Source organism: Streptomyces sp. NPDC058195 (assembly GCF_042883525.1).
Taxonomy (GTDB): Bacteria; Actinomycetota; Actinomycetes; order Streptomycetales; family Streptomycetaceae; genus Streptomyces.
Map to the genome: position 1 here is coordinate 115,344 of NZ_JBHVVM010000020.1, position 45,379 is coordinate 160,722.

The 45,379-nt window shown below is 71.9% G+C and carries 43 protein-coding genes and 2 pseudogenes (1 of these 45 running past the window's edge); 26 read left to right on the forward strand and 19 right to left on the reverse strand.

Features of this window, described 5'->3' with window-relative positions; genetic code table 11:
• The 3 genes in view from ACFVWY_RS24115 to ACFVWY_RS24125 are tightly spaced (at most 26 nt apart) and all read left to right on the forward strand, a layout consistent with a single transcriptional unit that may run on beyond the window.
• A protein-coding gene (locus tag ACFVWY_RS24115; RefSeq protein WP_389875992.1) for an ABC transporter ATP-binding protein crosses the window boundary here: on the forward strand, positions 1-349 show its 3' portion. It extends 596 nt beyond the left edge of the window; 349 of the gene's 945 nt are visible here — the last part of the coding sequence; the start codon falls outside the window, past its left edge; its stop codon occupies positions 347-349.
• A complete protein-coding gene (locus ACFVWY_RS24120; protein WP_389875995.1) occupies positions 346-1,320 on the forward strand; it encodes an ABC transporter permease in 975 nt (324 codons plus the stop codon). The genes ACFVWY_RS24115 and ACFVWY_RS24120 overlap by 4 nt, the downstream gene beginning before the upstream one ends.
• 26 nt (positions 1,321-1,346) lie before the next feature.
• On the forward strand, positions 1,347-1,754 hold the full coding sequence (locus ACFVWY_RS24125; RefSeq protein WP_389875997.1) for a GntR family transcriptional regulator: 408 nt from the start codon (positions 1,347-1,349) through the stop codon (positions 1,752-1,754).
• 58 nt (positions 1,755-1,812) lie between these two features.
• On the opposite strand, the gene ACFVWY_RS24130 is transcribed toward ACFVWY_RS24125, so the two are convergent.
• The 6 genes from ACFVWY_RS24130 to ACFVWY_RS24155 all read right to left on the reverse strand — a co-directional run bounded on the left by ACFVWY_RS24130 (position 1,813) and on the right by ACFVWY_RS24155 (position 7,432).
• Positions 1,813-2,379, reverse strand: a complete 567-nt coding sequence (locus ACFVWY_RS24130; RefSeq protein ID WP_389876000.1) for a DinB family protein — start codon at positions 2,377-2,379, stop codon at positions 1,813-1,815.
• 5 nt (positions 2,380-2,384) lie between these two features.
• Complete coding sequence (locus ACFVWY_RS24135) at positions 2,385-2,891, reverse strand: DinB family protein (protein WP_389876002.1); 507 nt, start codon at positions 2,889-2,891, stop codon at positions 2,385-2,387.
• An 83-nt stretch (positions 2,892-2,974) separates the two neighbouring features.
• Complete coding sequence (locus ACFVWY_RS24140; RefSeq protein WP_389876004.1) at positions 2,975-3,694, reverse strand: methyltransferase domain-containing protein; 720 nt, start codon at positions 3,692-3,694, stop codon at positions 2,975-2,977.
• A gap of 111 nt (positions 3,695-3,805) precedes the next feature.
• Positions 3,806-4,030 (reverse strand): hypothetical protein, encoded by a 225-nt coding sequence (locus ACFVWY_RS24145; RefSeq protein WP_389876006.1) that lies wholly within the window; start codon positions 4,028-4,030, stop codon positions 3,806-3,808.
• Between the two features lie 188 nt (positions 4,031-4,218).
• Complete coding sequence (locus tag ACFVWY_RS24150; protein WP_389876008.1) at positions 4,219-6,726, reverse strand: MFS transporter; 2,508 nt, start codon at positions 6,724-6,726, stop codon at positions 4,219-4,221.
• A gap of 262 nt (positions 6,727-6,988) precedes the next feature.
• A complete protein-coding gene (locus tag ACFVWY_RS24155) occupies positions 6,989-7,432 on the reverse strand; it encodes an SRPBCC family protein (RefSeq protein WP_389876010.1) in 444 nt (147 codons plus the stop codon).
• A gap of 246 nt (positions 7,433-7,678) precedes the next feature.
• Here ACFVWY_RS24155 and ACFVWY_RS24160 point away from each other — a divergent pair, with 246 nt between their 5' ends.
• Both ACFVWY_RS24160 and ACFVWY_RS24165 read left to right on the forward strand, forming a co-directional pair.
• On the forward strand, positions 7,679-9,289 hold the full coding sequence (locus ACFVWY_RS24160) for an alpha/beta hydrolase (RefSeq protein WP_389876013.1): 1,611 nt from the start codon (positions 7,679-7,681) through the stop codon (positions 9,287-9,289).
• A 95-nt stretch (positions 9,290-9,384) separates the two neighbouring features.
• Entirely contained in the window at positions 9,385-9,903 is a 519-nt protein-coding gene (locus ACFVWY_RS24165) for a GNAT family N-acetyltransferase (RefSeq protein ID WP_389876016.1), read from the forward strand.
• Positions 9,904-9,916: 13 nt separating this feature from the next.
• On the opposite strand, the gene ACFVWY_RS24170 is transcribed toward ACFVWY_RS24165, so the two are convergent.
• Positions 9,917-10,498, reverse strand: coding sequence for a HEAT repeat domain-containing protein (locus tag ACFVWY_RS24170; RefSeq protein WP_389876017.1), 582 nt, complete (start codon positions 10,496-10,498; stop codon positions 9,917-9,919).
• A 361-nt stretch (positions 10,499-10,859) separates the two neighbouring features.
• Here ACFVWY_RS24170 and ACFVWY_RS24175 point away from each other — a divergent pair, with 361 nt between their 5' ends.
• From ACFVWY_RS24175 to ACFVWY_RS24240, 14 genes are all read left to right on the forward strand, one after another.
• Entirely contained in the window at positions 10,860-12,641 is a 1,782-nt protein-coding gene (locus ACFVWY_RS24175; RefSeq protein ID WP_389876018.1) for a 3-hydroxyacyl-CoA dehydrogenase family protein, read from the forward strand.
• Positions 12,642-12,732: 91 nt separating this feature from the next.
• Positions 12,733-13,548 carry a TetR family transcriptional regulator gene (locus tag ACFVWY_RS24180; protein ID WP_389876020.1) on the forward strand — a complete coding sequence of 272 codons (816 nt, stop codon included), beginning with the start codon at positions 12,733-12,735 and terminating at the stop codon, positions 13,546-13,548.
• Positions 13,549-13,612: 64 nt separating this feature from the next.
• A complete protein-coding gene (locus tag ACFVWY_RS24185) occupies positions 13,613-14,407 on the forward strand; it encodes a GNAT family N-acetyltransferase (protein WP_389876022.1) in 795 nt (264 codons plus the stop codon).
• A 361-nt stretch (positions 14,408-14,768) separates the two neighbouring features.
• On the forward strand, positions 14,769-16,142 hold the full coding sequence (gene ccrA / locus ACFVWY_RS24190) for a crotonyl-CoA carboxylase/reductase (protein WP_389876024.1): 1,374 nt from the start codon (positions 14,769-14,771) through the stop codon (positions 16,140-16,142).
• 1 nt (position 16,143) lies between these two features.
• Positions 16,144-18,156 carry a protein meaA gene (locus ACFVWY_RS24195; RefSeq protein ID WP_389876027.1) on the forward strand — a complete coding sequence of 671 codons (2,013 nt, stop codon included), beginning with the start codon at positions 16,144-16,146 and terminating at the stop codon, positions 18,154-18,156.
• Positions 18,153-19,115, forward strand: a complete 963-nt coding sequence (locus ACFVWY_RS24200; protein ID WP_389876029.1) for an HpcH/HpaI aldolase/citrate lyase family protein — start codon at positions 18,153-18,155, stop codon at positions 19,113-19,115. The genes ACFVWY_RS24195 and ACFVWY_RS24200 overlap by 4 nt, the downstream gene beginning before the upstream one ends.
• Positions 19,116-19,117: 2 nt before the next feature.
• Complete coding sequence (locus ACFVWY_RS24205; protein ID WP_389876031.1) at positions 19,118-19,645, forward strand: MaoC family dehydratase; 528 nt, start codon at positions 19,118-19,120, stop codon at positions 19,643-19,645.
• Between the two features lie 2 nt (positions 19,646-19,647).
• The gene (locus tag ACFVWY_RS24210) at positions 19,648-20,853 is read left to right on the forward strand and encodes an acyl-CoA dehydrogenase family protein (RefSeq protein WP_389876034.1); all 1,206 of its coding nucleotides are present in this window, start codon (positions 19,648-19,650) and stop codon (positions 20,851-20,853) included.
• A 181-nt stretch (positions 20,854-21,034) separates the two neighbouring features.
• Positions 21,035-21,682: a phosphatidylserine decarboxylase gene (locus tag ACFVWY_RS24215; protein WP_389876036.1), complete on the forward strand. Its 648-nt coding sequence runs from the start codon at positions 21,035-21,037 to the stop codon at positions 21,680-21,682.
• 22 nt (positions 21,683-21,704) lie between these two features.
• Positions 21,705-22,526, forward strand: a complete 822-nt coding sequence (pssA, locus tag ACFVWY_RS24220; RefSeq protein ID WP_389876039.1) for a CDP-diacylglycerol--serine O-phosphatidyltransferase — start codon at positions 21,705-21,707, stop codon at positions 22,524-22,526.
• 233 nt (positions 22,527-22,759) lie between these two features.
• Entirely contained in the window at positions 22,760-23,158 is a 399-nt protein-coding gene (locus ACFVWY_RS24225) for a DUF6221 family protein (protein WP_389876042.1), read from the forward strand.
• 78 nt (positions 23,159-23,236) lie between these two features.
• The gene (locus ACFVWY_RS24230; RefSeq protein WP_389876045.1) at positions 23,237-24,094 is read left to right on the forward strand and encodes a PP2C family protein-serine/threonine phosphatase; all 858 of its coding nucleotides are present in this window, start codon (positions 23,237-23,239) and stop codon (positions 24,092-24,094) included.
• 44 nt (positions 24,095-24,138) lie between these two features.
• Positions 24,139-25,077: an MASE1 domain-containing protein gene (locus tag ACFVWY_RS24235; protein ID WP_389876048.1), complete on the forward strand. Its 939-nt coding sequence runs from the start codon at positions 24,139-24,141 to the stop codon at positions 25,075-25,077.
• Positions 25,078-25,215: 138 nt separating this feature from the next.
• A complete protein-coding gene (locus ACFVWY_RS24240) occupies positions 25,216-25,707 on the forward strand; it encodes an SRPBCC family protein (RefSeq protein WP_389876051.1) in 492 nt (163 codons plus the stop codon).
• 45 nt (positions 25,708-25,752) lie between these two features.
• Here ACFVWY_RS24240 and ACFVWY_RS24245 read toward each other — a convergent pair whose 3' ends face one another.
• A complete protein-coding gene (locus ACFVWY_RS24245) occupies positions 25,753-26,871 on the reverse strand; it encodes a glycerate kinase (protein WP_389876054.1) in 1,119 nt (372 codons plus the stop codon).
• 162 nt (positions 26,872-27,033) lie between these two features.
• Positions 27,034-27,471, reverse strand: coding sequence for a helix-turn-helix domain-containing protein (locus ACFVWY_RS24250; protein WP_389876056.1), 438 nt, complete (start codon positions 27,469-27,471; stop codon positions 27,034-27,036).
• 81 nt (positions 27,472-27,552) lie between these two features.
• Here ACFVWY_RS24250 and ACFVWY_RS24255 point away from each other — a divergent pair.
• The 5 genes and pseudogenes from ACFVWY_RS24255 to ACFVWY_RS24275 form a co-directional block, all read left to right on the forward strand.
• Positions 27,553-28,096 (forward strand): annotated as a pseudogene (locus ACFVWY_RS24255) (site-specific integrase); the annotation flags it as partial.
• A gap of 513 nt (positions 28,097-28,609) precedes the next feature.
• Complete coding sequence (locus ACFVWY_RS24260; protein ID WP_389876059.1) at positions 28,610-31,342, forward strand: hypothetical protein; 2,733 nt, start codon at positions 28,610-28,612, stop codon at positions 31,340-31,342.
• Positions 31,343-31,545: 203 nt separating this feature from the next.
• A complete protein-coding gene (locus ACFVWY_RS24265; protein ID WP_389876062.1) occupies positions 31,546-32,040 on the forward strand; it encodes an NUDIX domain-containing protein in 495 nt (164 codons plus the stop codon).
• 195 nt (positions 32,041-32,235) lie between these two features.
• Positions 32,236-33,435 (forward strand): hypothetical protein, encoded by a 1,200-nt coding sequence (locus ACFVWY_RS24270; RefSeq protein WP_389876065.1) that lies wholly within the window; start codon positions 32,236-32,238, stop codon positions 33,433-33,435.
• Between the two features lie 81 nt (positions 33,436-33,516).
• On the forward strand, positions 33,517-34,257 hold the full coding sequence (locus ACFVWY_RS24275) for an NAD-dependent deacetylase (RefSeq protein ID WP_389876067.1): 741 nt from the start codon (positions 33,517-33,519) through the stop codon (positions 34,255-34,257).
• 24 nt (positions 34,258-34,281) lie between these two features.
• Here ACFVWY_RS24275 and ACFVWY_RS24280 read toward each other — a convergent pair whose 3' ends face one another.
• Positions 34,282-34,698: a (2Fe-2S) ferredoxin domain-containing protein gene (locus ACFVWY_RS24280; RefSeq protein WP_389876069.1), complete on the reverse strand. Its 417-nt coding sequence runs from the start codon at positions 34,696-34,698 to the stop codon at positions 34,282-34,284.
• A gap of 333 nt (positions 34,699-35,031) precedes the next feature.
• Here ACFVWY_RS24280 and ACFVWY_RS24285 point away from each other — a divergent pair, with 333 nt between their 5' ends.
• Positions 35,032-35,619 (forward strand): TMEM165/GDT1 family protein, encoded by a 588-nt coding sequence (locus ACFVWY_RS24285; RefSeq protein ID WP_389876071.1) that lies wholly within the window; start codon positions 35,032-35,034, stop codon positions 35,617-35,619.
• A 91-nt stretch (positions 35,620-35,710) separates the two neighbouring features.
• On the opposite strand, the gene ACFVWY_RS24290 is transcribed toward ACFVWY_RS24285, so the two are convergent.
• The 9 genes from ACFVWY_RS24290 to ACFVWY_RS24330 form a co-directional block, all read right to left on the reverse strand.
• Positions 35,711-36,235, reverse strand: coding sequence for a methylated-DNA--[protein]-cysteine S-methyltransferase (locus ACFVWY_RS24290; RefSeq protein WP_389876074.1), 525 nt, complete (start codon positions 36,233-36,235; stop codon positions 35,711-35,713).
• Between the two features lie 21 nt (positions 36,236-36,256).
• Positions 36,257-37,732 (reverse strand): AlkA N-terminal domain-containing protein, encoded by a 1,476-nt coding sequence (locus ACFVWY_RS24295; RefSeq protein ID WP_389876076.1) that lies wholly within the window; start codon positions 37,730-37,732, stop codon positions 36,257-36,259.
• Positions 37,733-37,830: 98 nt separating this feature from the next.
• A complete protein-coding gene (locus ACFVWY_RS24300; RefSeq protein WP_389876078.1) occupies positions 37,831-38,367 on the reverse strand; it encodes an O-acetyl-ADP-ribose deacetylase in 537 nt (178 codons plus the stop codon).
• A 26-nt stretch (positions 38,368-38,393) separates the two neighbouring features.
• Complete coding sequence (locus ACFVWY_RS24305; RefSeq protein WP_389876080.1) at positions 38,394-39,809, reverse strand: phytoene desaturase family protein; 1,416 nt, start codon at positions 39,807-39,809, stop codon at positions 38,394-38,396.
• Positions 39,810-40,203: 394 nt separating this feature from the next.
• Positions 40,204-41,031 carry an inositol monophosphatase family protein gene (locus ACFVWY_RS24310; RefSeq protein WP_389876083.1) on the reverse strand — a complete coding sequence of 276 codons (828 nt, stop codon included), beginning with the start codon at positions 41,029-41,031 and terminating at the stop codon, positions 40,204-40,206.
• A gap of 63 nt (positions 41,032-41,094) precedes the next feature.
• Positions 41,095-42,900 carry a gamma-glutamyltransferase family protein gene (locus ACFVWY_RS24315; protein WP_389876086.1) on the reverse strand — a complete coding sequence of 602 codons (1,806 nt, stop codon included), beginning with the start codon at positions 42,898-42,900 and terminating at the stop codon, positions 41,095-41,097.
• Positions 42,901-43,246: 346 nt separating this feature from the next.
• Positions 43,247-43,831 (reverse strand): TerD family protein, encoded by a 585-nt coding sequence (locus ACFVWY_RS24320; RefSeq protein WP_389876089.1) that lies wholly within the window; start codon positions 43,829-43,831, stop codon positions 43,247-43,249.
• A 136-nt stretch (positions 43,832-43,967) separates the two neighbouring features.
• On the reverse strand, positions 43,968-44,315 hold the full coding sequence (locus ACFVWY_RS24325; RefSeq protein WP_389876090.1) for a Zn-ribbon domain-containing OB-fold protein: 348 nt from the start codon (positions 44,313-44,315) through the stop codon (positions 43,968-43,970).
• A gap of 158 nt (positions 44,316-44,473) precedes the next feature.
• Positions 44,474-45,190 (reverse strand): TetR family transcriptional regulator, encoded by a 717-nt coding sequence (locus ACFVWY_RS24330; RefSeq protein WP_389876093.1) that lies wholly within the window; start codon positions 45,188-45,190, stop codon positions 44,474-44,476.
• Positions 45,191-45,298: 108 nt separating this feature from the next.
• On the opposite strand from ACFVWY_RS24330, the pseudogene ACFVWY_RS24335 reads away from it, so the two are divergent.
• Positions 45,299-45,379, forward strand: a pseudogene (locus ACFVWY_RS24335) (electron transfer flavoprotein subunit beta); the annotation flags it as partial.

Sequence of the window (45,379 nt, forward strand, 5' to 3'; positions counted from 1 at the left end):
GCTCTCCGAGCTGGAGGACATGTGCGACTACCTGCTCGTGCTCGCGGGCGGCCAGATCCGGATGGCGGGGGACGCGGACGCGCTCGTCCCGGCCCACGCGCTGGTGACCGGGCTCGCTCCGGACGGTGACCCGGCCGCCGTGCTGGCCCCGCACACCGTGATCGAGTGCCGCGTCCAGGGCCGGCAGTTCCACGCGCTCGTACGGCCCAACGGCCCGCTGTCCGGCGACTGGGTGGTCGCCGAACCGAGCCTGGAAGAGGTGCTGCTGGCGCATCTGCGCTCGCCCGGCACGCCCCCCTTGTTCACACCCGGTGCCCGTATCGAGGCCGAAGGGAGCCACGCCGCATGAGCACCACCCGCACCGAAGCCCCCCGGACCGATGCCACCACAAGGCCCCGCCTGCTGCGCGGGCTGAGCTGGCTCGTCGCACGCCAGCACCGGGGCGCCCTGTTCAGCCTGCTCGGCGCGACGGTCCTCGGCCCGATCTGGATCGTGTACGAGCGCAGCCGGATGAAGGACGTCCTGGACGCCGTGGGCTGGCCGGGGAAGGACCTGCCCACACCGAGCTTCGACTCCGACGGTGTGAGCCTGATCATCAGCGCTCTCGGGGCGCTGCCGCTGCTGCTCGCCGTCTTCGTCGGCGCCCCGCTGGTCTCCGGGGACAAGGAGAACGGCACCGCCCAGCTGGTCACCACCCAGTCCGTGACCCGCCTGCGCTGGATGGTGACGAAGTTCGCCTGGGTCTACGGCTCGGTCCTCGTGACCGCGGTGGTGCTGTCGGCGGTCTTCACCTGGTGGTGGAAGCCCTTGCGCCCGGTCTTCTCCTACGACTGGTCGAGCGGGTCGGTCTTCAACATCACCGGTCCCGTCCTCCCCGCGCTCTGCCTCTTCCTGACCGCCGTCGGCATCACCCTCGGTGTCCTGGTGCGCCGGGTCCTTCCGGCCATGGCCATCGCGCTGTTCTTCTCCTGGTTCTTCGGGGTGTTCTGGGAGAGGATGATCTCCAGCCTCGCCGCGACCCGCACGCTCGTCTACCCGCTTGAGGCCGACATGCCCGCGCGGCTGGACGACGCGCTGGAGGTCGACCGCTGGATCGGCTCCGCCGACGGGGAGCTCTACGGCTGGGGCATGTGCGCGAAGGCCACCGAGAAGGCATCCGACGCGTGCGTCGAGAAGTACGGGATCGTCAACAATGTCTACGAGTACCTGGGCTTCGACCAGATGGCGGGCATGCAGTGGACCGGAGCGGGTCTGCTGCTCGCGGGCACCGCTGTCCTCACCGCGCTCGTCCTGTGGCGGGTGTCCCGTCGCCCGCTCTAGAAGGTCGTTGACAGTGGCGGAGGGAGGTGACGGCCGTGGTCGTGTTCCGGATCGACCGGCGCAGTGGAGTGGCGACGTACCTCCAGATCGTGCGCCAGGTCGAGCAGGCGCTGCGCATGGGCGCGCTGGAGGAGGGTGACCGGCTGCCCACGGCCGCGCAGGTGGCGGCCGACACCAAGGTCAACCCGAACACCACACTCAAGGCGTACCGGGAGCTCGAACGCGCCGGTCTCGCCGAGGTCCGGCAGGGGGCGGGCACCTTCATCACCCGCACCCTCGCCCCGCCCCAGGCGGGCGCCGACTCCCCGCTGCGTGCCTCGCTCACCGAGTGGCTGAACGAGGCACGGGCCCAGGGGCTCAGCGGCCAGGAGGCCGACGCCCTCTTCCGCTTGGCGCACGCGGCCGTGTACCCGCCCGAGGCGGCCTCCGACTGAGCGCGCGTTCCAGAACGGCCGGCCGTTCCGGTCCCCCGGGGGCCGGGGCGGCCGTCGTTCACTCCGGCTCCGGATAGTCGCCGGTGGCGCCGTCGGTCCGTTCGCGCAGCAGGTCGGCGTGGCCGTTGTGACGGGCGTACTCCTGGATCATCACCAGGTACACCCAGCGCAGGCTGACGGTCCGGCCACGGGTGACCGGGACGTACGTCTCGTCGAGCCCGCGCCCGGCCACCGCGGCCTCGCACGCCGCGATCTCGGCACGGTAGCGGGCGAAGTCGCGCTCCGCGTGCGCCGCGTCGACGCCCTCCATCCCCTCGTCCCCGTCGTCCGGGCCCGTGTAGACGTCGCCGACCGGCTCGCCGGCGAATCCGCGGCGGAACCACCAGCGTTCGATCTCCGCCATGTGCCGGACCAGGCCGAGGAGGCTGAGGCCGGACGGCTCGGCGGTGGTCCGCGCGAGCTGCGCCGGGGTGAGACCGGCGCACTTGGTGAGCAGGGTCTCCCGGTGCCAGCGCAGCCAGCCGTCGAGCAGCACGCGCTCGTCCGCGGCGCTGGGGACATTCAGCTGGTCGCCTCCGGCCGTCGTCCGGGTGACCCGGGGCGCCGTCCATGCTGCTTCGCTCATGGCGGTCACTCTCCGGTGGTGCCGTCGAGGCGTTCGCGCAGCAGGTCGGCCTGGCCGTTGTGGCGGGCGTACTCCTCGATCAGGTGGGTGACGATGTACCGCAGCGAGAACACCTCCTCGCCGTAACTCCCGGTGATGTCAAGGGACTCGGCGGCCTCGACGGTGGCCCGGGAGCGGGCGCACTCCTCCTCCCAGATGCGGAAGGCCTCGGCGGGATCGGCGTCCGCCACATCGAACTCGGCGAACTCGCCGGGGTTCGGCCCCGGCCAGTGCGGCGGTGCCTCCTCGTCCTTCAGCACCCGCCGGAACCACGAGCGTTCGACCTCGGCGAGATGCCGGACGAGCCCGATCAGGGTCAGGCCCGAGGGCGGGACGGCCGGTGTCCGCAGCTGTGCGGCGGTGAGACCGGCGCACTTCATGGCCAGGGTCTCTCGCTGGTACTGGAGGAAGCCGCTCAGTAACGCACGCTCCTCGCCCACCTGCGGGGGCCTGCTTCTCGGATCGTCGCTCATCGCGTCATCATGCCCACCGCGCCACCCGCGACGCCCATGGATTTCCACGGGCCGCGCCCCGGGTACGGACTGCGGCACACGGCTCAGGTACGTCCCAGGACGAACCAGCGCGCGGGCAGTTCGACACGCGATCCGCCGGGCAGGTACGCGGTCTGCGCCAGGGTGCCCGCGCCCTCGTCCAGCAGGGTGAGGCCGGTCTCCCGGAGCAGTCGGCGCACCTCCTCCTCCGTGGCCTCGGCGGGCCTGAGCCCGTGCTCCAGGACCCGGCGCAGCTTCTCCGGCGGGCCGTCCGGGGCCTGGGCCACCTGCCGCAGCACGTCCTTGGAGGCCGGGGTCGGTTCGGTGACGAAGGCCCGTCCCCGCTCTCCCACGAGCGTGGCGACCGCCGCGGCGACGGCGGGCCGGGCCTCGGGCTCGCTCTGGTGGATCACCGCGCGCAGGTAGACGTGGGCGTCGCCGATCCGCTCGTGCAGCCCGGCCACGGCCACCGCGTCGACCAGGTCGAGCTGGGCGAACTCGGCGGTGTTCCCGGGGTCGGCGCGACGGGCGTGCGCCACGGCGGCGTGGGAGAGGTCCACCCCGATCGCACGGACGAAGCGGGTGGCGAGGCAGCGGGTCTGGGTGCCGTTGCCGCAGCCGAGGTCGACGACCGGCAGCGTGGGGTCGGCGTACGGCAGCAGCCGTTCGCTGTCGGGTACGGCGGTGACGGACGGGTCGGCGTCCCAGATCGCCTCACCGGGGGTGTCCGAGGTGGCGGTCCAGTAGCCCTCCCAGGCCTCGCGGTACCGCGGCGACACGTTCATGCGCACTCCCTGGTGTGGGTCCGGGGCGTTCCCCTGTCCGGAACCGGCCTACCGTCCCGGGACGGCGGGGGCAAGGGGGACGGCCCGACCGTCCCGGGGACGGGGCGTTCCTCACCTGGTGGACGGGCGCGGGCGCGGGACCGCGTCGATCACCTGCTCGGACCAGACGGTCTTGCCGCGCTCCGTGCCGCTGGTCCGCCGGGCTCGGGCGAGGCCGCCCACCACGCGCGGGCCGCGGCCCGCCTCGTCGTCGTGGGCGGCGTCGGGCAGCGTGGCCGGATCGTCGTCGCCTGCCTCGCGGAACAGGGCGTCGGCACGGACCGGGCGCGGCTCCACGGGGCGGCCCGGGGAGCCCGGCCCGTCGCGGCGTCGTACGGCACGGGCGAGCGCCGGACCGGAACCTCGCGGTCCATGGGGGAGTCTCCCCGGTGTGTGACTCCACGGTATGGCCCGGCGACCGGTCCTCGCCGGCCGCCGGGCCGGTATCCGCCCGGGGCCCTCCCTGGCCCGTCGCTCCCCGGTTCTCAGTCCTCGTGGCCCAGTTGCAGATCGCGCTCGGTGCGCCCGCCGCCCGCGACCTGAAGGACGGTGGCCACCGGCGGATATCCGGCCGCGATCACCGTGTACTCGCCGGTGGACAGGTCCACGAAGCGAAACGCGCCGTCGGTGCCCGTGGTGAGGGTGTCGACGACATTGCCCGCCGCGTCCAGCAGGGTGACCCGGGCGTCCTCGACGGGCCTGCCGCCGTTCGCCCTCACCACTCCGCGCAGCACCGCTCCGCCCGCCAGCTCGATGTCCTGCCGGGTCTCCCGGGCCGCCTGCACGCTCACCGGGAGCGCGGCGGGCCGGAAGGCGGGGGCGCTGGCCGCGAGGGTGTACTCGCCCGCCACCAGCTCCGTGATCACATAGCCGCCCTCACGGCCGCTGCGGGCGGAGGCGACGACCTCACCACGGACATCGGTGAGGGTCACCGAGGCATCGCGCACCGGGGTGCCGTCGGCGGTGGTGACGATCCCGGCGAGGCGTCCGGCCCCGCCGAGCACCACGTCGAGGTCGACGGGCCGCTCGCCCACGGTGACGCTGACGGCCTGGGGCTGGTGTCCGCCCGCGGCGGCGATCAGGACGTACGAACCGGCGCCGGGCACGCTCAGCGCGTACCGTCCGTCGTCGCCGCTGGCGCCCCGGCCGACCTGCCGCCCCTGGACGTCGATGAGGGTGAGCGCGGCCCGCGAGACCCGCGTGCCGTCGGGGTGCTGGACGCTGCCGGAGACCGCCACGCCGGAGCGCGGGGAGAGCGGCGGGGCGGCGGCCTCGGCGGCCGGTGCGGGCGGGAGGGCCGGGACCGCGCGGGCGGCCGGGACGGTCGCGGACTCGGCGGTGCTGTCGGGGCTGTGGTGGGACACCAGCGGTTTCTCCTTGAGGAAGAAGGCGAAGATCAGGCCGAGTGCGAGCACCGGCACGAGGTAGAGGAAGATCCGCGGCATCGCGTCCGCGTACGCCTGGATGTAGCTGTCGCGCAGCGCCGGTTCCATCGCGTGGACGAGCTGCGGGGTGATGGACTCGGGGTCGGGAAGGTCCGCGCCGGACGGCAGCCGGACGGCGAGCGCGTCGGCGAGCCGTCCGGCGAAGAGCGTCCCGAAGACGGCTGCGCCGACGCTGCCGCCGATCTGCCGGAAGTAGTTGTTGGCGCTGGTCGCGGAGCCGATGTCGGCGGGGGCGACGGAATTCTGCACGGCGAGCACCAGCACCGGCATGACCAGCCCGATCCCGATGCCGAGCACGGCCTGCGCGATGCTGTACTCGATGCGCGGGGTGTCGGCGTCCAGGAGCGAGAGGAGCCACATCCCGGCCACCGAGAGCGCGCTGCCCAGGATGGGGTGGATCCGGTAGCGGCCGGTGCGGGAGATCAGCTGGCCGGAGACGACGGACGCGATGACGATGCCGCCCATCATCGGGAGCATCAGCAGCCCGGACTCGGTGGCGGTGGCGCCGTCGACCATCTGCAGGAAGGTCGGCAGATAGCTGGCGGCACCGAACAGTCCCACCCCGATGACCGCTCCGACGAGCGCGGTGACGTTGAAGATCGAGTCGCGGAACAGCCGCAGCGGGATGATGGGTTCGGCCGCCCGGCGCTCGACGACCAGGAACAGCACGGCCGTTCCGGCCGCCCCGGCGCCCAGCCCCAGGATGGTGCGCGAGCCCCACGCGTACTCCGTACCGCCCCAGCTGGTCAGCAGCACCAGGCAGGTGGACGAGGCGGCGAGCAGCAGTGCGCCGAGGACGTCGAGCCGGGGCCGTACGGAAGGCCTGGGGAGCTTCAGCACGACGGTGATGACGGCGAGGGTGACCAGGCCGAACGGGATGTTGATGTAGAAGCACCAGCGCCAGGAGGCGTGGTCGGTGAAGAAGCCGCCGAGCAGCGGGCCCGCCACGGAGGCGAGCCCGAAGGCGGCACCGATGAGGCCCATGAACCGGCCGCGTTCCCGGGGCGGTACGACGTCCGCGATGATCGCCTGGACCCCGATCATCAGCCCGCCGCCGCCGATGCCCTGGACGGCCCGGAAGGCGATCAGCTCGTCCATGGTGCGGGACCAGCCGGCCAGCGCGGAGCCGATGACGAAGACGACGATGGCGAACTGGAAGACGCCCTTGCGGCCGAAGAGGTCGCCGAGCTTTCCGTAGATCGGCAGGCCGATCGTGGAGGCGAGCAGATAGGCCGTGACGGCCCAGGACATCTTCTCCAGGCCGTGCAGCTCGCCGACGATCTTCGGCAGCGCGGTGGCGACGATCATCTGGTCGAGCGCCGCGAGGAGCAGGGTGAGCATGAGCCCGATGAAGATCAGGCGGATGCGGCGGGGGTCGGTCTCCGGTCCGCCCTCGCCGCGGTCCCTCCCCTCGGTCCCGCCCGGCGGGGCACAGGACCCGGAGCGTTGCACCGGTAAGGGTCCGACGGACTGCGGGGTCGCGGCGGCCGGACGGGCCGTCTCCTCGCCTCCCGGCTCCTCCTCCAACAGAGTGATCCCACCCACCACGTGCCGCTCCCCTCGTCGCGTCTGCGCCGCCCTTTTCTCGCACTGGGCGAGGAGCGAGGGCAAACGCGACGGGGGCGCCGACGGCGCGCGCGAAGCGGCTTAGCTCCCGGTGGGAGCCGCTGCGGCGCACTGCCGCCGCACGGTGAAGACCACTCGAACCGGTGAGGCCGGTCAAGCGCGGTCCGGGCCTGGTCTGGCGTTCGGACCGGGTCCGGAGCCGGTCCGCCAAGCCCCGGCACGGGCCCGGGACCGGCGCAGGGTCCTACTTCTCGACGCGGGCGGCGAGGTTCTGGAGCAGCTCGTCGTAGATCCGGGCGAGCCCCTTGGGCGCGAAGGTCCGCTCGAAGAATCCGCCGATGCCTCCGGCGCCGTTCCAGACGGTCGAGACGACGGCCTTCGACCTGCCCTCACCGGCCGGGGTGACGGTCCAGGTGGTGACCATGGAGGAATTGCGGTCCTTCTCGACGAGCTGCCCGTCGGTGGGCTCGGTGACCTCCAGCAGGCAGTCGCGCACCCGCTTGCTGGTGGCCTGGAGCTTCCAGTGGACCAGGCTGCCCTCGCCGTCGCCGCCCTCGCGCACCTCGTACTCGCTGAACTGTCCGGGCAGGATCGCGCCCCGGGCCTCCTGGTAGTCGGCCAGCGTGTCGAACACCGTCTCCGCGTCCGCCGCGATGACTCGCTCCGTGGTGGCTTCGACCTGCGCCATGGCTGTTCCTCCAGCACTCGGTTGTTCGGGGGAATCCCGAGCCAATCACCTCCGGGGCGCCGCTCAAAATCCGGCCCGGCAGGAAGAACGGGAAGCGGTCGCGCCCCGCTCGCCGGCCCGGCACAACCAAAGCGGTCAAATGGGTCAAGTCTCGACATAACAGGTCCTATCCGGTGCGAATGCGGGGAGCATGCGGCGAGGGGGCGCGCCCCGCGCAGCCGTCTTTTCCCCACCACGGGAGGCCCTATGACGAAACGTTCGGGAATTCTCTTCGCCGTCTGCGTGGCGGTCGCCGGTCTGGTGACCGCCGTGCCGCCCCCGGCGACCGCCGACGCAGGCGCGCGGCCCGCCGCCGCGCACCTGCGCTGGACCGGCTGCGCCACCAAGGCGTACCCGCGGCTCCAGTGCTCGACGGTCAGCGCGCCGCTCGATCATGACGATCCGTCGGGACGGCGGATCACGCTCGCCCTGTCCCGCGTCCCGCACACCGCGAAGAAGTCCCAGGGCCCCCTGCTCGTCAACCCGGGCGGCCCCGGCGGCAGCGGCCTGACGATGGCCGGATTCGTGGCCTCCGCGCTGCCGGAGGAGGTCGCCGCGCAGTACGACGTGATCGGCTTCGACCCGCGCGGCGTCGGCCGGAGCAGACCCGCGCTGGACTGCGTACCCCGGTACTTCGCTCCGGTGCGCCCCGGCTCGGTGCCCGGCTCTCCCGCGGCGGAGCGGGCCAACCGGGACCGGACCCGGTCGTTCGCCGAGGCCTGCGGGCGCAGGTACCCGGACCTGCTGCCGTTCCTGGACACCGTCAGCGCCGCGAAGGACCTCGACGTGATCCGGCGGGCCACCGGCGCCCGGCAGATCAACTACTTCGGGTACTCCTACGGCACCTACCTCGGCGCGGTGTACGCCAAGCTGTTCCCGGAGCGGGTGCGGCGTCTCGTCCTGGACTCCAACGTCGACCCGGACGACGTCTGGTACGACGCCAACATCGCCCAGGACCTCGCCTTCGACGCCCGCCACAAGGCGTTCACCGCCTGGGTCGCGAAGCACGACGCCACGTACCGTCTCGGAACCGGCCCGGCAGAGGTGGAGCGCGCCTGGTACGCGATGCGCGCGGCGGTCGAGCGGCGGCCCGCGGGCGGGAAGGTCGGCCCGAGCGAGCTGGAGGACACCTTCCTGCCGGGCGGCTACTACGACGGGTACTGGCCGCGCCTGGCCGGGGCCTTCGCCGCCTACGCGAACGACGGCGACCAGGACGCGCTGGTGGAGGCGTACGAGAGGTTCGGCGCGGTCGACGCCGAGGGGGACAACGGGTACTCGGTCTACGTGGCCGTGCAGTGCCGCGACGCCCGGTGGCCCCCGTTCTGGAACACCTGGCTCGGCGACAGCCGCCGGGTGCACGCCAAAGCCCCCTTCTTCACCTGGAACAACAACTGGTACAACGCACCGTGCGCCGACTGGCCGGTCGCACCGCTGAACCCGGTGCGCGTCTCCAACCGCGCGCTCGGGCCGGTGCTGCTCTTCCAGGCCACCGACGACGCGGCCACCCCGTACCAGGGCGGAGTCACCCTGCACCGGCGGCTGCACGGCTCCAGCCTGGTCGTGGAGCAGGGCGGCGGCAATCACGGCATCACGCTCGGCGGCAACGACTGCCTGGACTCCTACCTGGCGGACTACCTCGCCAAGGGCGTCGTCCCCCGCGCCCGGCACGGCCGGGACATCGCGGACGCGGTGTGTCCCCGGACCCCCGAGCCGGAGCCCGAGCCGCTGGCCGACGCGCCCGCCGCGAAGACGGTGCGGCGCACGGACTCCGGCAGCCGGGGCGCCCTCCTGCACCGCATGCTCGGCACCCGCGCCTGACCCGGGTCAACCGGTCCGCGCACGGGCCGTCCTGACGGGTACGCCAGGATGGCCCGCTGGGCCGCACAGCACCCCCCGGCACACGGATACGGAACATGACCACCGACGACTGCGAGGCGGTCACCCTGCTCCGCGCCCGCGGCTGGCGGGCGGCGTACACGGGGCTGGTGCCGTCGTCCTGCCTCGACGCCATGGAGCGCGACGTCGCCGAGGACGCGCAGCGCCGCCGCGCCGCGCTCGCCCGGGGCGGCCCTCCGGTGAACCTGGTGGCCGAGCGGCCGGGCACCGGGGTGATCGGCTGGGCCTGCTGCGGGCCGTTGCGCGAGCCCGCCGGACCGCCCGCCCGGGGCGGGCTGCACGCGCTCTACGTGACGCCCGAGCAGACCGGGACCGGGGCGGGGCGGGCCCTGATGGCCGAGGTGCTGGCCCGCGCGGCGGCGCAGGGGCTGGTGGAGCTGGAGTTGTGGGTGCTGAGGGAGAACGTCCGGGCCCGGCGCTTCCACGAGCGCGCGGGCTTCGGGCCGGACGGAGCCGAGGAGTCCTTCGAGGCGGACGGCGTGCGTGTGCCCGAGGTGCGGTACGTACGCGCCCCCGGCGGGCCCGGGGGCCGCTGAGCCCGGGACCGCTTCAGGGCGTGCCCAGCCGGTCGAGCGCGTCGCGGGCCGCGCCGCCCAGTCTCGGGTGCGCCGCCACGACCGCCAGGAGGGGGCGGGCCCGCTCGTCCCGCAGCTGCCCGAGCCCCTCCACGCAGGCGAGCGCCACCCGCCAGTAGGGCTCGTCCGGTGCCAGCAGCCGCTCCAGGGTGCTGATCAGCGCGGGCACGGACTCCGGGGCCCGCAGCACGGTGAGCAGCCGCACCGGATGCAGGGCGTAGGCGGTGCGCAGGGTGTTGGTCGCCAGGGCCGCGGCGGCCCTGGGGGTACGGGGATCACCCAGGCGCACCAGGGCATGGGCCGCGGAGACGCAGCGCTCCGGGTCGCGGTGGTTGAGCAGCAGGACCAGCGCCTCGAAGGCCCGCCGGTCACCACCGCAGCCGAGCCGGAATGCGGCCATCTCCCGGGCCCAGAGCGGGCGTTCGCGCTCCACCAGGACGCGGGCCAGTGCTTCACCGTCCTCGGTGGCGAGCAGGGCGCGGAAGGCGGCCGACTGCCCGGCCGCCTCCGCCTCGTCGGCAAGCCGGTCCGCCAGCGACCGGAACTCCTCGTCCATGACCCTCAGCGTATCGGCGGGGACGCAGCGTATCGAGGGGCCGGGTGAATGTGGCACGGCGCACAGCGATCCGGGGCTGGCGCGCTCGTTACCCCACGGTTAATCTCAAGTGAGCGGGACACAATCCCCGTCTGCTCCGGTGGCCTGGTGACGCAGCCACCCGGAGTGCTTGTCGGTTCGGCAGTTCTGCCAGACGTGACTTTGGGACAGAGTCCGTCACCCCTTCCGGTACCGGGTGCGCCCGCCGCACCCCGGCCCCGTCTCTCCACGACACGCAACTCCCGCGTGTGCAGCGCCTGTTCGCCCTTCCGGCGTGCGCCGCGTCCTCTCTCAGTCGTCACTCATTCTCTGGAGTCCCGTGATGGACACCCCTCTTGGCACCATCGCCGTCGTCGGTCTCGGCACCATGGGCACCGGCATCGCCGAGGTCCTGGCCCGCGCCGGTCACCAGGTCATCGGCATCGACACCAGCGACGCGGCCGCCCGCCGGGCCGTCGCCGCGCTGGAGGCCGCGACCGCCCGCGCCGTGCGGCGCGAGCGCATCACCGACCGGGAGCGGAGCGAGACCCTCGCCCGCTTCCGCGCCTGCACCGACCTCCGGGCCGCCGCGGAGGCGGAGTTGGTGATCGAGGTCGTGCCCGAGTCGTACGAGATCAAGCAGCAGGTCTTCCGGGAGCTCGACACGATCGTCTCTCCGGCCACGATCCTGGCGACCGGCACCAACGCCCTGTCGGTGACCCGGCTGGCCGCCGAGTCGCTGCGTCCCGAGCGGGTGCTCGGACTGCACTTCTTCAACCCGGCCCCGGCGATGAAGCTCGTCGAGGTCGTCTCCTCGGTGCTGACCGCGCCCCCCGCCGTCGAGGCGGTGACCGCGCTCGCCCGCAGCCTGGGCAAGGAGCCGGTCGCGGTCGGCGACCGGCCGGGCTTCGTCGCCGACGGGCTGCTCTTCGGCTACCTCAACCAGGCCGCCGCGATGTACGAGGCCAACTACGCCTCCCGGGAGGACATCGACGCGGCGATGAGGCTCGGCTGCGGGCTGCCGATGGGCCCGCTCGCGCTGCTCGACCTGATCGGCGTCGACACCGCCCGTACCGTCCTGGAGGCGATGTACGCCGAGTCCCGCGACCGGCTGCACGCCCCGGCGCCCGTACTGCGCCAGCTGAGCGAGGCCGGGCTGACCGGCCGTAAGGCGGGCCGCGGCTTCTACACGTACGCGCAGGCCGGGAGCCAGGACGTGGTGCCGGACGCGCTGACCCCGAAGGACGGCGCATCGGCGGCGGCCGGGCGCCCGGTGCGCTCGGTGGGGGTGGCGGGTTCCGGGACGATGGCCTCGGGAATCGCCGAGGTCTTCGCGAAGGCCGGATACGACGTGGTGCTCGCCGCGCGCGGACGGGAGAAGGCGGACACCGCCAAGGCCCGGATCGCCACGTCCCTGGAGCGCTCCGTCGCCAAGGGGAGGCTGACGGCCGGGGCGCGGGACGCGGCGCTGGCCCGGATCACCCCGGCCGGTTCACTGGACGCCTTCGCCGACGTCGATCTCGCGGTGGAGGCCGTCGCCGAGGACCTGGCGGTCAAGCAGCAGCTGTTCGGGACGCTGGACAAGGTCTGCAAGCCGGGTGCCGTCCTCGCCACCACCACGTCCTCGCTGCCGGTCGTGGCGATGGCGCGGGCGACCTCGCGCCCGCAGGACGTGATCGGGATGCACTTCTTCAACCCGGCACCGGCGATGAAGCTGGTCGAGGTGGTCCGTACGGTGCTCACCGCCGACGACGTCCACGCCACCGTCCGCGAGGTGTGCGCAGCGGTGCGCAAGCACCCGGTGGACTGCGGGGACCGGGCCGGGTTCATCGTGAACGCGCTGCTCTTCCCGTACCTGAACAACGCGATCAAGATGGTCGAGGAGCACTACGCGAGCCTCGACGACATCGACGCCGCGATGAAGCTGGGCGGCGGCTACCCGATGGGCCCGTTCGAGCTGCTCGACGTGGTGGGGCTGGACGTCTCGCTGGCCATCGAGAAGGTGCTGCACAACGAGTTCCGCGACCCGGGCCTGGCCCCGGCACCGCTGCTCGAACACCTGGTGGCCGCCGGCTGCCTCGGCCGCAAGACGGGGCGCGGCTTCCGGGAACATGCCCGCCGCTGACCGCGGGGACGGGTGGGGAGGGCTGCTCGATCCGTCGGGCGGCCCTCCCCCACGGCCACACTCCCCCGGCCCGATGCAGTACGTTCACACCATGTCCCAGCCCGCCAGGTCCTCCCGTGCCACCGCAGCGCCCGACGCCCCGGAAAGTGCCGCAGGCACCCGCGCCGCCGCCCAACGGCTCAAAATGCGCCGTGAGCTGGCCGCCGCGGCCATGGAGCTGTTCGCCACAAAGGGCTATGAGGCGACGACCGTCGACGAGATCGCGGGCGCCGCCGGGGTCGCCCGCCGGACCTTCTTCCGGCACTTCCGCTCCAAGGAAGAGGCGATCTTCCCGGACCACGACGACACCCTCGTCAGGGCGGAGGCCGTGCTCAACGCGGCACCGGCGCACGAGCACCCCCTCGACACCGTCTGCCGGGGCATCAAGGAAGTCATGAAGATGTACGCGGCGAAGCCCGCGGTCTCCGTGGCCCGTTACAAGCTGACCCGCGAGGTGCCCACCCTGCGGGAGGCGGAGATCGCCTCGGTGGCCCGCTACGAGCGGCTGTTCACCCGCTATCTGCTGGGCCATTTCGACGAGCGCGACCATCACGTCGGCAACGACGACCCGCTGCTGGCGGAGGTCGCGGCGTCCGCCGTCGTCACCGCGCACAACCATGTGCTGCGCCGCTGGCTGCGGGCGGGCGGCGAGGGGGATGTGGAGGCGCAGCTCGACCACGCCTTCGCGATCGTCCGCGACACCTTCGGCACCGGCATCGGGGCCGGGCGGGCCGTCGGCGCCGAGTCCGCGCCGCAGCCGGCCGCCTCGGTGGCGTCCCAGGGCGAGGTGCTGGTCGCCGTCGCGCGGACGGACGCGCCCCTCGACGAGGTCATGCGCACGATCCAGCAGGCGCTCCGGGACCGCTGACCCGGGGCCCGCCCCGGCCGAAACCCGCTTGCCGCCCCCGCGCCGCCGGTGCTGTGGTGGCCGGATGAATCATGATCCCGCCACACTGCTGGCCCTTTTCGACCGCGAGATGCGTGAGCACGCCCGCCCGGACGGGCCCGGCGTCCGGGTCGAGCGCACCGGAGACGTCGTACGCCAGGTCGGCACGGCCGACGACTGGAACGGCGTCGTCTGGTCGGCGCCGGACCTCGGCCCCGCGCGGGCCGACGCGGTGATCGCGGCCCAGGTGGCGCGCTACGCGGCGCTCGGGCACGACGTGTTCGAGTGGAAGCTGTACGGGCACGACCGGCCGGCCGGTCTGGCGGACCGGCTGCTGGCGGCCGGTTTCGAACCGGAGGAGCCGGAGACCCTCCTGGTCGCCCCGGTCGGGGAACTCTCGGCCGAGGTGGCGCTGCCCGCGGGGGTGCGGCTGCGCACCGTGCGGGACGCGGACGACGTGGAGCTGATGGCCCGCGCCCATGAGCGGGCGTTCGGCTCGGACTGGTCGCGGCTGCGGCATCAGGTGCTGGCCCGGCTGGCCGAGGACCCGGACGGATTCGTCGGCGTCCTCGCGATGGCGGGCGACGAGCCGGTGAGCTCGGCCCGGATGGAGCTGTACCGGGGCACGGGCTTCGCGGGGCTCTGGGGCGGTGGCACGGTCGAGCAGTGGCGCGGCAAGGGCATCTACCGGGCCCTGGTGGCCTTCCGCGCCCGGATCGCGGCGGAGCGCGGCTACCGCTTCCTCCAGGTGGACGCCTCCGAGATGAGCCGACCCATCCTCCAGCGGCTCGGATTCCTGGCGCTGAGCACCACAACGCCGTTCGTGCACCACTCCCACTGATCGATCATTCACCGGGCGTTTCCGCACAGAACACCCCACATAGCGCTCATCGGTGCCCACGCGTCGACATGTGAGAGAAATTGTTGGCACGGAGTGCCTTGCCACGTGTCACGGAGTGCCATACGTTGAAGTGGTCCGGGCGGCCGGCGTACCGAGAACTCGCGTACGACGGCTGTCCCGGCGGGCGATACGCCCGCACGCCCGGACGCCTGCGTCACAGGCACCCCTTCCGCTCCACAGAGCACGCCGAAGCTTTCGACCGCCGGACCGACGGCACCACCCTCTCCGCCCACCGCATCCCCTCTTGCCCGCAGGGACTCTCAAGCGTTCCCTCAGCGCCCCCACCCGCCGGAGGCACCCCGTGAAGGAAATCCTGGACGCGATCCAGTCGCCGGACAGCACGGCCGGCGACTTCGCCGCCCTGTCCATCCCCGAGTCGTACCGCGCGGTGACCGTGCACAAGGACGAGACCGAGATGTTCCACGGGCTCGCCACCCGTGACAAGGACCCCCGCAAGTCGCTGCACCTGGACGAGGTCCCGGTGCCGGAACTCGGCCCCGGTGAGGCCCTGGTCGCCGTCATGGCGAGCTCGGTGAACTACAACTCCGTCTGGACCTCGATCTTCGAGCCGATGTCCACCTTCGGCTTCCTGGAGCGCTACGGGCGGCTCAGCGAGCTCACCAAGCGCCATGACCTGCCGTACCACGTCATCGGTTCGGACCTGGCGGGCGTCGTCCTGCGCACCGGTCCCGGCGTCAACGCCTGGAAACCGGGCGACGAGGTCGTCGCGCACTGCCTCAGCGTGGAGCTGGAGTCGAGCGACGGCCACAACGACACGATGCTCGACCCCGAGCAGCGCATCTGGGGCTTCGAGACCAACTTCGGCGGCCTCGCCGAGATCGCGCTGGTCAAGTCCAACCAGCTGATGCCGAAGCCGAAGCACCTCAGCTGGGAGGAGGCCGCGGCCCCGGGCCTGGTCAACTCCACCGCGTACCGCCAGCTCGTCTCGCGCAACGGCGCGGGGATGAAGCAGGGCGACAACGTGCTGATCTGGGGGGCCAGCGGCGGACTCGGCTCGTACGCCACCCAGTTCGCGCTGGCGGGCGGCGCCAACCCGATCTGTGTCGTCTCCAGCGAGCAGAAGGCGGACATCTGCCGCCGGATGGGTGCCGAGGCGATCATCGACCGCAGCGCCGAGGGCTACCGGTTCTGGAAGGACGAGCACCACCAGGACCCCAGGGAGTGGAAGCGGTTCGGCAAGCGCATCCGCGAACTGACCGGCGGCGAGGACGTGGACATCGTCTTCGAGCACCCGGGCCGCGAGACCTTCGGCGCCTCGGTCTACGTCACGCGCAAGGGCGGCACCATCGTCACCTGCGCCTCGACCTCCGGCTACCACCACGAGTACGACAACCGCTACCTGTGGATGTCGCTGAAGCGGATCGTGGGCTCGCACTTCGCCAACTACCGCGAGGCGTGGGAGGCCAACCGCCTGGTCGCCAAGGGGAAGATCCACCCCACGCTGTCGAAGGTCTACTCCCTGGAGGAGACCGGCCAGGCCGCGTACGACGTCCACCGCAACCTCCACCAGGGCAAGGTCGGTGTGCTGGCGCTGGCGCCCCGCGAGGGACTCGGTGTCCGGGACACGGAGCTGCGCGAGCGGCACCTCGACGCGATCAACCTGTTCCGCGGCACACCGGCGGAGCGGACCGACACGCACAGCCGGGACATCTGACATGAGCGGGCGTCAGAAGGACCGTCCGTGGCTCATGCGGACGTACGCCGGCCACTCGACCGCCGAGGCCTCCAACACGCTCTACCGGCGCAACCTCGCCAAGGGCCAGACCGGCCTGTCCGTCGCCTTCGACCTGCCGACACAGACCGGCTACGACCCCGACCACGTCCTCGCGCGCGGCGAGGTCGGCCGGGTCGGCGTGCCGGTCTCGCACCTCGGTGACATGCGGCGGCTGTTCCAGGACATCCCGCTGGAGCAGATGAACACCTCGATGACGATCAACGCCACCGCGATGTGGCTGCTGGCGCTCTACCAGGTGGTCGCCGAGGAGCAGGGAGCCGACCCCGCGAAGCTCCAGGGGACCACGCAGAACGACATCGTCAAGGAGTACCTCTCGCGCGGGACGCACGTCTTCCCGCCCGGCCCCTCGCTGCGGCTGACCACCGACATGATCGCGTACACGGTCAGCCGCATCCCGAAGTGGAACCCGATCAACATCTGCAGCTACCACCTGCAGGAAGCGGGGGCCACGCCGGTCCAGGAGATCGCGTACGCCATGTCGACCGCGATCGCGGTGCTGGACGCCGTCCGCGACTCCGGCCAGGTGCCCGAGGAGCGGTTCGGCGACGTGGTCGCGCGGATCTCCTTCTTCGTCAACGCGGGTGTCCGTTTCATCGAGGAGATGTGCAAGATGCGCGCCTTCGGCCGCATCTGGGACCAGATCACCCACGAGCGGTACGGCATCACCGACGCCAGGCAGCGCCGCTTCCGCTACGGCGTCCAGGTCAACTCCCTCGGGCTGACCGAGGCCCAGCCGGAGAACAACGTCCAGCGCATCGTCCTGGAGATGCTGGCCGTCACCCTCTCCAAGGACGCCCGCGCCCGCGCCGTCCAGCTGCCCGCCTGGAACGAGGCGCTGGGCCTGCCCCGGCCCTGGGACCAGCAGTGGTCGCTCCGCATCCAGCAGGTGCTCGCGCACGAGAGCGATCTGCTGGAGTACGAGGACGTCTTCGCCGGGTCGCACGTCATCGAGGCCAAGGTGGACGAACTGGTCGCGCTCTCGCTCGCCGAGGTCGACCGGATCCAGGAGATGGGCGGCGCCATGGCGGCCGTCGAGTCCGGGTACCTGAAGTCCGAGCTGGTCTCCTCGCACGCCGCCCGGCGGGCCCGGATCGAGGCCGGTGAGGAGCGGATCGTCGGCGTCAACATCTACGAGACGACCGAGCCGAACCCGCTGACCGCGGACCTCGACGGCGCGATCATGACGGTCGACCCGGCCAACGAGGCCACGGTGGTCGCCGCCCTGCACCAATGGCGCGACCACCGTGACGAGTCCCGCGCCACCGACGCGCTGGCGGCGCTGAAGAAGACCGCCGCGGGCACCGGCAACATGATGGAGGCGACCGTGGAGTGCGCCCGCGCGGGTGTCACCACCGGCGAGTGGTCCTGGGCGCTGCGCGACGTCTTCGGCGAGTTCCGGGCCCCGACGGGTGTCTCGTCCGCCCCGGTCGTGATGCCCGCCGAGGCGGGCACCCCGCTGGCGCTGGTCCGCGAGAAGACCGCCCGCACCGCGGCCGATCTGGGCGTCGGACGGCTGCGGCTGCTGGTCGGCAAGCCGGGACTGGACGGGCACTCCAACGGCGCCGAGCAGATCGCCGTGCGGGCCCGCGACAGCGGGTTCGAGGTCGTCTACCAGGGGATCAGGCTGACCCCCGAGCAGATCGTCTCGGCCGCGCTCTCCGAGGACGTGCACTGCGTCGGCCTGTCGATCCTGTCCGGCTCGCACGCCGAGCTCGTGCCGGACGTGCTCGGCCGGCTCCGCGCGGCGGGCGCCGCCGAGATCCCGGTCATCGCGGGCGGGATCATTCCGCCCGCCGACGCCGCGGCCCTGGTCGGGGCCGGCGTCGCCGCCGTATTCACCCCGAAGGACTTCGGCATCACGGAGATCATCGGCCGTATCGTCGACGAGATCCGGAAAGCGAACAAGCTCGACCCTCTGGAGGTCCCCGCATGACTGCCGTCAACCGCCTGCGCCCGCGCCGCTCGTGTCTGGCCGTGCCCGGCTCGAACCCGCGGTTCCTGGAGAAGGCCCAGGGCCTCCCCGCCGACCAGGTCTTCCTCGACCTGGAGGACGCCTGCGCCCCGCTCGCCAAGGAGGGCGCCCGCCACACCATCGTCGACGCGCTGAACAACGGTGACTGGACGGGCAAGACCCGGGTCGTGCGGGTCAACGACTGGACCACGCACTGGACGTACCGCGACGTCATCACCGTCGTCGAGGGCGCCGGTCAGAACCTCGACTGCATCATGCTGCCGAAGGTCCAGGACGCCCAGCAGGTGGTCGCCCTGGACCTGCTGCTGACCCAGATCGAGAAGACGATGGGCTTCGAGACCGGGCGGATCGGCATCGAGGCGCAGATCGAGAACGCCAAGGGCCTGGTGAACATCGACGACATCGCCGCCGCCTCGCCCCGTCTGGAGACACTGATCTTCGGCCCGGCCGACTTCATGGCCTCGATCAACATGAAGACCCTGGTCGTCGGTCAGCAGCCGCCCGGCTACGGCGCGGACGCGTACCACTACATCCTGATGCGCATCCTGATGGCGGCCCGCACGCACGACCTCCAGGCGATCGACGGCCCCTTCCTCCAGATCCGTGACGTGGACGCGTACCGCGAGGTCGCCGGGCGCGCGGCGGCGCTGGGATTCGACGGCAAGTGGGTGCTGCACCCGGGCCAGGTCGAGGCGGCCAACGAGGTGTTCTCGCCCTCGCAGGAGGACTACGACCACGCCGAGCTGATCCTCGACGCGTACGAGTGGTGCACCTCCGAGGAGGGCGGCAAGAAGGGTTCGGCGATGCTCGGCGACGAGATGATCGACGAGGCGAGCCGGAAGATGGCCCTGGTCATCGCGGGCAAGGGCCGCGCCGCCGGTATGCAGCGCACCTCCAAGTTCGAAGCGCCGGAGGCCTGATCATGCAGTTCGGCCGCACCTACGAGGAGTTCGAGGCCGGTGCTGTCTACAAGCACTGGCCCGGAAAGACGGTCACCGAGTACGACGACCACCTTTTCTGCCTGCTGACCATGAATCATCACCCGCTGCACATGGACAGCAACTACGCGGAGCGGACGACCGATTTCGGAAAGAACGTCGTCGTCGGCAACTACGTCTACTCGCTGCTGCTCGGCATGTCCGTGCCGGACGTCTCCGGAAAGGCGATCGCCAATCTGGAGGTCGAGTCACTGAAGCACGTCGCGCCGACCTTCCACGGGGACACGATCTACGGCGAGACGACCGTTCTCGACAAGGTTCCGTCAAAATCCCGGAGCGACCGCGGAATCGTGTACGTGGAGACGCGGGGCTACAAGCAGGACGGCACGCTGGTCTGCGTGTTCCGCCGCAAGGTGATGGTCCCCACCGAGACGTACATCAAGGAGCGCGGCGGCGAGCAGCCCGGCCGCCCCGAGCTGAAGCAGCCTTCGCAGAAGAACGTGGAGAAGTAGCCATGACGCGACTCGCCCAGACCGCCGGTCTCACCGACATCCAGCGGGAAATCCTCTCCACGGTCCGGGATTTCGTCGACAAGGAGATCATTCCGGTCGCGACCGGGCTGGAGCACCGTGACGAGTACCCGACCGAGATCGTCGAAGGCCTCAAGGAGCTCGGCCTGTTCGGGCTGATGATCCCCGAGGAGTACGGGGGCCTGGGTGAGTCGCTTCTCACATACGCGCTGTGCGTGGAGGAAATCGCCCGCGGCTGGATGAGCGTCTCGGGAATCATCAACACGCACTTCATCGTGGCGTACATGCTCAAGCAGCACGGCACCCAGGAGCAGAAGGACACGTTCCTGCCCCGGATGGCGCTGGGCGAGGTGCGGGGCGCGTTCTCGATGTCCGAGCCCGCGCTGGGCTCGGACGTGTCGGCGATCAGCTCCAAGGCCGTCAGGGACGGCGAGGAGTACGTCCTGAACGGCCAGAAGATGTGGCTCACGAACGGCGGCACCTCCTCCCTGGTGGCCGTGCTGTGCCGGAGTGACGAAGGCCACCCCGAGGGCACCGCACCGCACAAGTCGATGACCACGTTCCTGGTGGAGAAGGAACCCGGATTCGGAGAGGTCCGGCCCGGACTCACCATTCCCGGCAAGATCGACAAAATGGGCTACAAGGGCGTCGACACGACCGAGCTCATCATGGATGGACTACGAATTCCGGCCAATCGAGTGCTGGGCGGCACCACCGGTCGCGGGTTTTACCAGATGATGGACGGGGTCGAGGTGGGCCGGGTCAATGTGGCCGCCCGTGGCTGCGGAGTCGCGCAGCGTGCGTTTGAACTGGGCGTGTCGTACGCGCAGCAGCGCCAGACCTTCGGAAAGCCGATCGCGCAGCACCAGGCCATCCAGTTCAAGCTGGCCGAAATGGCCACCAAGGTGGAAGCCGCCCATGCGATGATGGTAAACGCAGCGCGCAAAAAGGACTCCGGGCAACGAAACGACCTGGAGGCAGGGATGGCGAAGTACCTCGCCTCCGAGTACTGCAAGGAAGTCGTCGAGGACGCCTTCCGTATCCACGGCGGCTACGGCTTCTCCAAGGAGTACGAGATCGAGCGCCTCTACCGGGAGGCACCGATGCTGCTTATCGGCGAAGGTACCGCCGAGATCCAGAAAATGATCATTGGGCGCCGACTCCTGGAGGAGTACCGGTTCCAGGGGTGATTGTCCCTTTACGGGCGTTTTGGCCGCGAAGAAGATCACACCCTGTCATCCTCGGCCGGTGCCTGCCCCCCGTCCGACTCGGCTGCTGGCTTGCCCAGTTGTTGCTCGCAACCGATAACATCGCCGGAAAAGCCGCCGTCCCCCGTTGCCAGCGCGGCCTCATCCGCTACGAAGGTCATCCATGCCCGACAGCCAAACCTCTGCATCACGCGGCGGGGTCCGCCTTGCGCGCGGAGCTTCGCCGTGGCTCCTCCCGACCGTCGCCACCGCGGCGCTCAGCCTCTCCCGGGCACGCAAGTCCGGACGCTGGGCCGCGGTCGCCGTGCCCACCACCGCGCTCGCGGCGGGCATGCTGTGGTTCTTCCGCGACCCCGAGCGCGAGATCACCCAGGGCCGGGTCATTTCGCCGGCCGACGGCGTGGTGCAGAGCATCATGCCGTGGAAGGACGGACGCACCCGCGTCGCGATCTTCATGAGCCCGCTGAACGTCCACGTCAACCGCGCGCCGCTGGCCGGCACGGTGACCTCGGTCGAACACGTCCCCGGCGGGTTCGTTCCGGCGTTCAACAAGGAGAGCGAGAACAACGAGCGCGTCGTCTGGCACTTCGACACCGAGCTCGGCGACATCGAGATGGTGCAGATCGCGGGTGCGGTCGCACGGCGCATCGTCCCGTACGTCCCGCAGGGCACGAAGGTGGAGCAGGGCGAGCGCATCGGTCTGATCCGCTTCGGTTCGCGGGTCGACATCTACCTCCCGGAAGGTGTCGATGTCGCGGTCGAGGTCGGCCAGGCCACCACCGCGGGGGTGACTCGAATTGACCGTGATTGATCCTGATACAAAGGCCGGCTGGGTGCCGGAGTCGGAGTCCGAGGAGGACGCCGGCGAGGACATGCCGCTCTCTTTGCGGCTGTCGATAGCGGACACCCTGACGCTCGGCAACGCGACCTGCGGATTCATGGCGGTGTACTTCACCACCACCGGAATCCTCATCCCGCACCTCACGGGCAGTGACGAGAGCGGCATGGCGCGGCACTCCGCGGCCACCGCCGTGATCCTCATGCTCCTGGCGGCGGTCTTCGACCTCTTCGACGGCCTCGTGGCGCGCAAGCTCCGCTCCTCGCCGATGGGTGCCGAGCTGGACAACCTCTCGGACCTGATCAGCTTCGGGCTCGCCCCGGCGTACTTCGTCCTGGTCTACGGCATGGTCGCGGACGACGCGCACCAGCGGGTTTCGGCGCTGGCGGCGGTCGTGGTGCTGCTGGCGGTGGTGCTCAGGCTTGCCAGATTCTCCTGCGTGACCATGAAGGACGGCATGTTCCAGGGCATGCCGAGCCCCTTCGGAGCGCTCACGGTCGTCTCGATCGTGCTCCTGGAGCTGCCCTTCGTGCCGACCCTCCTCGCGATCGTCGGGGTGGCGTGGCTGATGGTCAGCCGGGTCGAGTACCCGAAGCCGCGGGGCGTGCTCGCGGTGGCGATGCTCAGCTGGATCGTCGCCGCGATGGGGCTCCTGGCCGCGTGGGCGCTGGACGCCCCGGGCGGGCAGCTGCTCCTGCAGACCGGCTGCGCGCTCCAGGTGGTGCTGGGCGCGGTCATCCCGCTCTTCGCGACGGCCCGACGGGTGAACACCTTCCGCGACAACCGCCGTGAGGCACGGACGGCACAGCTGCCGTAGCGGCCGTACAGCGCGTACGAGAAGGACCCGGGTGCTCCCCAGCACCCGGGTCCTTCCGCGTTCGGCGGGCCCCGGAGCCGTTCGGCGGGCCCCCGCGCGGGCACCGGTGTCCCGGCGCGTGGGCACAGTATGTTGACCCCTGGGGAACGGGGGCTTCCACGGGCAGCCGCGGAGCGGAGCCACGGGCGCGGTCCCTGGAAGCCAGGACATGATCACGAAGGACTCGGACCCCGATGACAGAGAACGCCGACATGATCGACTTCGTCCGGGCGCGCCTCGCCGAGGAGGAGCGCATCGCACTGGAGGCGGGCAGCGACAGCTGGCGGTGCCCGGACGGCGTGCCCGGCGAGATCCACGACCGCTCCGGGTCCATCGCGTTCACTCTGCGTACGCTCGGGTTCGACCAGCACATCGCGCTCCAGGATCCGGCGCGCACCCTGCGCCGGATCGAGACGAGCCGGGTCCTGCTGAACGAGTACGCGGAGGTCGCGGACCTGGACACCGACCGGCCGGAGCCGGACTTCCGGTCCGGGCGGGCGGTGGGACTGGGGTTCGCCGTGCGGCAGCTGGCCGCGGAGCACGCCGCCCACCCCGGGTACCGGGCCAGGTGGCTGCCCCGGTTCATCCAGTAGCGGCCGGTGCGGGCGGCGGCGGACAGGTGGATGGGCCTAAGGTTTCATAGGGGGCGCATCGGACCGCCCGGGGACGCCATGCACCGACACCGCAGGGAATCGGAGAACGCCCAGGAGCTTCTCCTGGACCTCGGCCGCCTCGTCGACCAGGCCCTTGAGGACATCCGGCACCAGCGCGCCCGCGCCGAGCTCGGCCTCGCGCTCCAGCGGCACATGCTCCCCGCCGCGCTGCCCGAATTCCCGGGACTGCGGATCGGGGCCCGGTATTCGCCCTCGCAGGACGGCATGGCCGTCGGCGGTGACTTCTACGACGCGTTCGCGCTGCGGGACGGGGCGGCGGGGATCGCCATCGGGGACGTGCAGGGGCACGGGGTGGAGGCCGCCGCCCTCATGGGGGAGGTCCGGGCCAGTCTCCGGGCGCTCGCCAGTGTCACCGCCGACCCCGGCACGGTACTGGCCCGCGTCAACGATCTGCTGATCTCACTGGGCGGCGAGCTGTTCACGACCTGCTGTCTCCTGAGCGTCGTCCCGGACAGCGGCCTGCTGTCGGTGGCGCGGGCCGGACACGTACCGGTCGTGTGGGGCACCGACGACGGCGGGTCCGGTGTCCTGCTGGACCCCGGCGGGATGCCGCTGGGCATCATGGACGGCCAGCGGTATCCGGTGACCCGTCGGCGGCTGAGCGGGCCGGGGTACCTGGTGCTGCTGACCGACGGGGTCGTGGAGGGGCCCGCGTACCCGGTCGACGAAGGGCTCGCCGCCGTCGCGGACCTGGTCGGCACGGCGGGCGGGGCCGACCCCGGGGAGCTGGCCGCGCGGGTGATCGAGGTGGCGGACCTGACCGGCCACGAGGACGACGCCGCCGTACTCGTGGTGCGGTACGACGGGGACCTGGCAGACGGCGGAGTCACGGGGGCCGGGGAGGGCGGGGGCTGACGCGTCCGGCGGCGGGCGGCGGTTCGGTGCCCGATGCTGGGAGGGTGGACAGGACGCGGTTCCAGCCGCAGGCGGTCACGGTCCTGACGGTCCTCGCGGTGGCCGCCTGCTACTACGCGACGGCCCGGCTGGGGCTGGTCCAGCAGTTGGTCCGCGGCCAGGTCACCGCGCTCTGGCCGTCGACGGGCATCGCGGTCGCGGCGCTGCTCCTGTTCGGCCTGCGGATCTGGCCCGGGATCGCGCTGGGTGCCCTCTGCGTGAACATCACCATCGGGCCGTCCCCGCCGTACGTGCTGGTGATCGCCGCCGGGAACACGCTCGCCCCGCTCTGCTCCGTCCTGCTGATGCGCCGCGCGGGGTTCCGCAACGAGCTCGACCGGCTCCGGGACGCGCTGGCGCTCGTCTTCCTGGGCGCGCTGGCGGGCATGCTGATCAGCTCCACCACGGGCGTCGGCGCCCTGGTCACCTCAGGGGCGCTGCGGTCCGCGGACTTCTGGCCGACCTGGTCGGTGTGGTGGACGGGCGACGCCATCGGAGTCATGGTCGTGACGCCGTTCCTGCTCGCGCTGCGCAGGGCTCGCCTGCCGGGCGGCGTCGGCGCGGCCGAGTGGGCGGAGGCCGCCGTGCTGGCAGTGAGCACCGGGGCCGTCACCCTTCTGGTCACCGCGGTGATCGGTGCTCCGCTGCTCTTCCTGGTCTTTCCGTTCCTGGTCTGGGCGGCTTTCCGCTTCGAGCGCGGCGGCGCCGCGTGCTGCGCGCTAGGCGTGTCGGTGCTCGCGGTGCTCGGCGCCGGGCAGGGCACCGGCCCCTTCGCCCATCACAGCCTGCTCACCAACATGATCACGCTCCAGGCGTTCACCGGCACCGCCGCGCTCACCTCACTGCTGCTCGCCGCGGTCGTCACGGAGCGGCGTGCCACGTACCGGGAGATCAAGCGGCTCTGCGCGCAGCTCGCCGGGAAGGTCGCCCGGCAGGACCCCTGAGGCGCCCGTGTCACTCCACCGGTCCCACGACGGGTGCGCGAAGCGGTGATCCGCAGCAGGCTGAGGCATGACGGCACCGCGACAAGGGCAACCGGACGGCCGCTATCCGGGCGTACGGGCGCCGTAAGAGGTGGAGCCATGCCCCATGTGTCTGCGCATGTCCATGTGTCCCGCCCCGCCGACGAGATCTTCTCGTTCCTGCGGGATCCGCGGAACCTGGCGGAATGGTCCTCGACCATAGACCGCGTGATCGAGGGCCCGGTCGTCGCCGAACCCGGCGACGAGTACACCTGCAAGTTCCCCGGCAGACGGCGGATACACCGGCTGCGGTGTACCGCGAGCACCCCGGGTGAGTACCTGGCCTTCCGCGGTACGGGCATGTGGACGCCGCTGGGCCGCCACTCCCCTGAACTGCAGTTCCGGCTGAGTCCCGGCAGGGAGGGGACGACGGTCACGGTCTCGGTCCGGCCGCATCTGGACGGCGGCATGATCATTCTGGCGCCGCTCGTGACGATGGCCTGGCGCCGGGACCTGCCCTCGGAGCTCCGCTGCCTGGCCGAGCTGCTGGGCGGCGGACGGACGGAGGAGGAGGAGGACGACGACGACCGGGACGCGGTGCCCTCCGGCTAGCGTGCGGGGGCCGGGACGTAGGCCCGGCCCCCGCACGGCCCTGTCTCAGGGCCGCAGGAAGTCGCGGGCCAGCGCCTCGCAGGCGCGTTCCAGCAGGGGGCCCGCCTGGGCCATGGAGACCGCCGGGTCCGGCTCCAGGTCCGCGAGGGCGTACGCGCGCCGGATGCCCGCCGCCGTCAGGGCCTCCTGGGTCAGGGCCAGCCGGCCGCAGACCGCCACGACCTCGACCCCCGCGGCGCGGGCGGCGGCCGCCACCCCGGCCGGTGCCTTGCCGTGCAGGGTCTGCTCGTCGAGCGAGCCCTCCCCGGTGATCACCAGGGTGGCGCGGGCCAGTGCCGGGGCGAAGCCGAGGACGTCGAGCATGACCTCGATGCCGGGGCGGAACCGGGCGCCGAGTGCGACCAGGGCCCCGTAGCCGATGCCGCCGGCCGCGCCGGCGCCGGGCAGCCGCGCGTGCTCCGGGCCGAGGACGGAGGCGTAGTGCGCGAGCGCGGCGTCCAGGACCTTGATGTCGTCCTCGGTCGCGCCCTTCTGCCTGCCGTAGACCTCGGGGGCACCCTTCGGGCCGGTCAGCGGGTTGTCCACGTCGCTGGCGAGGATCAGGTCCACCTCCGCCAGCCGTGGGTCGAGGCCGGACAGGTCCGCCTCCGCCAGCGCGGCCAGCCCGCCGCCGCCGGGGCCGACCGGCTTGCCCTCGGCGTCCAGGAAGCGGGCCCCGAGCGCGGCCAGCATGCCCGCGCCGCCGTCCGTGGTCGCGCTGCCGCCGACGCCGAACACCAGGGTGCGGGCCCCGGCGTCGAGCGCGGCGGCGAGCAGTTCGCCCGAGCCGTACGTCGTGGCCGTGAGCGGGGCGAAAACCCCCGCGGGCAGATGCTGGAGACCCGACGCCTCGGCCATCTCCACGACCGCCGTGGTCCCGCGCAGCGCGTACGCCGCGGTCACCGGCTCCCCCAGCGGCCCGGTCACCCGTGCCTCGCGGCGCTCGAACCCGGCGGCCACCGCCGCCGCCACCGTGCCGTCGCCGCCGTCCGCCACGGGCAGGGTCTCCACCCGCACCCCGGGGACGGCCCGCCGCAGCCCGGCCGTCACCCGTTCCGCGACCTGCGCCGCCGTGAGCGAGCCCTTGAACTTGTCCGCCGCGACAAGCACGCGTGCGGTCTCCATCACTGCTCCGTCCGTCACCTTGCATCCCTTGCTCTCGAACAGGCAGTCGCGCCGCCCCGACCCTATCCGCAGCGGATACTCCCTGCCCAGAGCCGTCGTGACCCCGGTTCCGCCCCGGTCACTACGCGGGGGGGTGATGTTGATACTGGTGGGCTCGCCTGTTCAACTGTCGCCAGTTCCGCCTGGGGCCCAGCCTGCTGGTGACCGTACGTGGTCGTCGGCGTAGCGACTCCGGTCTTCTCCGGCCTCGGATGCGAGGCGGGTCGCGATGACGTCGTGGCAGCCGAGGGCGTCGACGACGGGGCGGGCATCTCCAGGACCCGGGGCAGGAAGGTCGCCGGTGGCGGTCTTGCGGACGTCGGCGTTCTCGGCGGTGGTGGCCACCAGGTCGGCCGGGGTGCAGGACAGGACGTCGCAGAGCGCGGCCATGACCTGCAACGACAGGCGTTCAGAGGTGCCGGAGACCAGATGGTGCACCTGGGAGGCGGAGAGGTCGATGCCACGTTCGCGCAACAGCGGCACCAGTTCGGGGTCCGTGAAGATCTGGTGCCGGGCCATGACCTCGCGCAGTCGCCAGGTGTAGCCGACCTTGCGTTTCATGCTTGCCTCCCGGTCTGGGTCTGGAGGGCGGTGGCGATGGTGGGGTCCAGATGCCGCCGCAGGGTGCGGGTACGGAAGTGCTACGACGGTCCGCAGGCCCCGGCCTGGACGAAGCTGCTGGCGGTGCCGGACTCCGAGCCCCGGCCCGCCCGAAGATGGCCGTGGACCGGCCCCCGCCCGGCGCGAGGTCCACCTGCGGGAGAAGACGCTGTGGCGGATGCTCTACGAGACGTGCGCCCGCTCCGAGGAGATCCTCGGCGTCAGCATCGAGGACCTGGACCTCGGCGCCCGGCGCTGCCCGGTGAAGGCGGAGGGGGCCCGGAGCAAGGCCCGCCGGCGCGGGCAGGCCCGGGAGGACTACGTGCGGGAGACCGTGTACTGGGACGCGGGCACCGCCCGTCTCCTGCCCCGGCTGCTGAAAGGCCGTACGCGGGGCCCGCTGTTCGTCACCCACCGCCGTCCCGGCCCGGGGAAGGCCCTCGCGCCGCGCGACGTGTGCCCGGACACCGGCCTGGCCCGCCTCTCCTACTGGCAGGCCCGCGCTCTCCTCGACGAACACACCGCCGCACGCGGGCCGGGGACCGGTCGGGACCTGCATGAGTACCGGCATCCGGGGCTGACCGATGGCGACTGTGAGGTGGTACGCCGTCCCTGGGGCCGTGTCCTGGACCCGAAGTGCTGCCACGACGCCCGGCGCAAGCCGCACTCGCACGCTCTTCTGCCGGATAGTCCTCACGGTGACCAGGGAGCGGCCCGAACTGTCACGTGACGCCAACAACCTTGATTTAATGGGGAGTTCCGTTGGAATCCAGGAATGGGGAATCGGGACCATCACGCCACGACCCGGCGGGATCGCCCGATCCCAGAACCGGGGGAAGACATGGACGCGTGGGACAACTCTTCGGTTCCGCCCGAGCAGCCACCACCGCGACAACCACCTCCCCCGTACCCCTCGGTCCCACCGATTCCCTCGCAGGTTTCGCCCCTCTGGCCGCCGCCTGCGCCGCCACCGCAGCAGCCGCCACCGGACGGTCGGGCGTCCCAGAAGGCCAGAGCGCTCGTTCAGTCGATCAAATCCAGTCGCTGGTACTGGCGTTGGGGCGTCCTGGCGCTGGTCACGGTCCTCGTCGCCGGTCTGATGACCTTTGTTCTCTGGCCGCAAGAGAAGACGCCCCCGCAACTGGCCTCGGCAGCCACGAAGAGCTTGCGCGCCTGGCGCGGGGTCACCTATGCGGGGACCACGATGAACAGCAACAGCGCGATGATCGACTTCCGTCTGACGGTCGCCCGCGACGGAACTGCGTACGGAAGCCTGGGCCGTGACTCGGGGGCATACGCGGAACTCGCCGTGAGCCCCAAGCGGACCCTTCTGCGCGGAAACGGTCAGTGGTGGTTCGAGCACGAACCGGGAAGCGCCGAAGCACTGGCCAACACCTGGGTAGCCGACCCTCCGCAAGGGGTGATCGGCCTGGCCGAGCTGTCCCGGATGACTCCGACGGCGCTGGCCGACGCCATCTCGGGCAAGGACACCAAGGGTCCGTCCGGGCGGCGGTCCAAGTGGCGCCAGAGCGGGGCCATGTCGGTACATGGCCGTCCGGCGAAGGTACTGACCGACGGATCCCTGCGGATCGTGGTGAGTGCGTCCGCTCCGTATCGGCCGCTCTCGGTCGGCCTGCCCGGTTCTGGCAGATCTCAGGGAACCGGCACACCCGAACCTGCGCCGGACGCCTCGGATACGAGTGCTGCCGTGTTCCGCTCCGGCCCGCAGGACGGTGCCGCGCGGTCCGTGAGCCACGTGCGGTACGCAGGCAATGTGCCGACGGCTTCCGGTGAGGCCGATCCCTCCCCGGCCCTGTCGTCCGCGGTCAGCGAGCCCGCCCCGGCCCAGGTGCAGAGAACAACGGAGAACGTACGCCGGGTCGACACCTCACAAGAGCACGCCGAACCGCTGAGCCAACGTGTGGCGGCCCAGACGGACGTGGCCGTACAGCTCTCGACATCGTTCTGCAGCACTCCGAGCTGCCCGGCCACCGTGAACGTGACCAACCAGGGCACCGCTCCGGCCAGCGGCACGGTGATAGTGACCGTAGCCGGACAGACGCCCCTGAACAGTCCTGTTTCCGTGCCTCCCGGCGGAAGCCGCACGCTGACGACGGCGGCGAGGAATGTGGCACCGCCCGGCCAGACGATCCAGGTGAACTGGTCCGCGGTCTTCTACGAAGCGAGCGTCATGGGCGACGACCCTGCGCTCGTCAAACGGCTGATGGGCCGCGGTTTCAAGCTCAATGAGCCGCTGGGCGACCAGCGGGCCAACGACAGCAAGGGCAAGTCCGTCCTGCAGCTCCTCGACGCCATGACGGCCGACATCGGTCCGCGGACCAGCCCCGAGGTCCGCGAGAGCCGACTCAGCGATGTCGGCAAGACGGTCGCCCATCTGAAGCAGCAGGGAGCGTTCGAGTCGTTCTACGACCTAGCGGTGAACACCAACGGCCTGAGAGTTTCCGGCGAGAGCGGCATTGCCGAACTGGCAGCGAAGACAGCTCGGCTCTCCGTCTCCGACCGGCGGGCGATGCAGTATGCGAGCGAGCTGGCGCGCGCGGGACATCAGATCGTCTGGGGAAACACCTACAAACCCGAGGGTTCTGCGGACACGTACAAGGCCGACCTTCAGAACCTGACCGGCAAACAGACCAACCAGATCAAGTCCGTGTCCGGGGGAACGGACGAGGTCGTAAGAGAATTCACGGCGGCGGTCAGAGAACTCTCCGGCCCCGGGGTGGTTCCGCCCGGATTCAGCAAGGTCGCCCGGATCGACATTGCCCCGACCGCCTCCACCGTCCTGGCCGGTAGCGACCGGCAGGAACTGGTGAAGGAGCTGAAGAAACTCAAGCTCGAAAAGTTCTGCAACGGCTCGGGCGGGCCCGCTTTCGACGCGGCCGTGTTCACCACCTATCCGCCCGGCCCGGACGGCATCCCGAAGCCCACGAACAGCGTGTTCACCTGCAACGAACTGTTGAGCAGCGCCGCCGACCACGCAAAGTACATCCAGGACGAGATGGTGTGGAAGGCCAACAACGACCCGGCCTGGTTCGCTGCCAACTACAGGGATGGCGACGGCCACCGACGGAACGAGAAAACCGAGGAGAACGGTGTCACGCTGCCGATTCTCGCCAGGGACAACGAAAACAACTGGATCTCGAAGAACGAGATTCCCTCGGCCCCCGGCGCGAAGATGTCCGCCGCGAAGTTCTACGGTCCGGACTCGGTTGCGGACGGAAAACGCGGCGGCATGCTCGACAAGATCGCCGACTATCGCAAGACGTCAGTGGATCTCACCAACGCGGAACAGAAATTCAAGAAACATAAAACCGAGGCCAATGGGGAGGCGCGCGACAAGGCGCTGAATCATTACCGGAAAGAGCTGGGCGTCAAGCCCAACAACAGCAAGATCCCCGAGCGGCTCGGCGAGAGCGCGGCCCGCTATCACGTCATCCCGGAGACGTTCCCGGGTGCCAGGTGGATCCCGCTGCCCAGTACCCCCACCGGCTCCGGCAGGTTCGATCAGCTGTTCGAGCTCAAGGGTGACGAGCTGCTCATTGTCGAGGCAAAGGCGCCATCGAGTGACCTCGAATGGCGTCAGGGAAAGGGCCCGTACAAGAACAAGATGGTCCAGCAGTGCACCAAGGAGTACGCGCGGACCATCATCGAAGCGATGAGGGAGCGTGCGGAGAAGTCCCCGCGGGACGGCACGTTGGCGGACCAGCTGGAAGCGGCGCTGAATCAGGGCAAGCTCCGCTACGTCGTCGTGAAGGCGAAGGACGGCGGCAGCTCCTACGGCGGCGCCACCCTTCGGGAATGCTCCATGCAATAGCCCAAAGCCGCGTGCGTGCCCTTCCTCCACGGGCACGCACGTGCCGGTCCTCCCGTCAGAGACCCACGCTCATCAGGGCGTTCTCCTCCCACCGGCCCGCGTCCTCGAAGTAGCCCTCCATGGCCGTGGAGTGGGGCACCCATCCACCCTGCTCGTCAGGCCCGGTTTTCGTTCCGGTGTTCCTCAACCTCTACGCTGCCCGCGTGACCACCACTGACTACCTCTCGTACATCGCCGGGCTCCCCCGGGTGCTGGCCGCCGCGGCCACGCTGTTCCGGGACGAGCGCGGGCGGCTGCTGCTCGTCGAGCCGAACTACCGGAAGGGCTGGGCGCTGCCCGGCGGAACGGTCGAGGCCGACCAGGGCGAAGGGCCCCGGCAGGCGGCGCGCCGTGAGACGGCGGAGGAGATCGGGCTCGACCTGCCGCCGGGACGGCTCCTCGCCGTGGACTGGGCGCGCGGGCCGCACCGCCCGCCGATCGCCGCGTACCTCTACGACGGCGGCGTGCTGGACGCGGCGCAGCTGGGGGCGATCCGGCTCCAGGAGGAGGAGCTGCTGTCCTGGCGGCTGGTGGAGCCCGAGGAGACCGACCGCTATCTGCTCGGCCCGCTCGCGACACGCGTGCGGGCGGCGCTGGAGGCGCTCGGCAGCGACGGGGGGCCGGTGGAGCTGGAGGACGGCCTCCCCGTGGACTTCTGACCGCCCGGCCGGAACGGCCCGCGCGCACGCCCCCCGCCCCCGCACCCGCCCGGCGTTCCCGTCGCGCCCCCTTGTACTGACAGACCGTCAGCTGGTAGTCCGGTCGGCGGCTGCCGGACTCGCGCGTTCATGTGCCATGGGCCCGCTGTTCACGCCCGACCGGCATCATCCGGACTCCACGACAGCGGAGGGACCATGCGTCAGCACACGGGACACCTCGGCGGACGGCTGGCCACGGCCGCCGCGGCACTGGCCTGCGCGGCGGTCGTCGCCACCACGTCGACGGCGCTCGCGCAACCGGCACCGGCCACCGCCCCCGCCGCCCACGGCACGCCGCCCTCGTCGGTCGACGGCGGCGCCTGGCAGTCCGGCCATGTCCAGGGCATGGCCATCGACCGCCGCAAGGGCTTCGTGTACTTCTCGATGACCAATCTGCTGGTGAAGACGGACCTGGCCGGCAAGCCGGTCGGCTCGGTCACCGGCTTCACCGGCCACCTCGGCGACCTGGACTTCAACGAGAAGGACGGCCGGGTCTACGGCTCGCTGGAGTACAAGGAGGCGAAGTCCTTCTACATCGCGATCGTCGACGTCGACCGCATCACCCGGATGAACATGGACGCCCAGTCCACGGGGGTCGTCTCGACCGTCTACCTCAGGGAGGCCGTGAAGGACTTCACCGCCGACATGAACGGCGACGGCGTCTTCGACGGCGACACGGGCAGCACGCCCGACCACCGCTACGGCTGCAGCGGCATCGACGGCGTCGCCTTCGGCCCTGCCTTCGGCGACCGCCGCGGCAAGCGCGCCGGGACGCGGCTGACCGTGGCGTACGGCGTGTACGCCAACACCGGCCGCACGGACAACGACCACCAGGTGCTGCTCCAGTACGACATCTCCCGGTGGAGGACGTACGAGCGCCCGCTGACCGAGTCGGTCCCGCACACCAGCGGTCCGGCCCGCGTCGGCGGCAAGTTCTTCGTGTACACCGGGAACACCACGTACGGCGTGCAGAACCTGGAGTACGACGGGCACAGCGGCACCTGGCTGATGGCCGCGTACAAGGGCACCAAACCCGGTTTCCCCAACTACTCGGTCTTCGCCGTGGACGGGGCGCGGGAGCCGGTGCGCGGGCCGGTGCGCGGGCAGCAGCGCCCGGAGCGGGGCCTGCTGCTCCCGCTGCTGCGCGCGGGCGCGCACGACGCCGCGACCGGTACGTACGGCTGGCCCGCGCCCGGCCAGTACGGGCAGTACGGGCTGGTGTCGCTGGACGACGGGCGGTTCTACGTCGCGCGCAGCGGCACGGTCCAGGACGGCGGGGTCACCAAGCAGACCGCCCGCGCGGTGCTGAACACCTGGACGGGGCTCACCCCGTCGCCGTTCGCCCCCGTCTCCTGACGTGTGCCCGCACCGCTCCCCGGGTGCGGTGCGGGCGAAATCGTCTCGCGGGGGCGGCCCGGCGCTGCGTACGCTCGCGGCATGACTCTCGTCGCGATCCTCAGCGGCGCCGGAATCTCCACGGACTCCGGCATTCCCGACTACCGCGGGCCCAACGGGCTCTGGCGCAAGGACCCGGAGGCGGAGAAGCTCGTCACGTACGACTTCTACATGGCCGACCCGGAGATCCGCCGCCGCTCCTGGCAGATGCGCAGGACCAGTGCGGCCCGGGCCGCCGAGCCGAACGTGGCGCACCGCGCGGTCGCGGAGCTGGAGCGGTCCGGCACCCCGGTCCGGGTGATCACGCAGAACGTGGACGGCCTGCACCAGCGGGCCGGGCTCCCCGCCCGCAAGGTCGTGGAGCTGCACGGAAGCGCGCGCGAGGTGGTGTGCACCCGCTGTCACGCCAGGTCGTCGATGGACGAGGCGCTGGCCAGGGTGGAGGCCGGTGAGGCCGATCCGCCGTGCACGGCCTGCGGCGGCATCCTGAAGTCGGCCACGGTCATGTTCGGCGAGCGGCTCGATCCGGTGGTGCTGGGAAACGCGATGGCGATCGCGAAGGGCTGTGACCTGTTCATCGCGGTGGGTACGACGCTTCAGGTGCAGCCGGCGGCCTCACTGGCCGGGATCGCGGTGGAGCACGGGGCGCGGTTCATCGTGGTGAACGCGGAGCCGACGCCGTACGACGAGCTGGCCGAGGAGACCATTCGGGAGCCGATCGGCACGGCGCTGCCCGCGCTGCTGGGGCGGCTGACACCGCGGGGCACGTCGGCCGACGCCTGAGGAGACCGTCCGGTCCGCACGCGCTCAGTCCTGGTCGAGTTCCCGCTGTACGCGGCGCGAGGGACGGAAGGTGTACAGGCCGAGGATCTCCGGCGGGTCCGCCAGTCCCGGTCCGCCCGCCGCGGCCCAGCCGACGATGTCGGCCAGTGCGTCCGGGTCGTTGACCAGCCCGAGCCAGACCGGGCGGCCGCCCGAGCGGCGGCCCTCGGCCGACGGCTGTACGACGACGACATTGGCCTGTTCGCAGGCGTCCAGGCACTCCACGGCACGCACCGTCGCCACTCCGTCCAGCGCCCGCCGCAGCGCGACGAGCTGGCCGGCGTGGTCCACGTCCGGGACCTTGGAGGTACCGCAGCAGCAGCCGCGGCAGACGCTGACGGTGGGCCGGGGCGTCTCCCGGGCGGGGGCCGCGCGGCCCGTGCGGCCTGTGCGGCGGCTCATGCGGGTGGGCTTCCCGGGCGGACGTGGATGATCACGCGGGGACTGTACCCGTATCCGCCATCGCATCGAACACCCGATCGCCAGGTGCGCGGTGGGGTAGAGTGGGCGGCTGCGAAGGGGAGTAGCCCCGCAAACCGGTCGTCGACACACTGGAACCCCTGGGTTCCCGGTGACCGGGCCCGTGGATCACCGCGGGCGGGCGAGACCTTCGGTCAGGTATGACACGCCCGCACCCGTGGGCGCTGACGTCATGCCGGGCCGAGTGGTCCTCCGGATGCCCGAGTGGCACGTCGCGAAGGCCCGGGGCCCGGCTCCTACAGAAAGCCACCCGGAATGCACCTCGACCCCCTGGCGATCGTCACCGCCTTCGGGCTGATCTTCCTCGCGGAACTCCCCGACAAGACGATGTTCGCGTCGCTCGCGATGGGCACCCGCATGCGACCGCTGTACGTCTGGTTCGGCACGTCGTCCGCGTTCATCGTCCACGTCGCCATCGCGGTGGGGGCGGGCGGCCTGATCGGGCTGCTGCCCGAGTGGATCGTCAAGCTCGTCTCCGCCGCCCTCTTCGGGTTCGGGGCGTTCATGCTGCTGCGCTCCGGTGGCGGCGATGACGAGGACGGCGACAGCGCTCCGAAGACGGTGACCGGTTTCTGGCCGGTCTACTCGACCGCTTTCATGGCGGTCTTCATCAGCGAGTGGGGCGACCTCACCCAGATCACCACGGCCAACCTGGCCGCGAGCAACGGCACCTGGTCCACGGCGATCGGCTCGGCCGCCGCGCTGATGTCGGTGTCGGCGCTGGCGCTGCTCGCGGGGCGTTTCATCGCCGGGCGGGTGCCGCTGAAGACGGTCCAGCGGATCGGCGGACTCTGCATGCTGGGGCTGGCGATCTGGACCCTGGTGGAGATCTTCACCGGCTGACGGCCGTCGGCCGCGCGGGCGGGCCCGGACCACCTGTACTCACGGGGCGGTCCGGGCCCGTCCGTATGTCCGGGGGCGTTCGGCACCGGGGTCAGAAGAGCGCCGGGGTGTCGTCGGCGGCCTTGCTCTCGAAGGCCAGCAGCCGCTGCTTGCGGTCCAGTCCCCCGCCGTAGCCGGTGAGGCTTCCGGAGGCGCCGACGACCCGGTGGCAGGGAACGATGATGCCCACCGGGTTCTTGCCGTTGGCCAGCCCCACGGCACGGGAGGCGCCCGGTTTGCCGAGCTGCTCGGCCAGTTCGCCGTACGAGCGGGTCTCGCCGTACGGGATCCGCTGGAGCAGCGCCCACACGTCACGCTGGAAGGGGGTGCCCTCCAGGCGCAGCGGCAGGTCGAAGACGTGCAGCTCCCCGGAGAAGTAGGCGTCGAGCTGGCGGACGGCCTCGGCGAAGGGCTCCGGGTCCGGCGCGCCGAAGGACTCCTCGGGCGGGCGGTGGCGCTGCGCGGTCATGTAGAGGCCGCAGAGGACTCCGTCGGCCGCGACGAGGGTGAGCGGACCGTACGGGCTGTCGACGACGGTGTGCCGTCGGGTCGCCGTACCCGGAGGTGTGGTGGTCATGGCTGGACTTCCCGGTCTTCCTCAGGTGGGCAGATGGTTGATGGGGTGGTCGTCGACGGTCCACAGGTACTGCACCGCGTAGGCCCGCCAGGGGCGCCAGGCCGCGGCACGGGCGGTGAGCGCCGCCGGGGTGGAGGGGAGGCCGAGGTGTTCCGCAGCGCGCCGGATGCCGAGGTCGGTGGGGAGGAAGGCGTCCGGGTCGCCGAGGGCCCGCATGGCGATCACGTCGACGGTCCAGGGGCCGAATCCTGGGAGGGCGGCCAGCTGGGCGCGTGCGCGCTCCCGGTCGGTGCCGGTGTCCAGCCGCAGTGATCCGTCGGCGAGCGCGCCGACCAGGGTGGTGAGGGTGGTGCGGCGGCTGCGCGGCAGGGCGAGCTGTCCGGGGTCGAGCCCGGCGAGCGCCTCGGGGCTGGGGAAGAGGTGGGTGAGGCCGCCGCCCTCCGGGTCGTCGACGGGGCGGCCGTGCGCGAGCACCAGGCGGGCCGCGTGGGTGCGGGCGGCGGCCGTCGAGACCTGCTGGCCGAGCACCGCGCGTACGGCGAACTCCGCGCCGTCGACGGTACGCGGAACCCGCCGCCCCGGCGCCGCCGCGACCAGCGGGGCGAGCAGCGGGTCGGCGGAGAGCTGCTCGTCGACGGCGACCGGGTCCGCGTCCAGGTCGAGCAGGCGGCGGCAGCGGCTGATCGCGAGGGTGAGGTCACGCGGATCGGTGAGGGAGAGCCGGCAGGCGATGTGACCGGGGTGCGGGGTGAGGGCGACGATGCCGTGACCGTGGCGCAGCGTGAGGGTGCGCCGGTACGCACCGTCGCGCCACTCCTCGACTCCGGGGACGGCGGTCGCGGCGAGGTGGCCGAAGAGGTTGCTGGGGTTGAGCGGGGCCCGGTACGGCAGGCGCAGCGTGATCGCCCCCACAGTGGCCGGCGGTCTCGTGCCCCGGGCGGTGCGCTCGCGCAGCTCACCGGGGGTGAGGGCGAAGACCTCGCGGACCGTGTCGTTGAAGGTGCGGACGGAGGAGAATCCGGCGGCGAACGCGACGTCCGCCATGGACAGCCCGGTCGTCTCGATGAGCAGCCGGGCGGTCTGGGCGCGCTGGGCGCGGGCCAGGGCGAGCGGGCCCGCGCCCAGTTCGGCGTGGAGCTGCCGCTCGATCTGGCGGGCGGAGTAGCCGAGCCGCTTCGCGAGTCCGGCGACTCCCTCCCGGTCGACGACACCGTCCTGGATGAGCCGCATCGCGCGGGCGACGGAGTCGGCGCGGGCGTCCCACTGGGGGGAGCCGGGGCTGGTGTCGGGGCGGCACCGCTTGCAGGCCCGGAATCCGGCCTGCTGGCAGGCCGCCGCGCTCGGGTAGAAGGTCATGTTCGCCGCCTTGGGCGGCACGGCCGGGCAGCTGGGGCGGCAGTAGATCCGGGTGGTCAGCACCGCGGTGAAGAACCAGCCGTCGAAGCGGGCGTCCTTGGACTGGACGGCCCGTACGCAGCGCTCGGTGTCGGTGTGCATAGGCCAAGCATCCGTCGGCCGGGGCCTCGGAGGCTGGCGAGAATCCGACATCAACCTCCGGCTGCCAGGACTTCTCCGGTTTGCGCTGCGGCCGGCGTTCAGCGCTGCGCCGCCAGGGCCGACTCGAACTCCACGTACGCGTGGTCGTCGAACAGCACGAACCGCACCTCCTCGACGGGCGGCGCGGCCTCCTCGATCACCGTGCGGACGGCGATCCGCGCGCCGTCGTCCAGGGGCCAGCCGTAGATCCCGGTCGAGACGGCGGGGAAGGCGACGGTGCGCGCCCCCAGCTCCGCGGCCACGCGCAGGGACGCGCGGTAGCAGGAGGCGAGCAGGGCGGAACGGTCCTCGACGCTGCTCCAGACCGGTCCGACGGTGTGGACCACCCAGCGCGCGTCGAGCGCTCCGGCGGTGGTGGCGACCGCCTGGCCGGGGCGCAGGCCCTTGCCGTACCGCGAGGCGCGCAGCTCCCGGCAGGCGGCGAGGATCTCCGGGCCGCCGCGCCGGTGGATCGCGCCGTCGACCCCGCCGCCGCCGAGCAGGGAGGAGTTGGCGGCGTTGACGATGACGTCGGCGGACTGCCGGGTGAGGTCGCCACGGACCAGGGTGACGGTGACGCCTTCGGAGGTGCGCATGACGGACATCATGCCGTGCCCGGACCTCACGTCGCCCGCAGACGGCGCCAGACCGCCTTCGCCGCGTGGTGGCCGCACATGCCGTGCACTCCGGGGCCGGGAGGGGTGGCCGAGGAGCACAGGAAAACCGCTGGATGGGCCGTCGCGTACGGCACCCTGGCGAGCTTGGGGCGGATCACGGTCTGCAGACCGGCGAACGCTCCGCACGCGATGTCCCCGCCGACGTAGTTGGCGTTGCGCGCGGCGAGTTCGGGCGGTCCCGCGACGGCGCGGGCGAGCACCAGGTCACGGAAGCCGGGGGCGAAGCGCTCCAGCTGCCGTTCGATGACCTCGGTGGCGTCGCCCTCCCAGCCCGAGGGGACGTGTCCGTAGACCCAGAAGACGTGCTTGCCCTCGGGGGCACGGGACGGATCGGCCAGGCTCGGCTGGGCGGTGATCAGGAACGGGACGCTCGGGTCCTGCCCGTTCACCGCGGCCTTCAGCGCGGAGTCGATCTCGCCCGCGGTGGGGCCGACGTGGACCGTACCGGCCCGGCGGGCCTCCTCGGCGGTCCAGGGGACGGGCCCCGACAGCGCGTAGTCGATCTTGAAGCAGGAGGCGCCGTAGCGGAAGCCGCGGTAGGCGTGGCCGAGACCGGCGATGCGGGCCAGCGCGGTCGGCGAGGTGTCGAAGACGTAGGAGCGGGCGGGCGGCAGCTCGTCGAGCCGCCTGACGTCGACGCCGGTACGGATCGTGCCGCCCTGTTCGCGTACGTACCCGGCCAGGGCGTCGGAGATGGCCTGCGATCCGCCGCGCGGCACGGGCCAGCCCCGCTCGTGCGCCGCCAGGGCGAAGAGCAGGGCGATCCCGGCGGTCGCCGGGCCGCTGGTGGGCGCTATGGCGTGGGCGGCGAGCCCGGCGAACAGGCCGCGCGCCTTCGCGTCGCGGAAACGGCGGGAGAGCAGCGAGGCGGGCTGCAGCGCGTCGAGCCCGAACCGCACCCACCGGTACGGGTCGCGGGGCAGGCCGTCCCACGGGGTGCGCAGGAAGTCCTGGGCGAGGGTCTCCCAGTGGCCGAGGTAGGGGGCGACGAGCCTGCGGTACGCCCCCGCGTCACGGGCGCCCAGGGACATGGCGCTCTCCCCCACCGAGCCGGTGAGCACGGCGGCCGTGCCGTCCGGGAAGGGATGCGCGAGCGCCAGCTCCGGCTGGAGCCACTCCAGGCCGTGCCGCGCGAGCGGCATCGTGTCGAACGCGGGCGACCCGATGCCCAGCGGGTGGACGGCGGAACAGGGGTCGTGGCGGAATCCGGGGAGGGTGAGCTCCTCGGTGCGGGCACCGCCCCCGACGGTCTCCTTCGCCTCGAAGACCTCGACGGAGAAACCTCGGCGGGCCAGTTCGGCCGCGGCGGTCAGTCCATTGGGGCCCGCCCCCACGACGACTGCATCGAGCATCGACGGCACCTTCGGACTCCTTCGTCAGCCGGTGGCCAGGACAGCCAGGATATTCCGCGCCACCGACAGCACCGCCGCGGGGAGGGAAACTGCTCGACGAGCGCCCCGGATCCGCAGGCCATGCCCGCTCCGGCTCGCGGAACCGCTCCGCCCGCCCCGTCGCCGCGGCGCTGTCCCGGCTCACCGCCGTGCCCGGTGCCCGGTGTCCGTTGTCCGGGCCGTCGCGAAGGGTGCGGCCCGGACATCCGCCCGGCTCCGGTCCCCCCGCGCATCCGGGCGAGGGGCGCCGGGCGCGTACTCACCGGTCCGCACGGGGAACTGACACGGCGTCGGCGTCGGCAGCGGCAGCGGCAGCGGCAGCGGCCCGGAGCTCCCCGGAACCGCTGCGCGCGGCGGTTCCGGATCAGGCCGCGCCGCGCAGGGCTTCCAGGACGCGGGTGACGGTCGCCTCGTCGCGGGCCACCGTGAACGGCAGGGTGTTGCCGCCGGTGATGCGGAACGGTGCGCCGGAGAGGGTGGCCTGGGCGCCGCCCGCCTCGGCGACCAGCAGCAGGCCCGCCGCGTGGTCCCAGGCGTACTCCCAGGTGAAGGCGACCGCGTCCAGCGCGCCCCGGGCGATGTCCAGGTATTCGAGGCCCGCCGAACCGCAGGGCCGGGCGGCGATGCCCTCGGTGCGCAGGCCCAGCAGGGCGCGCATCCGCTCGTCGGTGGTGTGGTCCGGGTGTGACGTCGCCACGTGCAGCGGGTCGCCGGGGACGGGTGAGCCGGAGCGTATCGCCTCGCCGTCCAGGGTGGCGCCGCCGCCGCGCACGGCGACGGCCATCCGGTCCAGGGCCGCGGCGTACGTCCACGAGGCCAGGAGTTCGCCGCGGTGGGCGAGGGCGACCAGGGTGCAGAAGCCCGGCTCGCCGTGGACGAACTGGCGGGTGCCGTCGATCGGGTCGACGATCCACACGGGCGTGTCCCCACCGAGGGCGTCGTACACCTTCGGGTCGGCGTGCACCGCCTCCTCGCCGACGACGACGGATCCGGGCAGCAGCCGGGTCAGGGAGGCGGTGAGGCGCTCCTCGGCGAGGCGGTCGGCGGTGGTGACGAGATCGTACGGGCCGTTCTTCTCGACGATCTCGTGCTCGGCGAGCCGCCGGAAGCGGGGCATGATCTCGGCGGCGGCCGCTGCGCGGACCGCCGCTTCGACCTCGGTCGTACCGTCGGTGAGGAGTGTGTCGAACATGCCCCCAGCCAATCACGTCCCGGCGCGGCCCCGGCCACCTGGTCATGGCGGGAACATGGCTGCTCAGCGACCGACGGCGTACCCCTGCATGCCGCGCGGGTTGGCCGCGGCGGACAGCACCCCGGTCTCCGGGTCGCGGGCCACGGCGCACAGCCGCCCCTCGGACCAGGGGGCCCCGACGGTGACGTCATGACCCCGGCGGCGCAGCTCCGCGACGACCTCCGGGTCCATGTGACCCTCGACGGTGACGCTGCCGGGGCGCATGCCGCGCGGGAAGAAGGAGGCCGGGAAGCTGTCGTTGTGCCAGTTCGGGGCGTCGATGGCGCCCTGGAGGTCGAGCCCGCCGCGCACCCTGGCACGCAGCGCCACCGCCAGGAAGAAGTGCGCCTGCCACTGGTCCTGCTGGTCACCGCCGGGGGTGCCGAACGCCATCACGGGGACGCCGCCGCGCAGCGCGAGGGACGGGGAGAGGGTGGTGCGGGGGCGGCGGCCGGGCCGGAGCGAGTTCGGCAGGCCCTCCTCCAGCCAGGTCATCTGGAGCCGGGTGCCGAGCGGGAAGCCGAGTTCCGGCACGACGGGGTTGGACTGGAGCCAGCCGCCGCTGGGGGTGGCGGAGATCATGTTGCCCCAGCGGTCCACCACGTCGAGGTGGCAGGTGTCCCCGCGGGTCGTCCCGTCCCTCGCCACGGTCGGCTCGCCGGTCCCCGGGGCATGGGCGGGGCCGGTGGCGTCCCCGCCCGTGCCGGAGACGAGGGCCCGGATGTGGCCGCTGAGTACCGGTTCGCGTCCGTCCGGGCGGCCGGGACGCAGCTCGCGCGAGGCCTCGGCGGTGATCAGTGCGCGGCGCCCGGCGTTGTACGGCTCGCTGAGCAGTGCGTCGAGCGGGACGTCGGCGGCGTCGCCGTACCAGGCCTCCCGGTCGGCCATCGCGAGTTTGCAGCCCTCGATGAGCAGGTGGACGTAGTCCGCGCCGCCGTACCGGGGCAGTGCGGCGGGGAGCAGGGCGAGCTGCTGGAGGAGGGCGGGGCCCTGGCTCCAGCCGGCCGCCTTGGCCAGCGTCCAGCCGTTCCAGTCGTACGTGGCGGGCGCCTCGTAGGACGCGGACCAGCCGGCCAGGTCGGCGGCGGTGAGGGTGCCGGTGTGCCGGGAGCCGGTGGTGTCCATGGTGGGACGGGCGGCCTGGCGGACCAGGGCCTCGGCGATGAAGCCCTCGCGCCAGATCCGGCGGGCGGCCTCGATCTGCGCGGTCCGCTCCGCGCCGCCGCTCGCCTCGGCCTCGGCGGTCAGCCGGCGCCAGGTCGCGGCGAGCCGGGGGTTGCGGAACAGCCGGCCGGGCCGGGGCGGGCTTCCGCCGGGCAGGTACACCTCGGCGGAGGAGTGCCACTCGGTCTCGAAGAGTTCGCGGACGGTCTCCACGGTCCGGCCGACCCGCTCGACGGGGGCATGGCCGTCCTCGGCGTAGCCGATCGCGTACCGCAGCACCTCGGCGAGGTGCTTGGTGCCGTGGTCGCGCAGCAGCAGCATCCAGGCGTCGAAGGAGCCCGGCACGGCGGCGGCGAGCGGTCCGGTGCCGGGGACCAGGCCGAGGCCGAGGGAGCGGTAGTGGGCGATGTCCGCACCGGCCGGGGCGGGGCCCTGGCCGCACACCACGCGCACCTCGCCGTCCTTCGGCGCGATGATCATCGGCGTTTCGCCCGCCGGGCCGTTGAGGTGGGGTTCGACGACGTGCAGGACGAATCCGGCGGCGACGGCCGCGTCGTAGGCGTTGCCGCCGTCCTCCAGGACGGCCATCGCGGACTGCGAGGCGAGCCAGTGGGTGGAGGACACCATGCCGAAGGTGCCCTGGAGGGTGGGTCGGGTCGTGAACACAGGCCTGTCACCTTACTGTTGACGTGCCGACGGCCCAGATGACGGGCGCTCGGGACCGGCCCTGGGGAGAATCCGGGAAGACCGCGCCGGAACTCTCCTCCTCCCCCTTCCCCGGAAGGCCGCCGGCCATCCCGCGCCCCTTCCTCACCGCCTCCGGCACGAACGGGGCGTCGCGCGGGAGGGTGCCGCGGACGGGCGGCGTTCGGCGGAACGCGGCACCTCGCTCCCCGGAAAGCCCGCGGAGCCGGGCCTGTTCACCGTCCGCACCGCGCGGCCCTCCCCCGAGGGACCACCGGCGGACCACCGGGCAGACACACACGCACACGGCCGGGCGGGCGGACGCGCGTTACTTGCTGGCGGCGAAGCGCATCAGGGCATGCTCGTTGCCCTGCTTGATCTTCCCCGTCGTGTTGATCACTTCGAGTTTCCAGGTGCCGCCGACGCGCACGGCCTTGGCCACGGCGCAGCCGTTGTCCTGGGTGAGCAGGCTCGGCCAGATATCGGCGACCTGCTGGGAGCTTCCCCCGGTCGCGTCGTACACCTTGAAGCTGATGTTGCGCGCCTTCTGGAAGGAGCTCCCCTTCTTGTAGGCGGCGGCGACGAACACGATGGAGGTGATATGAGGCGGGAGCCGCGCGAACTCGACCGTCACCGTCTCGTCGTCGCCGTCGCCGTGCCCGGTCTGGTTGTCGCCGCTGTGAACCAGGGAGCCGTTGCCCATCGGATCGAGGGAGTCGAGTCCCGCGAGGCGCACCGGATCACCGTCCTGCATGGCGATGGCGATCAGGTCGAGGTCGGTACCGGACTTGCGGCGGAGCAGCCCCATCATCCCGCCGCTGCTGCCCGCGGTCGGATCCCAGGACACTCCGATGGACAGATGGGTCACCCCGTCCAGATCAGCCGGTCCGTCTTCCTTCTTGAGCGTAATCATGCGTGAATCATCCTCTTGACGACAGAAAAAGACACACAGAGTGTGCCTGCGCCTCTCAGAGGGTGCCCTGCGCGGGGAGGCGGGCGAACCCGGGCGGCCGGGACGCACCGTGCGTACGACGCGTCCCGTGGTCCCCTCAGTACCAGTCCTCGCGCGGTGGGTCGCAGAGCTCGAAGACCACTTCACCGGTGTCCGGCCCCTCGACGGCGACGGGGCGCACCTGAGCGCCGACCACCACCCGGTGAGGTGCCGCGCCCACGACCCGGCAGCGGAACACGAAGCCCTCCGGCAGGCGGACGAGGGACTCGTTGCGCGCGGCCTGCGTGTAGCGGTGGACGACACCGGACCGCACCACGACACCCAGGCCGTCGCTGTGTTCGGGCTTCAGGTCGCTCGACGCGCACACCGGGCAGAGCAGCCTCCGGAAGGAGGCCGTGCCGCACCATCGGCACCGGTGGTAGTTCAGGCCGGCTTCCTCATGCACCGTCCGCACGGTGCCATTGGACAACTGGGACACGGTCGACCCCCTGCGCTCGGCTCGGACGCGCCGCACTGGCCCGTCGGCGCGTCCGCACCATAGGGCACTGAGTGCCGAAACGTAAAGACACTCAGTGCCAGTCGTTCGCAGTGGAGGACCTGCCTTTAGCCGAGGGCCGCCTCGATCTGCTGCACCACACGCCACATCGGAGCCCCCTTCGCGGCGACCATCACCACCACATCACCGTCGCCCGCGGGAGCCGTCGCCGTGGGCGCGGGGGCTCCCGCGCCCGCCCCGCTCCCCCACACCCGGCGCACCATTCCCAGGGCGTGGTCGACGGCGGCCTCCGCGTCCCCCTCGCCGCCCGAACGCAGCCAGGTCCGCAGCCCGTTGTTGTGCGCGGCCACCACGGAAGCGGCGATCACCTCGGCGCGCAGCGCCCCGTCGTCCGCGTCGCCGTACCGGTCGCGCAGATAGCCGGCGAGCGTCTGCTCGTACCGCCGCACCACGGACAGTTCATAGGTGCGCAGCCCCGGCACCTCCCGGGTGAGGCGGTAACGCTGCACGGAGAACTCGGGGTTGGCCGCGTACATGCGCAGCACCAGCCGGGCCGCGCCGCTCACCGCCTCCACCGGCTCGGCGTCCCCGGCCGCGGCCAGGAACCCGGTCATGTCGGCCAGGCAGCGCTCGTGGTCCGGGAAGACCGCGTCCTCCTTGGAGGGGAAGTACCGGAAGAACGACCGGCGCCCGACCCCGGCCCGCGCCACGATGTCGTCCACCGTGGTCTCCTCGAAGCCGCGCTCCAGGAAGAGCTGGAAGGCCGCCTCCGCAAGCACTTCCCGCATCGGGGCCTTCTTGGCTGGTCTGCGCGCTTCAGTCATGCCGGGAACGTAACACCGAAACGCCTCTTCTGGCACCAGGTTCCTTTACAGAGGGTACTGAGTGCCATACTGTCGTCTGTACAAACCGCACCAGGTAGGAGAGCCGGCGTGAGCTTGAGGATCGTTGTCTGTGTGAAGTATGTGCCGGATGCGACGGGTGACCGGCGTTTCGCTGATGATCTGACGGTG

Coding starts and splice junctions, on each gene's coding strand:
- ACFVWY_RS24120 (WP_389875995.1), top strand. CDS start 346: ATGAGCACCACCCGCACCGAAGCCCCCCGGACCGATGCCACCACAAGG.
- ACFVWY_RS24130 (WP_389876000.1), bottom strand. CDS start 2,379: ATGAGCGAAGCAGCATGGACGGCGCCCCGGGTCACCCGGACGACGGCC.
- ACFVWY_RS24135 (WP_389876002.1), bottom strand. CDS start 2,891: ATGAGCGACGATCCGAGAAGCAGGCCCCCGCAGGTGGGCGAGGAGCGT.
- ACFVWY_RS24140 (WP_389876004.1), bottom strand. CDS start 3,694: ATGAACGTGTCGCCGCGGTACCGCGAGGCCTGGGAGGGCTACTGGACC.
- ACFVWY_RS24155 (WP_389876010.1), bottom strand. CDS start 7,432: ATGGCGCAGGTCGAAGCCACCACGGAGCGAGTCATCGCGGCGGACGCG.
- ACFVWY_RS24160 (WP_389876013.1), top strand. CDS start 7,679: ATGACGAAACGTTCGGGAATTCTCTTCGCCGTCTGCGTGGCGGTCGCC.
- ACFVWY_RS24165 (WP_389876016.1), top strand. CDS start 9,385: ATGACCACCGACGACTGCGAGGCGGTCACCCTGCTCCGCGCCCGCGGC.
- ACFVWY_RS24170 (WP_389876017.1), bottom strand. CDS start 10,498: ATGGACGAGGAGTTCCGGTCGCTGGCGGACCGGCTTGCCGACGAGGCG.
- ACFVWY_RS24175 (WP_389876018.1), top strand. CDS start 10,860: ATGGACACCCCTCTTGGCACCATCGCCGTCGTCGGTCTCGGCACCATG.
- ACFVWY_RS24180 (WP_389876020.1), top strand. CDS start 12,733: ATGTCCCAGCCCGCCAGGTCCTCCCGTGCCACCGCAGCGCCCGACGCC.
- ACFVWY_RS24185 (WP_389876022.1), top strand. CDS start 13,613: ATGAATCATGATCCCGCCACACTGCTGGCCCTTTTCGACCGCGAGATG.
- ACFVWY_RS24195 (WP_389876027.1), top strand. CDS start 16,144: ATGAGCGGGCGTCAGAAGGACCGTCCGTGGCTCATGCGGACGTACGCC.
- ACFVWY_RS24200 (WP_389876029.1), top strand. CDS start 18,153: ATGACTGCCGTCAACCGCCTGCGCCCGCGCCGCTCGTGTCTGGCCGTG.
- ACFVWY_RS24205 (WP_389876031.1), top strand. CDS start 19,118: ATGCAGTTCGGCCGCACCTACGAGGAGTTCGAGGCCGGTGCTGTCTAC.
- ACFVWY_RS24210 (WP_389876034.1), top strand. CDS start 19,648: ATGACGCGACTCGCCCAGACCGCCGGTCTCACCGACATCCAGCGGGAA.
- ACFVWY_RS24215 (WP_389876036.1), top strand. CDS start 21,035: ATGCCCGACAGCCAAACCTCTGCATCACGCGGCGGGGTCCGCCTTGCG.
- ACFVWY_RS24225 (WP_389876042.1), top strand. CDS start 22,760: ATGACAGAGAACGCCGACATGATCGACTTCGTCCGGGCGCGCCTCGCC.
- ACFVWY_RS24230 (WP_389876045.1), top strand. CDS start 23,237: ATGCACCGACACCGCAGGGAATCGGAGAACGCCCAGGAGCTTCTCCTG.
- ACFVWY_RS24240 (WP_389876051.1), top strand. CDS start 25,216: ATGCCCCATGTGTCTGCGCATGTCCATGTGTCCCGCCCCGCCGACGAG.
- ACFVWY_RS24245 (WP_389876054.1), bottom strand. CDS start 26,871: ATGGAGACCGCACGCGTGCTTGTCGCGGCGGACAAGTTCAAGGGCTCG.
- ACFVWY_RS24250 (WP_389876056.1), bottom strand. CDS start 27,471: ATGAAACGCAAGGTCGGCTACACCTGGCGACTGCGCGAGGTCATGGCC.
- ACFVWY_RS24260 (WP_389876059.1), top strand. CDS start 28,610: ATGACCTTTGTTCTCTGGCCGCAAGAGAAGACGCCCCCGCAACTGGCC.
- ACFVWY_RS24270 (WP_389876065.1), top strand. CDS start 32,236: ATGCGTCAGCACACGGGACACCTCGGCGGACGGCTGGCCACGGCCGCC.
- ACFVWY_RS24275 (WP_389876067.1), top strand. CDS start 33,517: ATGACTCTCGTCGCGATCCTCAGCGGCGCCGGAATCTCCACGGACTCC.
- ACFVWY_RS24280 (WP_389876069.1), bottom strand. CDS start 34,698: ATGAGCCGCCGCACAGGCCGCACGGGCCGCGCGGCCCCCGCCCGGGAG.
- ACFVWY_RS24285 (WP_389876071.1), top strand. CDS start 35,032: ATGCACCTCGACCCCCTGGCGATCGTCACCGCCTTCGGGCTGATCTTC.
- ACFVWY_RS24290 (WP_389876074.1), bottom strand. CDS start 36,235: ATGACCACCACACCTCCGGGTACGGCGACCCGACGGCACACCGTCGTC.
- ACFVWY_RS24295 (WP_389876076.1), bottom strand. CDS start 37,732: ATGCACACCGACACCGAGCGCTGCGTACGGGCCGTCCAGTCCAAGGAC.
- ACFVWY_RS24300 (WP_389876078.1), bottom strand. CDS start 38,367: ATGCGCACCTCCGAAGGCGTCACCGTCACCCTGGTCCGTGGCGACCTC.
- ACFVWY_RS24310 (WP_389876083.1), bottom strand. CDS start 41,031: ATGTTCGACACACTCCTCACCGACGGTACGACCGAGGTCGAAGCGGCG.
- ACFVWY_RS24320 (WP_389876089.1), bottom strand. CDS start 43,831: ATGATTACGCTCAAGAAGGAAGACGGACCGGCTGATCTGGACGGGGTG.
- ACFVWY_RS24330 (WP_389876093.1), bottom strand. CDS start 45,190: ATGACTGAAGCGCGCAGACCAGCCAAGAAGGCCCCGATGCGGGAAGTG.